The sequence below is a fragment of the Labrenzia sp. 5N genome (assembly GCF_012395805.1).
Classification (GTDB): Bacteria; Pseudomonadota; Alphaproteobacteria; order Rhizobiales; family Stappiaceae; genus Roseibium; species Roseibium algicola.
In genome coordinates this window covers 113339-170872 of record NZ_JAAZTM010000016.1, presented here as the reverse complement: position 1 = coordinate 170872, position 57534 = coordinate 113339, and the positions used below count along the sequence as shown (strand labels likewise).

Below are 57534 nucleotides of genomic sequence, written 5' to 3'. Positions count from 1 at the left end.
GCCGGTTGAGCGGGATCGGTTTGCCGCGATGGCGCAGCTTGACCGTGTAGATGTTGTCCTTGATCAGCCAGCGCCGGACACCGACCGCAATCGCGACCGCCAGAACCAGCGGCACGATGACGTTATAGTCCCGGGTCATCTCGAAGATCATCACGATGGCAGTCATCGATGCGCCGGTTGCACCGCCCACGAGCGCTCCCATGCCAACAAGGGCGAATTCCACCGCCGTAAATCCGCTGTCCGGGAACAGGTAGGAACACAGAACACCGACCATGCCGCCAAGCGTCGCACCGATAAACAGCGACGGCGAGAAGACACCGCCGGAGGCCCCCGCACCAAGGCTGATCGATGTCGCGATGATTTTCGCAATGAAGAGAACAGCCAGCAGTATGAATGTGTAAGGGGTCGAATTCAGGATATCCTGGATCGTGGCATAGCCGACGCCTGCGGTGTGGTAATGCCCCGTGGTGAGCATCAAAACATAGCTGAGCGTGCCGATGATCAGCATGCCGATGATGTTCTGGGTGTAATCATTGCCCGGGAGCTTGGGGAACAGGTCCTCGCACCAGGCGAGCGTGCGAATGAAAGCCCAGGAGGCAATGCCGGCCAGGACGCCGAGCAGTGCATAGGCGCCCAGCTGGATCGGCGCGATGGCTTCGATAGCCTCTTCCGCGGAGATCGGCACGATAAAGGCCGGGTCGAGACCAAAGGCAATCCGGCCGACGTATGTGGCTGTCGCCGTGGCAACGACCACGGGCAGGAATGTCCGGTTGCTGACCTCGGGCAACAGCATCTCGACAGCAAAGAGCACCCCGCCAAGCGGCGTATTGAAGGTGGCGGCAATCCCCGCCCCTGCCCCAGCAGAAAGCAGCGTGATCTTTTGCCAGCGCGGCAGATGCAGCGCCCGGGCGATCGTTGAACCGAAGGAGGCGCCGATCTGGATGATCGGCCCCTCGCGGCCGACGGATGCACCGGTTCCGATGGAGATCGCCGAGGCAAAGGATTTCACCAGCGCCACCACGCCGCGAACGTCGCCTTTCTTGTGGTAGACCGCGAACATCACCTCCGGCACGCCGTGTCCCTTGGCCTCCGGAGCGAAGGTCTTCACCAGAAACACCACGATCAAACCACCGACGACGGGTACGAGAATGACCAGAGCGCCAAGAGGACTGGCATCGGCAAACTGGTTGGCGTCGTAAACGGTCGAAAATTTTCCGTAGTAGAAAAGATTGTGAACGACCGAGATCAGATATCGGAAGAAAACCGCGCCAATGGCCGCGACGATCCCGATAAAGAACGCCACAAGACACAACATGGGCACAGAAAATACGCGTTTTTCGCGCGCGTCTGGGGGGCCGTCACCGGACAGTGACGGTGTATCGGACGGTTCAACAACGGACATGGCAGGCCAACACTTCTTGGCTGAGAGGGCTACTTCTGGCGATTTGCCGGAGCCCAAAACAGCCGGTCTAGGCGACCGGGATGGCGACATGGCCTGAAGGCTTCGACACCCCCTCCTTAAACCTGAACACATGAAAATCAAGGGACAAGCCGGATTTTTTCAATTTTGACGGTGAAGTGACGCGGTTCCTCCGTAAAATGGGGCCGTAATTCAGATTGGCTTTTAATCTCAGTTGAGTCACGCCGACCAAATGCCAGACCGATTGAACTTTCTTTACAGGCTCGCCCCTTCCATTCGTTCCGGCATCGCCGGACTTCTCGCTGGCATCGGGTTCAACTTCAGGGAATTTCTGCGCCAGAAAAGCCATATCGTCTGGCTGCTGGCCCTTCTGATCGGCTCTTTCGTCTCCTGGGCGGCCATTATCTTCCGTGAGATCATCAGCCTGGTGCAGCTGCCCTGGCTTGGCACGGCGACGGAACGTGTCGTCAGCGCCGCCGCGACACTGCCGTGGTACATGATCGTTGCCGGGCCCACCATTGGCGGATTGCTGGTTGGTCTGCTGCTTCAGTACATGCAACCGATGCAGAGAACGTTCAGCGTGGCGGACGTGATCGAGGCTCGTGTCAAAGGCGGACGCGGGCTGCCGTTCTGGCCGGGCATATCATCAGTCCTTATAACGGCGTTATCGCTCGGCTCCGGCGCCAGTGCCGGGCGTGAAGGCCCCGTCGTGCACCTGGGAGCAACCATCGGTGCATCCGTCGGGCGCCTGTTTCACCTGCCGGATTCCGCGCACCGCATTCTGCTGGCCTGCGGCGTTGCCAGTGCGGTATCCGCCTCTTTCAACGCGCCTATCGCAGGCGTTCTGTTCGCACACGAGGTCATTCTCGGGCACTATGCGATGTCGGCCATTTCGCCCATCGCGATTGCCGCCGTAACGGGAACCGTATTCTCCCGGCTCTGGTTCGGCGACGTTGCCGCCTTCGTCATTCCGGGACACCAGATCACCTCCTATTGGGAATTTCCCGCCTTTGCGCTTCTGGGCCTGGTTTCCGCCCTCGTGGCAATCCTGTTCCAGTTTGCATTGATCGGAACGGATTGGGTTGCCCGGAACATTTCGATGCCGGTCTGGCTGCGGCCTGTTGTCGGCGGTTTCGCGGTCGGGCTCATTGCTCTGGTCTTTCCCGACGTGCTTGGCGTCGGCTACGAGACCACGGACGCCGCCCTCAAGGACCAGTTGCCCCTTGCGATGCTGTTCGCTCTGCTGTTTGCGAAAACAGCCGCGACCGCGATCACGCTGGCGTCCCGTTTTGGTGGCGGCATCTTTTCTCCATCGCTCTATCTGGGGGCAATGACCGGAGGCGCCTTTGGGCTGATTGCCGCATCAGTCTTTCCCGAACTGGCTTCAAGCGAGGGGCTATACGCGATCCTGGGAATGGGGGCCGTTGCAGCAGCGGTTCTCGGCGCGCCCTTTTCAACAACCATGATCGTTTTCGAATTGACCGGCGGCTACACGCTCTCGATCGCCCTGCTGCTGACCGTGTCGATTGCAACGGGCCTGACACAGGCCGTTCATGGCAAATCCTATTTCCACTGGCTGCTTGGCCTGCGCGGCTATTTCGTGAATGACGGCATCCACCGCTTTCTGGGAGAAACGGTCAAGGTGAAGGATTTCATGGACCCTCCCCCGGCCAATGAGGAGGATTGCATTTTCCGACCCGGTCAGGACGGCAGCTACCTTCATGATACAGACTCGCTTGAAAGCGCACTGAAAAGCTTCGATTCCTGCGGAGAAGCCTCGCTTCCGGTCGTCAGCACCAAAGATGCAACCAGGATCGTCGGACAGGCGCGCCACGTAAAGGCGCTCAATCACTTCAACTCGGAACTGATCAAAGCCAACGAGGAAGAGCACCACTAACGGAGATCTGCAGGAATTCCGCCTAGAGGATAGTCCGCAAGGTCAGAATTTCGAAGGTTCCGTTACCAGGATCTTGCCCGCATAGCGATGCGATGCCTTGCCTTTCAGGCGGAATTGCAGATCCTTCTGGGCCATGTAGAACCGGGCTTGGCGCCCCCTGAGGCCTGGCAGATCGAACGGGTCAAGCCCCGCCCACGGCAGGAATGGATTTCGACGCAGCGAGCCATAAATGCCCACGCGTACCGACGGCCGCTTACTGGCGGCACGCGCATGAAAGCCGTGGGTATCGGCAACGACCAGCGTGTTGCCGGGAACTGCGAACCTCACCGGCTCGGGATATTTCAGCCGACCCAGTTCTTCCGGAGCAAGGCGGAAGGAACCGCGAGCATGCAGCGTGTTCTTGTCGCCACAGGCCGATAGGCTCTGTTCACGTTCCCATTCCAGCCGTTCCGGCGTCAGCCGGTGCGATCCGGGAATATACGTGAAAGGTCCCTCGGCATCATCGATGTCATAGAGGAAGAACCAAGATTTCGCGGTCTGGTGGAAGGTGTCGGAATGGAATGCCGTTTGCGGGTCGGCCTTCCGCTTAGTGTCCGGATTGGTCATGACGATATGCAGGTAGACCAGTGGATCACCATTGGTCGACCCGACATAACGCAGACCGTTCTGGAACGGCTTGCTCCAGACGAAGGCCTTCAGATGAGGCAAATCTGCAAGCACACTGGGCGGCAGGGGAACGAACCGCGTGACGGCATTGCCCTGGCGCATGTCCCAGGCATCGAAGCGCGTTGTTTCGACTTCCTTGCGCAGCGCCGCCAGTTCATCTTCCGGCAGAAGGTTGCGGGTGGCGATAAATCCGTCTTTTGCATAAGCAGCGCGATCAGCTTCCGGCAGCAGATGCTCCAACCTGCGGCGGCGCGTATCCGCCATGGATTCCGCCAGCTTGATGCGCTTGGCGTGCAACCCGGCCTCGTTCAGCCGGCGGCTGCCAATCAGCGGGTTGTCCCGAAACGACTTGGCTCCGGTTGCCAGCTCGGCAGCGTAGAGCGGCATCTTGAGAACATCCGCGGCGCGCATTGAAAAACCTCAGCTCGATAAACAAGAATTCAAAATAGGAAGGCCGGTCGAAACCGGCCTTCAGGATCTTTTAGATCGCTTTTGTCGCCTGTTCCAGCCAGATCCGCTCTTTCGCGCCCACAAGGGGGCCGATCTCGGCACGGACCCTCTCATGATACCGGTTCAACCAGTCGCGCTCGGCCACCGTCAGCAGAGCAGGCTCAATCAACCGAAGATCCATGGGCACAAGGGTGATCGTTTCGAAGCCGAGCATCGGGCGTTCCCCACCCGGCAAATCACGCGCAGGCGTGACGACTTCCAGGTTTTCGATCCGGATGCCGTATTCGCCCGCCGGATAGTAGCCTGGCTCATTCGACAGGATCATGCCCGGTTTCAGCGGCACCGTGCCGGTTTTGGCAATGCGTTGCGGTCCTTCGTGAACGCTGAGGTAGGCACCGACGCCATGACCGGTGCCATGGTCGAAATCAAGACCGGCCTTCCACAGGTCGATCCGGGCAAGCGTATCGAGCTGCGCACCCGTGGTGCCTTCCGGGAACTTTGCCGTCGAGATCGCAATATGTCCCTTCAGCACCAGCGTGTAGTGCTTCTTCATCTCCGTGCCGACTTCCCCGACCGCAAGTGTGCGGGTGATGTCGGTGGTACCGTCTTCGTACTGGGCACCCGAATCGATCAGGAACGGTTTGCCGACCGGGATCTTGAGATTGCTGGACCGGCTGACCCTGTAATGGCAAATCGCCCCGTTCGGGCCCGCACCGGAAATCGTGTCGAAGGAAATATCCTTCAGAACACCGGTTTCCTGGCGGAACTCCTCAAGCTTTTCCGCGGCGGCGATCTCATCGAGATCGCCCTTGGGGGCAACTTCGTCAAACCAGCACAGAAAATTGACGAAAGCAGCTGCATCGCGGACATGCGCGGTGCGCGCGCCTTTCAGCTCCGTCTCGTTCTTGATCGCCTTCGGCAGCAGGATCGGGTCTTGCGCTTCCAGCAAGGTTCCACCTGCCTTGGTAATGGCGTCGGCGATGCCGATCCCCGCCAGGCCCGGATCAATCATCACCCTGGCACCAGCCTTGCCTAGACCCTCCAGCCCCGGCTTGAAATCAGCCGGTTCACTGAGGTCCGTCAGATCGGCGAGTGCATCGCGAACGGAATTGGACAACTTGCGGCCATCAATGAACAGGGACGGCTTGCCTTCTGCCGGAACCGTGGCGAAGGAGAGCGGCAACGGCGTATGGGTGACGTCAGACCCACGGATGTTGAACAGCCAGGCAATCGAATCGGGCTGCGTCAGCACGCAGGCATCCGCCTTCTTGTTTGCGAGGGCCGACTGGATTTCGGCAATCTTGTCCTTCGCACCGCGTCCGGCAAGCTCAACCGGATAGAGAAAAACCTGACCAAGCGGCGGCTCCGGACGGTCCTTCCAGACACCGTCAACCGGGTTGTCGTTCAGCTTGACCAAAGTGGCGCCGGCCGACTCACAAATCTCCTCTAGACGACGAACCTCTCGCACCGTGTGCAGCATGGCATCGATGCCCAGTTTCTGCCCCGGCTGCAGTCGTTCGGCCAGCCAGTCAGTCACGGGCTCATTGACAAGATGGCGCGCCGGAAAGACCGCCATGTCGACCTGGTCACGCACCTGAATGGTGTATCGGCCGTCAACGAAAATCGCGGCTTCTTCCCCCAGAACCCCCGCCATGCCGGCAGATCCCGTAAAGCCTGTCAGCCACTGGAGGCGGCAATCATGCGGCGGCACATATTCGCCCTGATGCGCATCGGCGCGCGGCACGAGAAAGCCGTCGAGACCACGGCGGGAGAGTTCGGCTCTGAGAAGCGCCGCATGCGGCGCGCCACAGGAAGGATCACTGAGATCGTCAAAGGTCTGGAACATGGCCGCAAGATAATTTCGCGGCCCCATCCGATCAAGCTGGATAATTATTCCGCTTGAATTGGTTCAGCAGCATAATCTTCCCCACATTTCGCACTGCAGCAAAATCTTTCGCATATGCGAAGAGCGCAAGGCTGGCATGCGTTTCGAGGCCTACCTGAGGTCCCGGCAAAAGCGCATATAGAGGTCACACAAGAAAAAGACGTTCTCCCTAGGGAAGCTCTTAACCTTCAAATGGGATTGATCACGATGACCATGAAAACGACCACTTCGACCCGCGCTGGCGGCAGCTTCATGCGCCGCGCATTCGACCGCATGATTGAAGCCCGCTCCATCCAGGCACGCCGCTATGTCAACGGCTACCTGCTGTCACTGGACGACGCGACCCTGGCCTCCCACGGCTATGACCGCGCCCAGCTCGAGCGCGAAGGCACCTCTACCAGCGCGTTCTAAGGGGCTCAGGACGGTTTAAGTAAAAACCACTGTGCACAAGAAAAGACCCGCCGAAAATTTCGGCGGGTCTTTTTGTATCTGCTGTCAAGATTTCCGGGCACCAGAATAAAAGAAACGGCTCTCCCCCTCCCCCATCCTGCGGAGCCTGGCGACGACAAGCGCCTTGCAGGCGAGGACATGATCATCGCTGTTTCCTGGCAGATGGCGAACGCAGTCAGGCCTGTTTACGTCCCCGCACAAGTGTAAGCGTCAACCAGCCGTCCTTTTCGCCGCGCCTGTCCAGAATGAACCCCTGACAGCCGTAGGCGAACAGGATCCGGGGACCGTCTTCCACCCTGAGGCCGGACAGCACGAGGGTTGCGGTCGGCGTCATGCGTTCACCGATGGACTTCGCCATCTTCATCAGTGGTCGCGCCAGGATGTTGGCGATCACCAGGTCGAACGGACCAAAGAGACGGAAGCGGCGGTCTTCAATTCCGTTGGCGGTAAAGCCACGAACAAGGTGCCCCGCACCGTTGAGCCGGGCGTTTTGCAGCGCCGTTTTCGTCGCAACAGGGTCGATATCGGTTGCAAGAACCAACTGGCGGGATTGAAGCGCAGCTGCGATTGCCAGCACGCCTGTTCCCGTTCCAAGATCAAGAATGCTGTCATACGCGCGCATGGACAAAAGCCTGTCGATTTCCTCCAGGCAACCCGCGGTCGTGCCATGGTGACCGGTTCCGAAGGCAAGCGCTGCTTCGATTTCGATGCCGATGGCCCCACCTGGAACCTTGTCCCTATCGTGGCTGCCGTGAACAACGAAACGACCGGCCTTTACCGGCTTCAGCCCTTCCAGGCTCTTCTCGACCCAATTGATATCCGGCAGTTCTTCTGCTTCCAGCGGCGCGGCAAATGCATCGGCACCGACACGGTCGCGCACCGTCGCAGCCGCCTCTTCCGGCTCCATGTCGAACAGAAGAATTTCAGCCGCCCACAGGCGTCCGTCCGGCGTTGCTTCGTAGATGGTCACCGGATTGCCGTCGTCCTCAAACGCCCGTTCAAGGATCTCGGAGATCCGCTTGGCTTCCAGTTCTTCAGCCGTGATCCGCACCCGGATGGTTTTCATCGCCGCTCGCGCCTGTGGTTATTGGGGTCAAGGCGTGCGGTATAGCGGGAAGCGGCCAGCGATGCCAGCTTGAAACGGTCCCGGGACTGGGCAAACCGGGTCTGTGCCCCATTTCATTGGGAAATGCGAGGAAACACCCATGGCTTGCCCCCGTTCGCACCTAAACTGGCTGCAAGTGACCGGATGTCTGGTTGCTGCCCTTCTTTGCCTCCAGCTTCTCATCCTCCCCGCCTGGGCAACGTCCGAGCAGGATCAACTGTTTGAAGCCTTGAAGAACGCTCCGAATGAAGAGACGGCCAGCAAGATCGAGGATAGTATCTGGCACACCTGGCTGGATGCCGCTCCCACGCCGGAGATCCGGCAGAAGGTGGACGAAGCCATGCGTAAACGAGGATCCTATGACTTTCAGGGTGCGAAGGATCTGCTCGACACGGTCGTGGAAGAAGCACCGGATTACTCGGAAGGCTGGAACCAGCGTGCCTTCATCCTCTTCTTGCAGGGTAATTACGAAGCCAGCCTCGAAGATATCGAACGCGCCCTTGCTCTGGAACCACGGCACTTTGGCGCCTTGTCCGGCAAGGCAATCATCTTCATGACGCTCGGCAGGGTGCAAATGGGCCAGGAAGTGCTGCGTGAGGCCGTCGGTATACATCCCTACCTGAAGGAACGCGACATGCTGATCAAACCGCAAGGTGTCGATCTCTAGAACGGCCCCAGGCGCAAAGTGTCTCAGGTTTTGGGGCCAACCCAAGGATACATCAGGTGCGAGACCAAATTCCCGGTTCTATTGGAGCGTAGACGTCAGAAGCAGTGCACCGGACAAGTTCTTGCAACCAGCCGGTCAGTGCCGTTCGACGAAACTGTCGATGACCTTCTTCACCCCTGCCTTTTCAAAGTCGATGGTCAGCTTGTTTCCCTCGATCGACTTGATGGCGCCATAGCCGAACTTGATGTGGAACACGCGCTCGCCCAGAGAGAATTGCGATGGCGTGTCACTGACGGATTTCGCCACCAGCTCTCCTTCGATGGTCAACGGCCCCTGACGCTTTTGCCGCGCGGACTGATACCCACGGCCGCCGCCATCGGAAAATCCGCTGGAGGACTGCTTGGCACGCTGCGCACGTTGCCAGCCCGGGGTGGAGTAGCTGCCCTTGTCGAAGGGATCATGACTGTCGAACCGGGACGGTCCGTAACCGCCACCGCCATAGCCGCCATAGCTGGACGAAGCTTCGGCAATCTCGACATGGTCCGGCGGCAGCTCGTCCAGAAACCGTGAGGGAACGGTGGACTGCCAGAGGCCGTGAATGCGCCGGTTGGACGCGAAATAGAGCTTTGCGCGTTTCTTCGCCCGGGTGATGCCGACATAGGCCAGCCGGCGCTCTTCCTCCAGACCCGCGCGACCGGATTCATCCAGCGCGCGCTGGTGGGGAAACAGCCCCTCTTCCCAGCCGGGCAGGAAAACCGTGTCGAATTCCAGCCCCTTGGCCGAGTGCAGCGTCATGATGGATACGGCGTCGGTCGCATCCGCGCTGTCCCGGTCCATGACGAGGGAAATGTGCTCCAGGAAACCGGCCATGGATTCAAATTCGTCCATAGACCGGATCAGTTCCTTCAGGTTGTCGAGCCGTCCGGGCGCTTCCGCCGAGCGGTCCTGCCGCCACATCTCGGTGTAGCCGCTCTCATCGAGGATGATTTCCGCCAGTTCGGTGTGTTTCATCTGGTCGAGCTGACGCCGCCAGCGCTCGAAGTTGTCGAGCACGGACTTCAGCGCGTTGCGTGGCTTTGGCTTCAGTTCTTCGGTATCGATAAGCTGGCTTGCCGCCTGCATCAGTGGAATACGCTCTGCCCGGGCAACGCCATGGACCAGTTTCAGCGTCGCATCGCCAAGACCGCGCTTCGGCGTGTTGACAATGCGCTCAAACGCCAGATCGTCCGCGGGCTGCGCGACACAGCGGAAATAGGCCATGGCATCGCGGATTTCCATGCGCTCATAAAAGCGCGGACCGCCGATGACCCTGTAATTAAGTCCCAGCGTGACAAACCGGTCTTCGAACTCGCGCATCTGGAACGATGCCCGCACCAGAACCGCCATTTCATTGAGCGAATGACCTCGCGACTGAAGCGTCTCGATCTCGTCGCCGATGGTGCGCGCTTCTTCTTCGCTGTCCCAGACGGAGGCCACCGACACCAGGTCGTGGTCGGGTTCCTCGAAATCCGTGAACAGGGTCTTGCCGAGACGGCCTTCATTGAAGGCAATCAGGTGGGATGCGGCAGCCAGGATATGACTGGTCGAGCGATAATTGCGCTCCAGGCGAATGACGGTGGCGCCTTTGAAGTCATGTTCGAAGCGCAGGATGTTATCGACTTCCGCGCCGCGCCAGCCGTAGATCGACTGGTCATCATCACCGACACAGCAGACATTCGGGTTGCCCTGGGCCAGAAGGCGCAGCCACAGGTACTGCGCGATGTTGGTGTCCTGATATTCGTCCACCAGCATATAGCGGAAGCGGCGCTGATATTCCTTGAGGACATCCGGCTGGGTCTTGAACAGCGTGATGACATGCAAAAGCAGGTCACCGAAATCGGCCGCGTTCAGGATCGACAGGCGCTCCTGATATTCCTCGTAGAGCTTTCGCCCCTTGCCGTTGGCAAACGCCCGCGCCTCGCCTTCCGGGATGTCTTTCGGCCCAAGAGCCCGGTTTTTCCAACCATCCAGCATCCCGGCAAAGGCCTTGGCCGTCCAGCGCTTGTCGTCCAGCCCTTCGGCCTGGATGATCTGCTTGATAAGGCGGATCTGGTCGTCGGTGTCGAGGATCGAGAAGGACGATTTCAAGCCGACAAGTTCGGCATGCTTGCGCAGGATCTTCACACAGATGGAGTGGAACGTGCCGAGCCACGCCATGCCTTCCACATTGCCGCCGACAAAACCGGCAATGCGTTCCTTCATCTCGCGCGAAGCCTTGTTGGTGAACGTGACAGCCAGAATTTCGGACGGTCGCGCCAAGCCGGTTGCCAGGATATGGGCGATGCGTGTTGTCAGAACGCGGGTCTTGCCCGTGCCGGCACCAGCCAGCACCAGAACCGGCCCTTCGGTCGTTTCCACCGCCAGCCGCTGCTCCGGGTTCAGCCCCGTCAGATAGTCCGGTGCCCGCCGTGCCGCCATCGCCCTGGCCGCGATCCCTCCTTGCGGCCGCACGGGAGCAGGCGCGGACTCCGCCCGCGTGCCGATAGGCTGGAATGGATCGTCAAAGGAATCGTCGTACCCGTCCGGGTCGGTCATGGTTTACTGGTCCGGTTTCAAGCGCTTGTTTTGAGAACAATATAGCAACATACCGGCGCTGGCGAGGCAGGAATGACCGATTTGGTGGGGACAAGAAGCGGGCTTTTCTTATTTGAACCGGCAACTGCGTGAGGCCGCCTCCTTTGACAAAGCCGCGACAGATTTCAGGAACCCCGGAGGTTTGCGGTTCCAGCGAGCACAGGGGTTACTGGATCCCGGTCTTGCCGCTGCGCGTCAAACCGGGATGACAAGAAGCAAAGCCATGCCCTGAAGCCTCTCTCTTGTCATCCCCGCGCAGGCGGGGATCCAGTAAACAAGGGAGCCTGTTGCTTGACCAAGTGGCGGGAGAACAAGCCATGCGCAGCAAACGATCGAAGCGACGCAAAAGTGTCAAACCAGTTTAGCAAACAGGTCGTCCCAGTTTGGATTCCGTTCTTCGATCAAACGGATCTTCCAGGCACGATTCCAGCGTTTGAGCTGTTTTTCCCGCTTGATCGCCCACTCGATTTCCTCGTGAACTTCGTAATACACCAACCGATGCACGCCATACTTCGCGGTAAACTGGCTTCCGATGCTTTCACGGTGCTGCGAAACCCTGCCCAACAGATCATTCGTCACCCCGACATAGAGCGTGCCGCCCAGTCCGCTTCCAAGAATGTAGACATAGTATTGCTGATCAAGGTGCAACGTGGAGCCTTCGTTGAAATTCTTCCCGGATATACGTTAGTGCTTTTGATTTGGCATTGCCGATAACGGTTTCAGGAACCCCAGAGGTTTGTGGTTCCAGCGAGCACAGGGGTTACTGGATCCCGGTCTTGCCGCTACGCGACAAACCAGGATGACAAGAAGCAAAGCCATGTCCCGAAGCCTCTCTCTTGTCATCCCCGCGCAGGCGGGGATCCAGTAAACAAGGGAGCCCGTGCATCATGCCGCCCCTGCCTTATCTTCGCAAAACAGAGATAGAGAAGGTAGGAGCGCCTCAGGCCCCCACCAGATCGAACCAGTCATCCTCGGAGATGACTTCGATCTCCAGCTCCTGGGCCTTTTTCAGCTTTGAACCAGCACCAGGACCGGCCACCACCAGGTCGGTCTTTTTCGAGACGGAACCTGCCGTCTTGGCACCAAAGCGTTCGGCCATGGCCTTGGCTTCGTCGCGGGTCATACGTTCCAGCGAGCCGGTGAAAACCACTGTCTTGCCTGCGACCGGCGAGCCGGAGGCGTTGATCTTTTCAGCGTCCTTGGGTGATACCTCGACCAGAAGTGCGTCGAGTTGGTCGAGATTGTGTTGCTCGGCAAAGAACTCCGCCAGCGCCTCGGCAACGATATGGCCGATGCCGTCGATGTCATTGAGCTCTGTCCAGGCTTCGCCCGCCGTGTCATGCGCCGCCTTCATGGCTGCATAGAACACCGCCCAGGAGCCATAGGCACGTGCCAGAAGTTTGGCGTTGCCCTCGCCCACGTGACGGATGCCCAGGGCGAAGATGAAACGATGAAGGTCAATCTCTCGCCGCGCGTTGATTGCCTCGAAAAGGTTCTTCGCCGAAACGGCACCCCAGCCTTCCCGGTTGCGCAACTTGGTGAGAGAGCGCTTGTCCCGCTCCTCCAGCGTGAAGATGTCCGCCGGTGCCATCACAAGGCCTTCCTTGTAGAAGGCGTCGACCTGCTTGTCGCCGAAGCCTTCGATGTCGAAGGCATTGCGCGAGACGAAATGCTTGAGCTTTTCCGTTGCCTGGGCCGGGCAGATCAGACCGCCGGTGCAGCGGCGCACCGCATCGCGGCGCCCGGTTTTTTCCTTTTCCTCGCGCACCGCGTGGCTACCGCAGGCGGGGCAGACAGTCGGAAACTCGAAGGCTTCCGACCCATCGGGGCGTTTGTCCAGGTCGATATCGACAATCTGCGGAATGACGTCGCCGGCACGCTGGATCTTCACCGTGTCACCGATACGAAGATCCTTGCCGCCGCGGATCGACTCTCCGTCCTGGCCAATGCCCTTGATATAGTCTTCGTTGTGGAGGGTCGCGTTTGAAACGACGACACCGCCCACCGTAATCGGCTCCAGCTTGGCAACCGGCGTCAGGGCACCTGTTCGGCCAACCTGGATCTCGATGTCGTTGAGAATGGTGTAGGCCTGTTCGGCCGGGAACTTGTGAGCGATCGCCCACCGGGGTGACCGCGAGACAAAGCCGAGGCGCTCCTGCAGGTCCAGCCGGTCGACCTTGTAGACCACACCATCGATATCATAATCTAGCTGGGCACGGCTTTCCTCGATGCCGTGATAGACCCCGAGAAGCTCTTCCACGGTTTCACAGCGTTTCATCAGCGGGTTGACCTGGAAGCCCCAGGCTTCCAACTGTTTGACCATGCCGAACTGGGTGTCTTCCGGCAGTTCGCTCATCTCGCCCCAGGCATAAGCGAAGAACCGCAGCGGGCGGGAGGCCGTGATTTCGGATTTCAGCTGGCGCAACGAGCCCGCCGCCGCGTTGCGCGGGTTGGCGAAAACCTTGCCGCCATTGGCTGCCATGCGCTCGTTCAGCGCCTGAAAATCCTTGTGCGCCATATAGACTTCGCCGCGCACTTCAACGACACCCGGCACCGTGCCGGACAGCTTCTCCGGAATATCCTTGATCGTCTTCGCGTTCTCGGTGACGTTTTCACCTGTGGTGCCGTCACCTCGCGTTGCGGCGTAAACCAGAGTGCCGTTTTCATACCGAAGAGACAGCGACAGACCGTCAATCTTCGGCTCCGCGGTAACCGCCAGAGCCCCCATCAGCGGATCGAACTTCAGAAACCGGCGCACGCGGCCGACGAAGTCCCGGACGTCGTCATCGTTGAAGGCATTGTCCAGCGACAGCATCGGCACCCGGTGAGTAATCTTGCCGAAACCGGACGCCGGGGCCGCCCCTACCTGGGCAGAGGGACCGTCTTCAAGAATGAGATTGGGAAACCGGGCCTCGATGGACGCGTTCCGCCGGCGCAGGGCGTCATAGTCCGCATCCGAGATCACCGGGGCATCTTCCTGGTGATAGCGGCGGTCGTGCTCGGCGATTTCCGCCGCCAGCCGTTTCAGCTCGACCTGTGCTTCCTCCTGCGTCAGGGCGTCGATGTCGGTTTGGGCGAAGGAAGTGTCAGTCATGATGTCTTCACGAAATGTGTCAGCGGGACAGGCCGAGTTGATGACCGGATTAAATCGGATACCGGAACCGAATGGCGGGCTCAAGCGTTGATAGCACATCGAACCGGCAAAACTCGATGCTGGTCAATGTTGGAATGAGGAGACACGAATGGCTTATCAGGACCGTGAAACGCATTATGTCGAGAAGACGAACGGCAACAGCGCTGGCTGGTTTATGGCCGGAGCGCTTGTCGTCGCGCTGATCGCAGGCGGCCTGCTCTATGCCAATGGCTTTTTCACGAACGACGAAGAGCTGAGCATCGAGCTGAATGTCCCCAATCTGGGAGAAGGTGAACTGAAGCTGCCTGACATGAAGGAAGCACCGCTCGTCAAGGAGCCGTAAGACCATTTCTCATTTGAAAACTGCACCACAGGGCGGGAGCTTCGGCTAACCCGCCCTCTTTTTGTCCACTGCGACGGATCCTATTTCCTATTCCGCAGCCGTCAGCAGCCTGCGCGCTGCGGCACGGGCTTCTTCCGTGATAACGCTGCCGGCAAGCATCCGGGCGATTTCCTCGCTGCGGTGGTCTTCATCAATACGCTGAACGCGTGTTGCCACCCGGTCCTTCCTGGTCGCTTCCTTGGCGATCAGGAAATGCCCTGCAGCGCGAGCTGCCACCTGCGGGGCGTGGGTAACCGTCAAAACTTGAACGCTGCCGGCAAGTCGTGCCAGACGCAGACCAATGGCCTCGGCCACTGCTCCGCCCACCCCTGTGTCGATCTCGTCAAAAACCAGCGTCGGGGCCGAGCCCTTGTCGGCGAGAGACACCTTCAGGGCCAAGAGAAAACGGGAAAGCTCGCCACCGGACGCGACCTTCATCATTGGCCCCGGCTTCGTGCCTGGGTTCGTCTGGACATGGAACTCCAGCTGATCGATGCCCGAACGGCTGCGGCTTTCCGGATTGCTTTCCACTTCGACGATGAATTTTGCCCGCTCCAGCTTGAGGTCGGGCAACTCCATTTCAACAGCCTTTTCCAGTGCCTTGGCTGTCTTTCGCCGCTTGTCCGAGAGGCTGGCTGCCTTCTTGTCGTATTCGGCACGGGCTTTTCCAGCAGCACTCACCAGCGCCGCCAACTTGTCTTCACCGGCATCGAGATCGGCCAGATCGCCGCTCATGCGGGCACACAGGGCGGACAGCTCGTCAACCGGCACCGAGAACTTGCGGGAGGCAGCACGAAGCGCAAACAGCCGCTCTTCGACAGCTTCCAGTTCGCGCGGATCATACTCGGTCTCACGCAGCGCGCTTTCCAGTCCGCCGCGCGTTTCTTCCAGAAGATCCATCGCCTCGGCAAGTGTGCGGACGGGCTGGCCTAGAAGATTGGGCACCTGGTCGGCCTTGCGTTCCAGACGTCGCAGCAAGCTGGCCAGTTCCGGGATAGGCGACGCAGTGCCGTTCAAGGTTTCAAAGGCTTCGTTCAGATCACCGGCAATCTTCTCGACCGCCATCATGTCCGTCCGCCGGGCCGCCAGTTGCTCCTCTTCGCCGGTTTCCGGCTTGAGGGCTGACAGTTCATCGACGGCAGCACGCAGGAAATCAGCCTCGTTGCGCGCGGCTTCTATACGTTTCTCGTGATCTGTCACCGCCTTGTCGGCAGCGCGATAGGTGGCAAAGGCCTGTGCTACGGCCTCGGCTTCGGCCGTCAGCCCTCCGAAAACATCAATGAGAGCCCGGTGGCTTTCCGGGTCAACCAGGGCACGGTCATCGTGCTGTCCGTGGATTTCCACCAGCAGCGCGCCCGCCTGGCGCAGCAGTCCTGCACTGACGGGTTGATCGTTGACGAAGGCCCGGGTGCGGCCGTCTGACGTCTGGATACGGCGCAGGATGATGTCGCCATCGTCATCGACATCGTTCTCGCGCAGGAACATGCGAACGGGATGATCCGCCGCCACATCAAAGACAGCCGTCACCTGTCCTTGCGCCTCGCCATGCCGCACGAGATCGGCATCACCACGCGCGCCGAGTGCCAGCGACAGGGAGTCGAGAAGGATGGATTTGCCCGCACCGGTTTCGCCGGTGAGAACCGACATGCCGGCGGCAAATTCGAGGTCAAGACGGTCGATCAGAACGATGTCACGGATAGACAGCGCGACCAGCATGAAGGGATGCTCCTTAAAGTTCGGCCCACCATATAGGAGGACCGAAGCGTCTTGAAAGAGCCTGTTTGGGCCTTTTCAACCTCATTTGCGAGGCTGAAGCCATTTCGGGATTAAACCAGGCGTCAGATGCTCTTGAAGGCGCGGCTGATCCAGCTGCCGCTGTCTTCGGAAGGCTCGTACCCACCCTTGTTGAGCAGCGAATAGGCATCCTTGTACCACTGGCTGTCCGGGTAGTTGTGCCCGAGCACGGCTGCGGCCGTCTGCGCTTCGTTGACGACACCGAGCGCGTAGTAGGCTTCGGTCAGGCGGAACAGAGCTTCTTCCACATGCCGCGTGGTCTGGTAATCGACGACAACCGTCTTGAAGCGGTTGATCCCCGCGATGTAGTTGCGCTTCTTCAGGTAGAAGCGACCGACCTGCATTTCCTTGCCGCCAAGCTGGTCATGCACGATGCGCAGCTTGCTTTCGGCATCCGGCACATATTCCGATTCCGGGAAGCGCTGGATCAGCTCGTTGAACGCACCGGCTGCCTTCCGGGTCACGGCCTGGTCGCGGGTAATGTCCGGCATCTGGCGGAAATAGGCCTGACCGGCGAGATACAGCATGTAGGCTGAATCCTCGTCCCCCGGATAGAGCGTCACGAACCGCTTCGCCGCAGTTACGGTTTCCGTGTACTTGCCGCGCGAGTAGTTCAGGAACGCCAGGTTCACCAGCGACTTCTTGGAGTATTCAGAATAGGGATAGAGCTTGTCGAGCTCTTCGAATTTCTGGGTCGAATCGCGCAGTTTGCCTTGCGCGCGCAGGGACAGGCCTTCGTTGAACAGAACTTCCGGCGGCGTATCGTTCAGTGCCAGCTCATCGAGATCGTCCTTGCCACCGCATGCGGCAAGCGCAAGCGGTACAGCCAGAACGGCCAATCTCAGGAAGGTTTTCATGTGTTTGGCTCTGTTCACTTCAGAACCAGTATCCATTCCGTTCACGCCTATACTCCCGGACCTTTCCGGCCCCTAAGGCCCATGTCATGCGGCCTTGCAAATTTATCGACAGGAGTGTTTAGCGGAAATCACCGGTCCCCGTCACGTCCTCATCGGCCATCTGACGGTTTTTTTGAGCAATTTTATGGCAACCGGTCCAAATAGGTTCCGAATTCCGCCGAAAAGAAAACGGCCGCTTCATCAAAGCGGCCGATCAAAATTATATCAGGAGACGTCAGGCCCGAAAGCAGCTGCGGCTGCGATACCGCCCTTGTCGACCTGGCCGACCTTGCGGAATGCAGGCGACTCGACGATTTCGAACGCGCTCGGATCTTCAAACAGCTTGACCAGGATCGCGTGGTTCATCTTGTGCCCGCCCTTGTAGGAGCGGTAGAGACCAAGGATCGGCAGACCGGCAAGAGCCAGGTCGCCAACCGCGTCCAGCGCCTTGTGACGTGCAAACTCGTCCGGCCAGCGGGTGCCTTCCGGATTGAGAACCTTGTCCTCGGCAATCGCCACGGAATTTTCCAGCGACGAACCCAGGGCAAAGCCCATCTTCCAAAGCTGCTCGACATCCTTCACGTAGCCGAACGTGCGCGCACGGGAAAGCTCGTCACGGAACACGTCCGGGGTGATGTCGGAAGAGAACTGCTGGCGACCGATCAGCGGCGTGTCGAAGTCGATGGTGATATCGAACTTGGTGCCGTTGTAGGGGTGCAGCTCGCACCATGCCGTGCCGTTGTCGACACGAACGGTCTTCTTCACCTTCAGGTACCGGCGTCCCCGGTCCAGGCGTTTCAGGCCGATCTGCTCGATTGCTTCGACAAACGCAACGCTGCTGCCGTCCATGACCGGCATTTCCGGACCGTCGATTTCTACGATCAGGTTGTCGACACCCATGCCGAAAAGAGCTGCCATGAGATGTTCAACGGTCGCGACACCTTCACTGGAAGGATCGCTGAGAACGGTGCAAAGTGCTGTTGCGGATACCTTGTTCCAGAGTGCCGGAACTTCGGTGGAGTTTTCCTGGTCGGTGCGGGTGAACACAATCCCCACACCAGCTTCGGCCGGTACGAGAGTGATCGACGCGGGTTTGCCCGAATGAACGCCAATCCCGGTCAGGGTCACCTGATCGGCTAGCGTCGTCTGTCGGTCAACATATGCGGTCATAAAACCCTGCCCTTCCGGTTTGCGGCGGAAACAAGCCCTCTATTTGCCCTTAAAGGGTTACGGACTTTTAACGATCCCGCGTTGGCTGGGAACATAGTCCCGAACCCCAATTGGGCGAAATAAAGCTTTATTACGATTTGTAACGATTCACAGGCTTTCAAATCACTGAATTAAAACGAGAATTTGTTCCGTTACGGAAACAGCCCGGAGCGTGAACTCCGGGCTGTAACGATCAGGGAAGATGATCGGGTCTCGAATCAGTTGGCCTGGCGGCGAAGAAACGCCGGAATTTCCAACTGTTCGTCTTCTGTTGCAGTTACCGGCTTCGGCGTTGCCCGCCCGGTGTTGTCCAGCTGGCCTGCAGCGCCATGGGCTGCGGGACGTTGCTGGGGCGCACGCGGGGCGGCCTGCTGGGCCGGCTGCATCTGCGGAGCAGGACGGGCAACCGGTGCGGCAGCCATGTCATGTTCCTGATCTTCTTCGTGATGACGGCCAAGGCCGCTTGCAAGGCGACGCAGCAGCCCCATCGGGCGGCGGTCGTCTTCGACGTGCTCTTCATAGCTCTGTGCCGGAGCAGGCTGCTGAGGACGCTGCTGGGCAACGGCCTGCTGAGGCTGGGCTACATTTGCAGTCTGCTGCTTTGCCTGGATTTCACGCTGAGCGATCGGCGGGAAATCCTCCACCCGCGGCATGCGCGGTGCAGGGTTATGCTCGGCGGCAACCGGCGGAATGTAAGGCTGGCTGACCGGCATGTCTTCTGCAACAGGTGCCCGGGCTTCGTCTTCGATGTCGAGCATCTGCGGCTTGGCTGCAAGCGAACCTGCTGCCGGCTGCACCTTCTTGATCTCGACAGCCGGATCGCTTGCAACGGCGACCGGCTGCGGATCCGGAATGGCAAGTTCCCGTTCCAGATTGGCAACGGCCTTGGCAGCGGCATTTTCGGCGTGAGCCTTTTCAGCCAAAGCGGCCGGGCGCTGAGTGTTGATTTCCGGCGTCCGGCTTGCTGCCGGAGCTTCCGCCTTTACAGGCTGAGATGCTGTTCCGGGAAACGTGTTGGCCGCAAGGCCTTCCTCCCTGTCAATGCCGGTTGCAACGACGGACACGCGGATGAGACCATCCAGCGTCTCGTCGAAGGTCGCGCCCAGAATGATGTTGGCGTCGGCGTCAACTTCCTCGCGGATGCGGGTAGCCGCTTCATCCACTTCGAACAGCGTCAGGTCGTTGCCGCCCGTAATGGAGATGAGCAGGCCTCTTGCGCCCTTCATCGAGGATTCGTCGAGCAGCGGGTTGGCAATGGCAGCTTCCGCTGCCTGCTGTGCACGCTTTTCACCGCTGGCTTCGCCGGTGCCCATCATGGCCTTGCCCATGCCGCGCATCACGGAGCGAACGTCGGCGAAGTCGAGGTTGATGAGACCTTCCTTCACCATCAGGTCGGTGATGCAGGCAACGCCCGAGTAAAGCACCTGGTCGGCCATCGCGAATGCGTCGGCGAAGGTGGTCTGGGCATTTGCAATCCGGAACAGGTTCTGGTTCGGAATGACGATCAGTGTGTCGACACTCCGCTGCAGTTCCTCGATACCGGAATCGGCGATCCGCATACGGCGAGCGCCTTCGAACTGGAACGGTTTGGTCACCACACCTACCGTCAGTATACCCTGCTCGCGTGCCGCCCGTGCGATAACGGGTGCGGCACCGGTGCCGGTACCACCGCCCATGCCGGCGGTGATGAACACCATGTGCGATCCGGACAGGTGATCGTTGATTTCGTCGATCACTTCCTCGGCAGCTGCGCAGCCGACTTCCGGCTGGGAGCCTGCGCCAAGACCTTCAGTCACGGCCACGCCCATCTGGACGAGCCTGTCTGAATGGTTCATGGCCAGTGCCTGGGCATCCGTGTTGGCAACGACGAAGTCGCAGCCCTGGAGACCTGCAGTGATCATGTTATTGACGGCGTTTCCGCCCGCGCCGCCGACGCCGAAGACCGTAATGCGTGGCTTCAGCTCCTGAATGTCGGGCATCTTCAGGTTGATGGTCATATTATCCTCGCGACCCACTGGCGCCCCCGGTACGGGAGTAGCCTCTTCTTCCCTAATCTCCTCTGCCATTTCTGGCAGCTCAACTTCCTGGATGTCGTCTTCTTGGCTCATGTCGTCAGAAGCTTTCCCTGATCCATTGGCCCACGCGGGCCAGGTAACCAGATTGCCCGCCCCACCCTGATCTCCGGTTCTTGTGTTCGAACTGTTCGATCTGAGCGACCTGCGGATAAATCAAGAGACCGACAGCGGCGGCAAAAGCCGGACCTTTGGCAGCCTCGGGAAGACCGGCGACGCCTAGAGGCCGGCCAAGACGGACGTTGCGCCCCAGGATGTGACGCGCAACTTCTCCAAGACCCGTGAGCTGACTTGCGCCCCCGGTCAGAACGATCTGCTTACCGACACGCCCGGCAAAGCCGGACGCCGTAAGCCGATCCCTCACGAGTTCAAGGATTTCTTCCACGCGCGGCCGGATAACCCGGGTCAACGCCGAGCGTGGGATCTGGTTCGGCAGGTCGCTGTCGCTTTCCAGCGGCGGCACAGTGAGCATGTCACGATCGTCCGAGCTGGACGCCAGCGGCGAGCCGTAAAGAGTTTTCAAACGCTCCGCATCCTGCAGACGGGTTGCAAAAGCGCGGGCGATATCGGTGGTGACGTGATTGCCACCAACGGCAATCGCATCCAGGTGCACCATGTGGCCATCGACAAAGACCGACAATGTCGTCGTGCCGCCGCCCATGTCGATGCAGGCGACGCCAAGCTCGGCTTCGTCATCCACGATGGTGGACAGGCCACTGGCAAACGGCGTCGCCACCATGGTTTCCACATGAAGGTGACCGCGGTTGATGCACAGTTCCAGATTGCGCACAGGCGGAACTTCCGCCGTCACGACCTGCATGTCGACGCCCAGCTTGTGGCCCATCATGCCACGCGGATCGCGGATGCCGCGGCTGCCGTCCAGCGAATAGGAGATCGGCAAGGCGTGTGTGACGGCCCGGCCGTCGGTCACCGAGTGGCTGGAGCCGGCGGAAAGCACCCGCTGGATATCGGCTTCAGACACGCTGTCGCCTGCCAGCGGAACGTTGGCGCTGTAGATCTCGCTCTGCAGGCGTCCGCAGCTGATGTTTGCGATCAGCGACTCGACCGTCACGCCGGCCATGCGCTCGGCACTGTCGACTGCCAGACGGATGGCCTGTTCGGCAGCATCCATGTCGACAACGACGCCGGACTTGATCCCGCGCGAGCGCTGATAACCGTACCCCAGCACTTCCACTTTGTGGGAGCGGCTGGAAAGAATTGCCTTTTCTTCCTGCGGCACCAGTTTGGCGATCAGGCAGCAGACCTTCGTGGAGCCCACGTCCAGAACCGACATGATGACGGCACGACGGCTCGGCAGCGGCCGCATCTTCGGCAGGTAGAGGTTGTTGTCGGAGCGGCTCACGTGTCACGCTCCTTTTTGCCTGAGCGGCCCTTGCCGCCCGTCATGACCTTGCGCTGTTCGGCAGCCTCGTCGGAGAGGCGCACGGTCACGCGGTCTGCCAGACGCATGTCGATGGCAACGATATCCCGGGACAGAAGCCCGCTTTCTTCATCCATTTTCACCAGATCTGCCAAGGCGGCGTCGATGTTGTCTTGGGGCAAGCGGATCGAAATCCCGTTCTCAAGCTGCAGGTCCCAGCGGCGATCGCTGATTAGGAACGCCGCGCGCACGCGCGGACGCAGGCCCGGGACCTTCTCCAGCGAGGTGTTGATCTCGGATGCCCGGCGCTGAGCACCGTGGTTCACGACAAGCAGCAGATTGGCATAACGCCCGTCCACCTCGTCGGTGATCACGTCACCTGATTCGTTTACGATCGAGACCATGTCGCCGCGCTGCCACAGCGCATAGGGCACGCGTTCCTCGATGTTGATCTGCAGCGTGCTCGGATAGAGCTTCATCACCGAAGCGCTCTTCACCCAGGCCATCTCGTTAAGACGCTCGCGAGCGCTATTGGCGTCAAACAGGGCGAGCGAGGAACCCTCGTGAATTTCCAGCGCTTCCAGGATCTGGAACTCGTTGATTTCACGCTGGCCGGACAGCTTGACGGCCTCGATGCCGAAACCAGCAGCGGACAGGAGACTGTCGGCAACAAGCCGGCCGTGCCCCCCTATGACTATTCCATAACCAATTGTTAAGGTTAAGAAAGTCAGCGCAGCAGCAGATCCCGACCAGCGTGGCAGATCTGCCAGGCGCCCGGCCGAACGCCACACCGGCTGGCGGTGCAAACGCGGCACACCGCGCCCGCGCGGAGCCAGTTCAGCCTCCAGCGGGGTCATAGCGTCCCGGTAATGTTTGCGCCTTATCGACAGCAACTCGCGTCCTCAACCATCCAGCTGACCAGGTCCTTGAAACTCATCCCCTTGTGGGCCGCCATTTCGGGTACAAGAGAAGTCGGCGTCATGCCTGGCTGCGTGTTCACTTCTAGGCAAATCAGCTCTCCGGATCCGTCTTCCTTTTCATCGAATCGGAAGTCGGCGCGGGAAACACCGCGGCAACCCAGAGCCTGATGCGCCTTAACTGCTAGTGTCTCTATGGTTTGGTAAACAATCGGTGAAATTTTTGCAGGAAGAATGTGTTTTGAACCGCCTTGTGCATATTTTGCGTCGTAATCGTAGAAGCCGTGACCCAACGGCACTATGTCGATGACGCCCAGGGCCGTATCATCCATGACGGCACAGGTCAGCTCCCGCCCGCTGATGAACTTTTCGCACATCAGAACGTCAGGGTAAGGCCAGTCCTCCCGCCCCAGTTCCTGTGGCGGAAACTCTTGATCTTCCTTGACAATCAGCACTCCGAAGCTCGATCCCTCGTTGATGGGTTTCAGCACATATGGCGGCTTCATCGGATGCTCGCGGGTGATCTCCCGGCGGTTGACAACAAGGTGTTCCGTGACCGGAATTCCGGCTGCATTCATCACCGCTTTTGCCTTCACCTTGTTCATTGCAAGGCTTGAGGCGAGCACACCGGAATGTGTGTACGGGATGTTAAGAACTTCTAATATTCCCTGAACGCAGCCATCCTCGCCGAAGGGACCGTGAAGAGCGTTAAAGACCACATCGGGCTTCAAATCTTTGAGAACAGCGGAAATATTGCGGTCAACATCGACCCTGGTGACCCGGTAGCCGGCTTCTTCCAGCGCATCGGCGCAGCCCTTGCCGCTGGCGAGGCTTACAGGACGCTCGTTAACCCAGCCCCCCATCAGAACAGCGACATGTTTGCTTGCCATCAGGCAGCCTCCCCTTCCTTGCCCAGAAATGGCTCTATAGCCCCCTGTGCACCGAATTCACCCAGGCGCTTGATCTCCCACTCCAGGCGGATACCGCTGTGCGCCAGCACGCGCGCGCGCACGGTTTCCCCCAGCAGTTCGAGATCATGTCCGGTGGCCGTTCCGGTATTGATCATGAAGTTGCAATGCATTTCGGACATTTGCGCTCCACCGACGGTCAGGCCACGGCAGCCTGCCGCGTCGACCTCTTTCCATGCCGACGTTCCGGGCGGGTTCTTGAAGGTGGATCCGCCGGTCTTTTCACGGATCGGTTGCGCCCGTTCACGGTGGGCGACAACGTCGGCCATTTCCTGCCGGATCGAGGCTTCGTCCTGCGGCACGGCTTCAAAGACGGCGGAGGTAAAGATCAGGTCTTTCGAAGCCTCCGAGTGGCGATAGGCATAGCCCATGTCCTCATTCGTCAGAACGTGGCGGTTACCGTCCCGGTCGACCGCGGTCAGCTCCACCATGCGCTCGCGGGTTTCCGTGCCGTGAGCGCCCGCATTCATGCGCAGCGCACCGCCCAGACCGCCAGGAATACCTGTGTAAAACGCAAAACCGCCGAGACCGGCCTTGGCCGCAGCCTCCGCCAGACGCTTGTCCGGTACGGCCGCCCCTGCCCTCAACCTGTTGTCGCCGACTTCCTCGATGGAACCGAAGCCCTTTGCACTCAGGCGAATGACAACGCCCTTCAGGCCGCCGTCACGGATCAGCAGGTTGGAACCCAGCCCTACCGGCAGCACCGGAACATCTTTCGGAAGCTTTTTCAGGAAGGCAGCAAGGTCGTCTTCATCCGCCGGCTGGAACATCAACTGCGCGGGACCACCAGTGCGGAACCACGTGACCGCAGACAGTGGCTGGTTGGCCGTCAGCTTGCCGCCGATACCTTCGGCAAGCTCCGGATACTGCTCCAGCAGATCGGGAAACGCCATGTGACGTCCTCCTTAAAGCTCTTCCAGCTGTTTCGGCAGCGCGTATGCCCACTGGGTGATGTTGCCGGCCCCGAGGCAAACCACGAAGTCGCCCGGCTCGGCCAGTTCCTTGACAAGCGCCGGCAGCTCTTCCGGGCCCTCGATCGCCCGAACGTTCCTGTGACCGCGGGTCTTCATGCCCGAGACGAGATCGGTATGTGCCGCTCCCTCGATCGGCTGCTCCCCCGCGGCGTAGACAGGAGCGATAATCACCGCGTCCGCATCGTTGAAGCAGTTCGAGAAATCATCGAACAGGCTGTGCAGGCGCGAATAGCGATGCGGCTGCATCACCGCGATTACCTTGCCTTTTGTCGACTCGCGCGCCGCATGGAGCACGGCCTTGATTTCAACTGGGTGGTGGCCGTAATCGTCGAATATCTGAACGCCGCCCACCGTACCGGTGTGCGTGAAGCGCCGCTTGACCCCGCCGAAGGCGGCAATGCCTTTTCTGAGATCGTCCGCCTCGACACCAAGCTGTGAGGCAACCGCGATTGCCGCGGTGGCATTCGAAACGTTGTGAAGGCCCGGCATGGGCAGCGTCAGGTCATTCAGTTCGATTACCTGCCCGCTGCGGCGGTCACGAAGGGTCACGGAGAAGATCGACTTGCCACCATCCATCGACACATCGGTGTAGCGAACGTCGGCCTGCGGATTGGCGCCATAGGTGACGACACGCCGGTCTTCGATGGTCCCGATCATCGTCTGGACTTCGGGATGGTCGAGACACATGACGGCAAAGCCGTAGAAGGGTACATTTTCAACGAACTGCCGGAAGGCAGCGCGTACGCCGGCGAAGTCGCCGTAGTGATCCAGATGCTCCGGATCGATGTTTGTGACGATGGCGACATCAGCCGGCAGCTTGACGAAGGTGCCGTCGCTCTCGTCTGCCTCGACAACCATCCAGTCACCCTCGCCCATGCGGGCATTGGTGCCATAGGCATTGATGATACCGCCGTTGATCACCGTCGGATCCAGACCGCCGGCATCGAGAAGTGCGGCAACCATCGACGTGGTCGTGGTCTTGCCGTGTGTGCCGCCAACGGCGATCGCCTGCTTGAAGCGCATCAGCTCGGCCAGCATTTCCGCCCGTCGCACCACAGGGATCAGCTTTTCGCGGGCCGCGACCAGTTCCGGGTTGTCCTTCTTGATGGCGGAAGACACGACCAGCACCTCGGCATCGCCCAGGTTTTCTGCGGCATGGCCAATGGAAACCTTGATGCCGTTGTCACGAAGTCGCTGAACATTGGCGTTTTCCGCCATGTCCGAGCCTTGTACCGTGTAGCCGAGGGTCTTCAGCACTTCGGCAATCCCGCTCATGCCGATACCGCCGATGCCGACAAAATGAACCGGTCCGATGTCCTGCGGCATCTTCATGGCCGTTCTCCTTGTTTTGCTGCGACCTTCTCGACGAGGTCGGCAAGTCTTTTCACCGCGTCAGGCCTGGCGACGCTGCGCGCCTTTTGCGCTGCTTCGCCCAGCATTTCGGGTGCATTCATGAATCGGGTGATTTCCTGGGCCAACCGCTCCGGATAAAGGTCGACCTGACGGATCGGCCAGGCCCCACCTGCTTTTTCAAGCACCTTGGCATTGGCAGCCTGGTCCTGATCAATGGCTCCGGGCAACGGTACCAGGATGGAGGGACGGCCAAGCACACTGAGCTCGCTGACCGACGACGCACCGGACCGGCAGATCACCAGATGCGCCTGGGCAATCCGCTGTGGCATGTCCTGGAAGAACGGCGCGCATTCGGCCTGAACGCCCAGACTGTCGTAAACCGCCTGTACCCGCTCCATGTCCTCCGGTCGGCACTGCTGCACGATCCGCAAACGGGCGCGGATGTCGGCAGGCAGTTTTTCAAGCGCCGGCGGCAACAGATCGGAAAAGAAGCGCGCGCCCTGGGATCCGCCGAAGACCAACAGGTTGAACGTTCCCCCAGTGAGCGGTGCCGAGTAGGGCAACTCCGCAGCCGCGAGGACGGCGTCCCGAACAGGGTTGCCCGTTTCAGTCAGCTTGGCCTTGAAATCCGCCGGCAGATCTTCGATCGGCACGCTTGTGGCAATGGCGGTCACGCCCTTCGCCAACAGGCGGTTCGCCCGCCCCATGACGCCGTTTGCTTCGTGCAGGATGGAGGGCGTGCCCGTGAGCCGGGCAGCATACATCGGCGGAAACGTCGGATAACCACCAAACCCGGCCACGACATCCGGTTTCAAGGCCTTGATCACCTTGCGTGCCTGCAGCGTTCCAAGAAACAGTTTCACTGCGGTCTTCGCCAGCAGGAAGGGATTGCGCCCCCGGATGGTCTCCGAAGCGATGATGTGAACCTTGCGAGCGGGAAAGGCGCTGCCGTATTTGTCGGCCCGTTCGTCGGTTGCTAGTTCCACGGTCCAGCCGCGCCGGATCAACTCGCTGGCCAGCGCCTGTGCGGGGAAGAGGTGGCCGCCCGTTCCGCCGGCCGTCAGTAAAACAGTTTTGCTCATGAGTGCGGCATGGGGCCTTACATCAGGGAAGAGGGTGAAAGCCGGCTCACCGTGACGACATCACCGCGCGACGGCTGCGGCCGCCTGCGCGTGAGCGCCAGAATGGCACCAGCGGTCATGGCGGACGACAAGAGCGACGACCCGCCGTAGGAAACGAAAGGCAGGGTCATGCCCTTGGACGGAATGAGGTGAAGGTTCACCGCGAGATTGATCGTGGCCTGCAGACCGAACAGCACGGTCAGGCCTGCTGTGGCAAGACGACTGAAGGCATCCTGATCACGGCTGGCGTGACGCAGGCCTCTCAAGACGATGAATGCAAAGACGGAGACAAGCAGCAGACAGGCGATTACGCCGAACTCCTCGCCAACAACGGCGAAGATGAAGTCTGTGTGGCTGTCCGGCAGGATCCGCTTGACGGTGCCCTCCCCCGGACCACGGCCCAGCCACCCACCTGCAAGAAATGAATCCTTGGCCGTATCGATCTGGAAGGTGTCGCCGGAGCTCGGGTCGAGGAACCGGTCCACGCGGTTGGTCACGTGCGGCAGGAAGGCATAGGCGGCAAACAGGCCAACGATCCCGATGACGCCAAGCGCCATGATGATGAGCCAGGAAATCCCGTTCAGAAAGAACAGCCCTGCCCAGACCAGGCCGAGCAGCATGGTCTGACCGAAGTCCGGCTGGGCGATCAGGAGAGCCGCGCAAACCGCAAAGAGTACAAAGGCGAAGAGCACTCCAGGCACCTCGCGCCGGCGGCCGCTTTCCGACAGAAGGAAAGCGATCAGGATCACGAAGGCAGGCTTCAGGAATTCGGACGGCTGTATCGACAAGCCGGCGATATAGATCCAGCGCCGCGCACCCTTGGCCTCAAACCCCAGGAACAGCGTCGCGACCATCATCAGTAGTGACACGATGAACAGGATGAGTGCCGCTCGCCGGACCATGCGCGGCGTCATCAGCGAGCCGGCGAGCATGATCGTCAGGGCCGGGATCAGGAACATGGCCTGTCGCTTGACGAAATAGAAGGTTTCAACGCCGATGCGTTCGGCAACCGGCGGACTGGCTGCAAACGAAAGCACCACACCGCCAACCATCAGCAGGCTGAAGGCGGCAAGCAGATAGTGGTCCACTGTCCAGAGCCATTCCGCAAAGCGGCTGCGATCGGCGCGCGAAACCATATCAGGCGACCTCCTGGGTATTGCCGGAATTGGGCAAGGCACGCACCGCATCTACAAAAGCAGCGCCCCGCAGTTCAAAATTCGGGAATTGGTCGAAGCTCGCACAGGCGGGCGACAAAAGTATGGCGATTTCCGCGGCACCGTCCTCTGCCGCCTCGGCAGCGGCGTCCTGCACGGCCTGGGTCAGCGTTCCGCTGATCTTGAAGGGCACGCGGCCATCCAGCGTCTTGGCGAAATCCTGAGCCGCCTCTCCGATCAGGAAAGTCTTGGCGATCTTCGGGAAATATTCGTCTAGCGAGGAGATACCGCCCGCCTTGGCCCGACCGCCCGCGATCCAGTAGATCCGGTCGAAACTTGCCAATGCTCTGGCCGCAGCGTCAGCGTTGGTGGCCTTGGAATCGTTGATATAGAGAACCCGGCCCTTCTTCTCCACCACTTCCATGCGGTGATGAAGTCCCGGGAAGGTCTTGAGGGCCTCTGCGATCTGCGCTGCCGGAATTTCCAGCGCACGCAGAGCCGCGAAGGCAGCCGCCGCATTCTGGCCGTTGTGGTCACCGCGGAGGCTGTCGATCCCGCCAAGCAGGGCTACTTCGATCTGGCTACCGTCATGCGCCTCGATCAGTCGTCCGTGGCGAGCGTAGATACCGTTGGTGAGTTCCTTCTCACCAGCGATCCGGCACACGGGCTTGCGTGCAAGTTCAAGCCTGTCGGCAATTGCTGAGGACAACCGGTCGTCAACTCCCACCACCGCGACCTTGGCACCGGCAACAAGCCGCTCCTTGATAGCGGCGTAGTTTTCCATGGACCCGTGACGATCGAGATGATCCGGTGACAGGTTCATGTGAATGCCGACCGTTGCATCCAAGTTCGGCGCCAAATCGATCTGGTAGGAAGAGCACTCCACTACATAATGCCGACCGGGTTGCGGAGGATCCAGCTCCAGAACCGGCGTCCCGATGTTACCGCCGAGTTGCACGTCCCGGCCGAGGGCCTTCAGGAGATGCGCGATCAGGGCCGTGGTCGTCGACTTGCCATTGGTACCGGTAATAGCAATCAGCGGCGCGGACGGGCATTGTTTGCGCCGCTCACGGCAGAAAAGCTCGACATCGCCGACAATCTCGACGCCCGCATCACGCGCCAGCTCCACGGACCAGTGCGGCACCGGATGGGTCAGCGGCACACCGGGAGCAAGAACCAGTGCGGCAACGTCCGACCAGTCAAGGTCCCGAAGGTCTTGCGTTGCAAGCCCCTCGCCGGCAGCTTGTGCGACCCGGGCTTCGTTGTCGTCGAAACAGACCACATCCGCACCGCCAGCCCTCAGCGCGCGCGCCGTTGCAAGCCCGGACCCGCCGAGCCCGAACAGGGCAACCTTTCTGCCGTCGAATGTGGTGACCGGGATCATGCGCCTACCTCAGCTTCAAGGTTGCGAGGCCGAGCAGGGCAAGCACGACGGAAATGATCCAGAAGCGGATCACCACCTGGCTTTCGGTCCAGCCCATGATCTCGAAATGATGGTGGATCGGCGCCATGCGGAAGACCCGCTTGCCGGTCAACTTGAAGGAGAACACCTGCACGATGACCGACACGGCTTCGAGCACGAAGAGGCCTCCAATGATGGCCAGAACAATCTCGTGCTTGGTGGCAACCGCGATCGCGCCGATCATGCCGCCGAGAGCAAGTGATCCGGTGTCACCCATGAAGATGGCGGCCGGAGGGGCGTTGAACCACAGGAAGCCGAGACCCGCGCCAATCACGGCACCGCAGATGACGGCAAGTTCACCGGTGCCGGCAACGTGGTGGATCTGGAGATAGCTGGCAAAAACCGCATTACCGGAAAGATAGGCAATCAGGCCGAAGGAAGCGCAGGCGATCATCACCGGTACGATTGCCAGACCATCGAGACCGTCGGTCAGGTTGACCGCGTTCCCCGCGCCAACCATCACGAAGGCCGCGAAGGGAATGAAGAAAAGACCGAGATTGAGCGTCAGATCCTTGATGAAGGGAAAAGTGATCGCTTCCGAGTATTCGGACACATCCAGAAGGGTAACCGCGAAGGCCGCGCCGCCCGCGATCAGGAACTCCAGGCCCAACCGGGCCTTGCCGCCAAATCCCTTGTGCGAGGACTTGGTGACCTTCAGGTAGTCATCATAAAAGCCAATGCCGCCGAACCCGAGGGTGACGCCGATGACCACCCAGACGTAAGGGTTGGAAAGATCCGACCATAGCAATGCCGCGACCAGGGCCCCCGACAGGATCATCAACCCGCCCATGGTGGGCGTGCCTTTCTTGGTCAGGAGATGACTTTCAGGTCCGTCGGCGCGGATCGGCTGCCCATGCCCTTGCCGGATCCGAAGACTGGCGATGATTTTCGGTCCGAACAGGAAAACGAAAAACAGCGCGGTCATGATCGCGCCACCGGTTCGGAAAGTGATGTAACGGAACACGTTCAGCGCTGAAATCTGATCCGCGAATTGCCCCAAGAAATAAAACATCCAATGCCCCTTACGCCGCTGCGGTGTCGTCCGCAGGCGGATATTCTTTTTTCAAGGCCTCGACAAGCGGGCCCATCCGGGTTCCGAGCGATCCCTTGATCATAACAACATCACCGGAACGGACGTCGCCCAAAAGCACGTCTTCCAGATCTTTTGCTTCTTCGCAGTAGTGTCCGCGCAGGTCATGCGGCAGCAGCTTCCAGAGCGCATGCATGTGCGGGCCCGCGCAATAGACCGCGTCGATATCGGCGTCGGTAATCGGCTGGAGCAACTCCGCGTGCAAACGGTCGGCATCGGTCCCCAGTTCGCGCATGTCTCCAATGACGGCAATACGGCGCCCCGGCCTTGTGACAGGCGCTTCACCCAGCACGGCAAGTGCTGCCTTCATAGAGGCGGGATTGGCGTTGTAGCTCTCGTCGATCAGATTGAACTCGCCCTTCTGCATGGGCAGTCGGGTCACCTCGCCGCGCCCCTTGGGTGCGCGCATGGAATCGAGTGCCAGTCCTGCTTTTGCAAGATCCGCCCCCAGATCCACGACCGCGGTCAGAACCGCGAGGCTGTTCTTGACGTGGTGTTTGCCCGACGCCCCGATCTTGTAGGTGATTTCCTGGCCCAGAATGCTGGCGTCGACACTCGATCCGGCCGGATAGGAAACGGCCTTCTGGAGATGGCTGTCTGCCGAAGGGTCTTCGCCAAATGTTTGGATCTTGGAAACACCGGCAGCAGCAGCCAGAAACTTCAGCAGGTCAAATTGCAGATTGTCCTTGTTCAGGATCGCAATTCCACCAGGCTCCAGTCCGTCGAAAATTTCGGCCTTTGCCTTGGCTATCTGCTCGACGCTGTCGAAGAATTCCAGGTGTACCGGCTGAACAGTGGTGATGATCACCACGTGCGGGCGCACCATCTTTACCAGCGGCGAGATTTCGCCCGCATGGTTCATGCCGATCTCGAAGACACCGAAATCCGTATCGGCGGGCATGCGTGCCAATGTCAGCGGTACGCCCCAATGGTTGTTGAAAGAGGCAACCGAGGCATGAACCTTGCCGGATTCTGTCAGTGTCAGGCGCAGCGCTTCCTTCGTGCCGGTCTTGCCGACAGAACCGGTGACCGCGACAATGCGGGCGTTGCTGCGAGCCCGCGCTGCAACACCGAGCTTGCGCATGGCTTCAAGCGGGTCGTCCACCACCACGTAGCGGCCATCTTCGGGCAGGTCGGACAAGCGATCCTCGCCGACCAGCGCCACAGATGCACCGGCTTCCAGTGCAGCGGCGACATAATCATGCCCGTCCAGACGGTCGCCGGTGATCGCGACGAATGCATCACCCGGCTCCAGCGTCCGGCTGTCTATGGATATACCGGTAATTTCAGCGCCAGCATCACCCTGAAGGCGGCCACCGGCGGCTTCAACAAAGGCATCAAGGGTCCAAAGCGGGTCGCTCATGTGTTTCCTTCAAGACTGATGGCGCGCTTTACGGCTTCGTGATCGGAAAAGGGAATCACTGTGTCGCCAACAATCTGGCCCGTTTCGTGACCTTTTCCGGCCACACACAGGATATCGCCATCCTTTAGGCGGCGAACTCCCTCTGCGATCGCTTCATACCGGTCGCCAATCTCCATTGCATCGGGAGCGCCACCCAACACCGCCTTGCGAATGGTCGCCGGGTCTTCCGAGCGCGGGTTGTCGTCCGTGACGATAACCAGATCGGCCCTGCGAGCCGCGACTTCCCCCATCAGCTCGCGTTTTCCGGGGTCCCTGTCGCCACCGGCGCCGATGATCACGGACAGCTTGCCACGGGCAAACGGCTTCAAAGCCGCAAGGGCGTTATCAAGCGCGTCCGGCTTGTGGGCGTAATCGACAAAAACCAGCCCGCCTGCTGGCGTCTTGCCGGCAAGTTCAAGACGGCCCGGAGCCCCCTTCAGGTTTTCAAGGGCCCGCAAGGCAGTTCCCGTGTCGATGCCAGCGGCAATCGCGAGACCGGCAGCAATGAGTGCGTTGGAAACCTGGAAGCGACCGATCAGGGGCAGCGTCACCTTGTATTCGCCGCGCGCACTCTGGATCGTCAGTTCCTGCCCTGCCCCCATCGGCTTCAGGCCGGTCAGGGTGAGGTTCCGGCCGGTTTCTCCGACCGTGAAGAGCGGCAATCCTCGCTCCTGCGCGACCGCCATGACCCTGTCAGCATATTTCTCACCCGGATCGCAGACCACTGTGCCGCCTGACGGAAGCAACTCTTTGAACAGGCGAAGTTTTGCATTCAGGTAATGCTCGATCGTCGGATGATAATCCATGTGATCGCGGCCAAGATTGGTGAAGGCGGCCGCCGTCAGCCGAACACCGTCCAGCCGGTACTGATCGAGACCGTGCGAAGAGGCCTCAAGCGCCGCGTGATTGACACCTTCTTCTTCCAGCTCCGCCAACTGCTTGTGCAAGGCAACCGGGTCCGGCGTTGTCAGGCCGCCGTAGCTTTCCCCATCCGGCTTGATAACGCCCAGTGTACCAAGACTTGCGGCAGGATGGCCTGCAGACTGGAAAATCTGACGGGCGAAATGAGCAACGGATGTCTTGCCCGCAGTTCCGGTTACGGCAACGATAGTGTCGGGTTGAGCTCCGTAGAAACGGGCCGCCATTCTTGCAAAAACCTGACGAGGCTCTGCGGCACTTACAACGGCAACCGTGTTCGGCACCTGTGCACGCACTGCATCTGCGGCCTCTTCAGCACACAGAATGGCAATTGCCCCGGCCGCTGCTGCGTCCGGGGCGAATTTTGTCCCGTCGACGGAAGCCCCCTTGAAGGCGGCAAACAAGAAGCCCGGCTGAACCTTGCGGCTATCAGCCGTCAGCCCCGTAATTTTCCGAGCCTCTGCCGCTTCGGGCAAGGTCAGCCCGGCAGCTAAATACTCAAGATCCATCTCACCCGATCATCCGGTTTGTGCGTCGTCATTAATGAGCTTTTTCGGAAAACCGGATTTCGGCTGCGACCCCGCCGGTTTTCAAAGCTCAACTCGTCTCCTTAATAGGAAATCTCGATTGGTTCATCCCCTTTGCTGAACCGCGGCATCACACCAAGCATGGGAGCCGAGCGGCGAACGATTGCGCCAACCATCGGCGCAGCGTTCAGACCAGCCGTCGCACCAATGCCGTCGCGTTCCGGTTTCGGCTCGTCGATAACGACCAGAACCACGTAGCGCGGGTCGTCCATCGGGAAAGCCGACAGGAACGAGTTGCGGCGCTTGTTGTTGACATATCGACCGTTCTCGATCTTCTCCGCGGTGCCCGTCTTGCCACCGACCGTGTACCCTGGGACATCGGCCCGGCGGCCCGAACCGGAGAGCACGTTCAGCCTGAAAAGATAACGCATCATGCGGCTCGTTTCCGGAGAAACAACTTGTTTGCCAAGCTTTTGCACGTCTTCGGGGCTTCTCGGCAGGAAGGTTGGCGGAAGCAGGACGCCACCATTCACCAGCGCTGCGGCGGCAACGGCGGTCTGCATCGGCGTTACCGAGATACCGTGCCCGAACGAGATGGTCATCGCCGCCAGCTCGTTCCATTTCGGCGGCAACAGCGGCGCTGCATTTTCCGGCAACTCGGTCTGCAGACGGTCCGTCAGGTGCAGGCGCTTCAGGAAGTCCTGCTGGCGCGCAATCCCGGTCGCCAGCATCATTTTTGCGGTGCCGATGTTGGATGAATAGATGAAGATTTCAGGCACCGACAGGATGCGGTGTTTCCCGTGGAAATCCGAAATCGTACGGCCGCCGGCCCTGATCGGACGGGTTGCATCGAAGCTGTCATTGATCGAAACAGCCCCCGAATCCAGTGCCATTGCGGTGGTGAAGGTCTTGAAGACCGATCCCATTTCAAAGACACCACCGGTTGCCCGGTTCAGGCGGTCTTTTTCCAGGGCCTGGGCCCGGTCGTTCGGGTCGTAGTCCGGCAGGGAGGACATGGCGACCACTTCGCCGGTCTTCGCATCCAGAACGATACCGGCCGCGGCGATCGCCTTGTAGCGTTCCATCGCCTTCACGAGCTCATCGCGCACAACATGCTGCACGCGCAGGTCGACGGACAGCTTCACCGGCTCCATCGTACGGTCGGACGTAAAGCCAAGCGATTGAAGGTCCCTCAACCAGGAGTCATCGATGTATTTTTCGATCCCGGCGAGGCCCTGATTGTCGACGTTGACGGAACCAACGATATGGCCCGCGGTCGGCCCACCCGGATAGAAACGCTGATTTTCCGAAAGGAATCCGATACCCGGCAGGCCGAGATTGTGTACTCTTTCGGCCTGCTGCGGTGTCATTTCACGCTTAAGCCAGACGAAGCCGGCGCCGCTTTCCAGGCGGCGACGCACGAGACCCTCGTTCAGATCCGGCACGATACGGATCAACCCCTCGACCGCCTCGTCCACATCCATGATGCGGCGCGGTTCAGCGTAAAGCGAAGCCGTCTTGATGTCGGTAGCAAGGATCTCGCCGTTCCTGTCGATCAGGTCCGGACGGGAGGCGGCAACGGAATCCTGCGCCGAAATCCAGGCATGGGACGGCGCCTCTTCCATTTGCGCCAGCATGACCAGCCGGCCCGCGATCGCAACATAGACGCAGGCAAAGGCAAGCATGGCCACATAGACACGGGATTTGACCGCGCTGGCGGAGACGGAGTCCCTTGTCGCCCGCGGATGAGCACGTCTTACCTGAAGGAAGCTGGCCGGTTCACTAACCATCGTCATGACCGCGCCCTCACTGGATCACAGCAGACGAGCCGGCATAGCCGCCCATCTGACTGCCACCGATTGGCTCCAGCATCACAGGACGCGCCGGGAGATCTTCCGTTGTCACGATCTGCTTCACATCAAGCGGTTCAAGAAGAAGATAATCGTTATAGCGTTCGACAAGGGATTGCAGCCGGTCCGGCTTGTTGAGAAGGCTCCACTCCGCCTTCAGATGACGAATGGAGTCGCGCTCCTCATCGATCTGCCGCTTCAGATCGGCAACCTTTTCCGCAGACTTCGTCGCTGCGAGCTTCATGTCATAGACAGTCGCCGCGCCGATCACGACCGCCAGTATGAACACGATGTTCAGCGTTCGAACCATATTAGCCCCCTAGCCCATGGAAGGCTGCGAGACGTGGGACACCCGCCTGATGGATGTCCAGCTCTCGCGCCTCAGCTTCGGTCCGCCGCCCGGCCCGAAGCTTCGCGGATCTTGCCCGCGGATTGATGTCAGTTTCAGCGTCGGCAGCTTCCACCGCCTTGCGCGTCAACAATTCGAATGTCGCCGGAGGCACGTCTTCCTCCGGCATATGTCGTGATCCGCCACCGCGGGTCCGGGTCCGATCCTGGAAGAACCGCTTGACGATACGGTCTTCGAGGGAATGGAAACTCACCAGCACAAGGCGTCCGCCCGGCTTCAGAATCCGCTCGGCCGCGCCCAGCGCTTCAGCCGCCTGATGCAACTCGCCGTTCACATAGATCCGCAGCGCCTGGAAGGTTCGCGTTGCCGGATGGATCTGAGCCTTCTTGGGTGACCGGCCAAGCACCTTTTCGATCAGGTTCGCCAGCTCCAGGGTCCGGGTGAATGGCTTTTCCTTGCGGGCCCTGTCGATGGCGTGCGCAACTGTCGTCGCCCGCTTTTCCTCGCCCAACAGACCGATGACGCGGATCAGATCCTTCACTGGCAGCTCATTGACGACATCCGCAGCCGATGGCCCGGCCTGCTCCATACGCATGTCCAACGGCCCATCGCGCAGGAATGAAAAGCCGCGATCAGCCTCATCAAGCTGCATGGAAGAAACGCCGAGATCGAGAACCACACCGTCGACACCATCAAAACCGCAACCGCGGACATGCGTTTCAAGACCCGCAAATTGACCCGGCACGAGCATCAACCGGCCTTCGGAAGCTTTCACAAGCTCCTGCCCGCCGGCAATCGCGTCCGGATCCCGGTCGATACCGATCACATGGGCACCACGCTCCAGAATTGCGCGGGAATAACCTCCGGCACCGAAAGTACCGTCGACAATCACTTCGCCGGGCTGCGGTGCAAGCCACTCCAGAACCTCTTTCAGGAGAACCGGCACATGGCGCTCGGGTCCGCCAGCGTCAGGAGCAACGTCTCTGTCGCCGAGCGCCATCATACCGGCTCTCCCTGAGAGGATGCGGAGCTTTGCCCCGACAGCATCGCGAGCGCACGCCGTTGGGCCTCTGCGCGGTACTCGCGAAACTTTTCAGGTTCCCAGATCTGGAACTTGTAATTCATGCCGACGAAGGTGACCTGGTTGGTAATTCCGGTGTGTTCGCGGATCATGTCGGAAATGGTCATGCGGCCATCCCCGTCGATCCTCGGGTTTTCACTGGCACCGAACAGGGCGATCGCCAGTGCATCATGATCGGGAGAGAGCTTTGCAAAGGCTTCCGAGCGCTTGTTGATTTCAGCAAGCAGATCGTTTCCGCCCGCGTCGACAGCCGCGCAGTGTGAAGAAGCAATGCAATAAAGGCCTTCAAATCCATCTCTCGCCAATACCGTACGGAAGGGCGCCGGGATCGACACGCGACCCTTGGCATCCAGCCGGTTGGTAAAGTGAGAAACAAAGCCGGCCATTCATCCCCTCGAAACGGGTCCCCACCCGTTCAAATCCCAAGTTCACCCGTAAATGAGAGGAAGGCCGGCAACTTGCCCGGACACGCAATTTGCAAAAACGGCACTTTCAGAACCGTTAAATCGATGTCCATGACCCTACTGAGATGGGCCCGCGCTCCCCATTCTGGGTATTTATGGGATACCATGGGAAATCATGGGCGGTCAATGGAATCTCATGGATTCCGGCTCGATTTGATCGCACACGACCCCGTCGAGAGACCTTAAGGCAAACATGCTTAATGAAGCCTTGACACAATTGGAGAATCGGATTCGCAGGAATACGGAGGTTTTCCGCATCGAAGCCCGGAAAACCGGCAATTTCTGCCTATCTGGAAAGACTTGTGGAGAAAGAAAACCGCCTTCGTGGCGAGTGTCTCAACCGAACCTGAGCGCCCGACCCGTGGCCCCTGGTGTCTCGCCGAACCGCTCCCGGTAGGCAACCGAGAACCGGCCCAGGTGCCGGTGGCCGGACCGGTAGGCCACCTCTGCCACGGGCAGACTGTGCCCCTCCGACAACAACAGGTGCCGTGCGTAACTCAGCCGGACGCCCTGAAGGTACTGAAGCGGAGTACAGCCGTATTCCTGCCGGAACTGCAATTGAAGGTTCCGGGGCGAGGTTCCTGCGTGGGTACTGATATCCAGAAGACTGATGTCATCGGCAAAACGCTCGCCGATCAGGCTGACCGCACGCTTCAGGATGGCCGGTGACCTGCCGGTCTCCCGCCGTTCCAGAAGCGGCGACGCGGTGTTCGGCTGAAATTCCAGCAGCGCTCCGACAAGGGCTTCTTCCAGGTGACGTTGTTCCGGGCTCCCGCCCCCCTGAAAAACCCGCCCTTCCTCGACTGAGCCCAGAACACCGCGCAAGCGACGACGCCAGGCAGCACCAGCGCGAGACAGAAGATTGAATTCGGGTTCGAAGCGAATCTGACCAACACTCACACCGGCCATTCTGCTTGCAACTTCCTGCAGGAAACCCGTCTCGATCTGAAGAAGGATCTGCTGGCAGCCGGCATGCCAGCGCATGGCTGTGTGCCGGTCCGGATTGAGAATGGAGGCAACCTTCGGCGTGGACACCATGGAACGACAACCATTGCGGACCTCAGCCGTGCCGGCAATTGGAAGCTGGATCAGGTAGAACTCGGCAAGTTCGCCTGGCTCGATCGCCACATCAGCGCCATACCGCAGGTAGTTGAGGGAAAGATGCTGCCCACGCACCCGGTTCTGGCAGGCATCAAACCTGTCGGATGCCGAAAAACGCCCCAGGCGATGATTGCAGAAGTGACGGGCAACGATTTCCCTGGCTTCGTCCACATCCGTGGTTTCGAAGCATTTGAAGCGATCGAGCGGCGTTTTGCTTTCTGCCTGAGACAACATTGTGGAAGCATGCCGCTGCTGCGAGGCCCTTTCAAGCGCCACCTTATGTGCCATGCGTCATTTTACTGCATCCGGCCAAGTAATTTCGCTTTCTGGATAAAGAAATCCATCGAGCCGCGCTTAGCCTTTCACCTGTCGAAAGACCAAAGCGCACCAAATGAGCGATGAGGGGAACAATCATGCAAGATGGAGCAGGCATTACCGCAGCTAACGCGGGACTGGACAATATCAGCTGGAATGTGGTCGGGCATACCTATACGCCGAAACTCCTGAGCGGCAATGCCTTCATCTGGCATGCGCTCATTCCGGCGGAGACCTTTGTCCCACCTCACATACATCCGACCCAGGACGAATGGATCGTGATGCTGGAAGGGGAGCTGGAAGTCGAAATGGGTGGTCAGACCCACAAGGCAAAGGCGGGCGACACGATCCGCATGCCGATGGGTGAAGCCCACGGCATCTTCAACAGGTCTGGCAAGACGGCCACCTGTGTCTTCGGCGTTGCGCCGTCCCGTAAACTCTTCGAACTCTTCGGCGCGCTCGACGGCGTGACAGATCCGGCTGAACTGGTCCGGCTTTCCGCCTTGCATGAGGTCGACTTTCTGCCGCCTCCCGATCAGGCCTGAGCCAACACGGCCAGATCCAGCTTTTGAAGTGACGGGGTGGATTGCCGGCAGATACCACACTGCCGGCGCCCCCTGAGGCGAGAGGACATCGAGAATGACGAAACGCAAGACTGTCGCCGTAATCGGCGGCGGCGTGAGCGGGCTTGCGGCTGCAAAAGCCTTTGACGAACGCGGGCACAGGGTGATGGGCTTCGAGCGAAGCCACGATTTCGGTGGTGTCTGGGAACTGTCGCGGTCCTATCCGGACGTGCAGACCCAGTCGCCCAAAGACCTTTACCGCTTCACCGACCTGCCCATGCCGGACGACTATCCTGAATGGCCGAAAGGGCCTCAGGTACATGCCTATTTGCATGCCTATGCGACAAAACACAAACTCGGCCGCCTGTTCCGGCTGAACACCAATGTCCTGTCCATGGATCGCCGCAAGGATGGCAATCCGGGTTGGACGCTGACACTTGAGGCGGCCGGCAGAACCTGGTGCGAAGATTTCGACTTCGTCGCCATCTGCACCGGCCAGTTTTCGGACAAGAACGTCATTTCCCACCCTGGGCAAGAAGCCTTCGAGGCCGCCGGCGGCCAGGTGCTGCACAGCTCGGACTATACCGACAGCAGCATGGCGCGGGGCAAACATGTGATCGTCCTCGGCGGCTCCAAATCCGCGACCGACCTGGTGGTCAACGCCGCCAGAAACGGTGCGAAATCGGTTACGCTGGTTTACAGGGAACCGGTCTGGCGCGTGCCCTATTTTGTCGGCGGCATCAATTTCAAACGCCTGCTCTACATGCGCGCCCAGGAACAGCAGTTCAACGGCTGGGGCCGGACCGGCCTTGCAAAAGCGGTCTCTGCTGCCTTCAAGCCATTGATCTGGGCAAATTTCAGAGGGCTGGAAACCCTGCTCAAGTTTCAGCTCAAGTTGAAGAAATGGGACATGGTTCCGGATATCCCGATCGAAAAGGACGCCTCCTGTTCGTTGCCGATCGTGACACCGGGACTTTTCGAAGGTTTTGAAGCGGGCAGCATCCACCCGGTTCGGGGAACCTTCGCGCGCTATGAGAATGGCCAGGTCATCCTGTCCACGGGAGAAGCACTGCCCTGTGATCTGGCTGTGCTGGCCGTGGGCTGGAAACTCGGCATTCCCTATCTGGCGAAGGAATACCGGGACAAACTGATTGAGCCCGACGGGCAATACAGGGTCTACCGTTTGTCGGTGAACCCTGACCTGCCCGACATGGGGTTTGTCGGCTTCAACTCCAGTTTTTGCACCGTGCTGTCGGCGGAAATGATTGCCAACTGGCTGGTTCGCTATGCCGACGGGCAACTGGCTCATCAGCCGACGGATAGGGAAATGCGCACCAACATCGACCAGATGCTCCACTGGCGGCGGCGGGAACGGCCGGCTGCCCAAGTCTATGGCGGTCTTTGCTCTGCCCCCTTCCACTTCCGGCACTTCGATGAACTGCTGGCGGATATGGGGGCTGCCAAGCGAAAACGCGCAAACCCGTTGGCGGAGCAGTTTTCCTACCCGAACGCAGAAGCTTACGGGACATTTCTTGGCAGCACGCCGCAATATGCAGCGGGCTGAACAGGGAAGGTTAAGAGCCAGCCGGCCTGTAAGCCGGGTTCTGTATGGCCCGGCCAGATACGAGACCTGACGCGGACGTGACAGCCATTCATCTGTGACGTCTGTTGCCAGACGCCTATCGCAACCAACCCGGACAACTGGCCTGGAAACCGGCCTGAACCGGATCGCTCCGGTTCGCGCTGTCCCTATTCGGTTTTGCTCCCGGTGGGGTTTACCATGCCGCCGCTGTTGCCAGTTGCGCGGTGGGCTCTTACCCCACCCTTTCACCCTTACCCCGGGAAAATCTCTCGATCTGTCCGGGGCGGTTTGCTTTCTGTGGCACTTTCCCTAAGGTCGCCCTCGCCGGGCGTTACCCGGCACCGTGTTTCCATGGAGCCCGGACTTTCCTCCCCCGCGGCCTTTCGGCACTTGCGGCAGCGGCTGTCCGACCGACTGGCGCATGGGACTTAGGAGGCTTTGCGGACAAGGTCAAGCGACAGTCGATGCCGTGCTGCGCGAATTCCCGGGATAGCGTCCAGGTCCTGTGTCATTCCGCCAACCTGCCGTCCACTGGCGGCTGCGACTTCGCGCCCCGCCTCACCCGTTCGCACGCTTCACAATCCTCACGCAAGCTAGCTCTTGCAGGGCTATAGGCTGGCAAAACTGTCAAGGTGCCATCGGGCCAGACACCCAAGAGCCTGCGGCAAAACCCGCCAACTCCGGAACGGTGAAAAGAGGAACGTAATTCTAATTATTGTAAAAAATATCAATATAAATTTTTACAAGCCTCTCGAAAGATAAAAACTTTTTCCCGCTATTGCCCAAATATTAAGCAATAAGAAACCCATGTGACGGAAGGTAATGGGAACAAACATGGAGCTAAAAATGCGTCAACTGTGCGTCTTCCTGCCTGCGATCATGCTGGCAACTGCAGCCCAGGCTGCGGAAACACCGCCCGATGCGAAAGCGTTGATCCAGCCGGAGATTGTGGAAGCCGTTGCCGAATGGCTTTCCAACCCGATTGTCGCCTTGTCGATCAACGCACAAAACAATTTGCGCGGATCTCTTTCCCAGGCAGACATCGACGCACTGGACGCCCAATGGCGACAGGAACGCGAAGCAGCGGACAAGCCTCTGATTTCCGCGACCTTGTCGGCCCCCTTGTCGATCTATCTCCTGCGCGTTCAGGCAGGGTCCCTCGGCCTCTACCCTGAAATCTTCGTCATGGACGCGAACGGTCTGAACGTCGGGCAAAGTGCGATTACCAGCGACTACTGGCAGGGAGACGAGGCCAAGTTCCAGAAGACCTTCCCGAACGGCCCTGAAACCGTTTTCATCGACGAACCGGAATGGGACGACGGCAGCAAGATCTGGCGTGCCCAGCTCAACATGACGATCACTGACCCCGAAACCAAGAAAGCCATCGGGGCTGCAACAGTCGAATTCAACCTGACCGAACTGATGCGTCGTCAGGGCACGGGATCTTAAGCGGGAAATACCATGTTCAAAAATCTATCCGTCAGCAAAAAGATCGCCGCAGGGTTCCTGACGCTCGCATTGATCGGCGCAGTGGCCGGTGGCATGAGTGCCTATCAGACGCATTCGGCTCTGGATGAAGTCAAGACAGCAAACAACCTGTCGGATCTCAACGTGGAAACGGCTGAACTCACGGAAAAGATCGCAGCGCAGGCTTTGTCGGTGAAATCCTTCCTGCTAACCGGCAACCGTGATCTTCTCACCCGGTCCCAGGATCTGAACGATGAAATTCAGACAGGATTTTCGGAAGTCGGCTCACTTGTCGACGCGAGCCTGCCTGAATTCCAAACTCATCTCTCCGAACTGAAATCAAGCTGGGAAACCTGGTACAGCCAGATTGCCGCGCGCCAGATCGAACTTATGCGCACACCGGAGACGGTCGACATGGCGCGTGCGATTGACCTGACACCGGAAAGCTCGGGTCTCTTGACAGCTGTACAGCAGCAAAGCCGACAGCTTGCCGACGCAGTTGATGCGGAACGGCAGAAATCGGTTATTGCCCAGAACACGTCACTGAACACGGTCCAGATCGTCTCGCTTTCCAGCACACTGATCCTAACCGTGCTTGCAATGATCCTCGGCTTCCTCAATCACATCGCGATTTCAGCGCCGCTATCGAGACTGTCCGTCATAACCGACAAGCTGTCGGCCGGAGACACGTCTCAGACGGTTGATATCAGCGACCGTAAGGACGAAATCGGTCTTCTCGGTCGCGCGCTCGGCGTCTTCCGTGAAAACCTGATCCGCACAAGCGAACTTGAGCAACAGGCTGAAGCGGAACGCATCAACGCCGAACGCATCAAGCGCGAGGAAATGGAGAAGGTAGCCAGCGACTTCGAAGCAACTGTCCTCAACATCTGCGACGGGATGATTACAAGACTGGATGCGCTGACCAGTTCCGCCGGATCGCTGTCAACGATTGCCAACAACACCACGGACCAGGCCCTGGCCGTTTCGGCAGCCGCCGAACAGGCAACCACCAACGTGAATACCGTGGCCAGCGCGACAGAGGAACTTTCAGCTTCCATCCGTGCAATCACGGAACAGGTGCGATCATCCTCGGAAATCGCCCAGGAAGCGGAACATGAAGTCGGGCGATCCAACGAAGCCGTGGCAACGGTACAGCAGGTGGTTTCGCGCATCGGTGACGTTACCAAGCTGATCACCGATATTGCCGAACAGACCAACCTGCTCGCCCTCAACGCGACCATTGAAGCTGCCCGTGCCGGCGAGGCCGGAAAGGGCTTTGCCGTTGTTGCATCCGAGGTCAAGGCACTCGCGGAACAGACATCCAAGGCGACGGAGGAAATCGACCGGCAGATCACGGAAATGCGCCAGGCCGCGGATGCTTCGACAGAAGCAACCGAGTCTGTTGCCGGTCTCGTCCAGAAGATTTCGGAAAACACGCACGCCATGTCCGGTGCAGCGGAAGAACAGAACCTGGCAACGACCGAAATCGCCAGCAGCGTCTCCGAAGCCGCACAGGGTACCGAAAGCGTTTCGAGATCCATTTCCGAGGTCAGCGGCGCTGCCAGCGAAACGGCAAACCTGAGCTCGGACATGAATGCGGCTGTCGGCGAATTGCATGAACAGTCCAATACACTGCGCCACGCCATGCAGGACTTCCTGGCCAAGGTACGGGCAGCGTAACCAGCCTTGATCGAGCCCTGTAACGGGTTTCACGGTCTCGGTAAAAATACTGCGTCGCACAAACTTCATTTCTCTTGTGCGACGCCAGCGGCTAACGTCCCCTTAGGATTTCATTCCGGGGGACGTTTTCGTGAAACACGCGATCAAGACGCAGGAAGCTGCGGACCTCATTCCAGACGGAGCCACCCTGCTGGTGGGAGGTTTCATGGGGGTGGGTTCGCCCCATCGGTTGATTGACGCCATAGTGGCGAAAGGCACCAGAAACCTGACGATTGTCGCCAATGACACGGCCATGCCGGGTCGTGGCATCGGCAAGCTCGTCAGCGCAGGTTCGGTTTCAAGGGTGATCGCTTCTCACATCGGCCTCAACCCGGAAACCCAGCAGAAGATGATATCCGGCGAGATTGATGTCGAACTGGTTCCGCAGGGAACCTTGGTCGAACGCATTCGGGCGGCCGGTGTCGGTCTGGGTGGCATCCTGACCCCGACCGGCATTGGCACGCTCGTCGAGGAAGGCAAGCAGAAGATCACCGTCGACGGCAAGGACTATCTTCTGGAAACGCCCATCCATGGCGATTTCGCACTTCTGGCCGCCTACCGGGCCGACTACGTCGGCAATCTGGAGTATTCCCTCACAGCCCACAATTTCAACCCGATCATGGCGCTGGCGGGCAAGACCGTTATCGCGGAACCGCACACAATCGTCCCCGTGGGTGTGATTTCGCCAGATAGCGTGAAAACACCCGGCATTCTCGTCGATCATCTTCTGGAAAGGGCCGCCTGATGGACGACAAGGAAATCATCGCCCGCCGCGTGGCACAGGAAATCAAGGCCGGTACGCTGGTCAATCTCGGCATCGGCCTGCCGTCACTGGTGGCCAACTACCTGCCGAAGGAAGTGCATGTCTTCTTTCAGGCCGAAAACGGTGTAATCGGCCTTGGCGCCCGCCCGCCGGAAGGGATGGAAGACCCCGACCTCACCGATGCCGGCGGCGGTTTCGTGACCGCCGTTCCGGGAGCGGCCTCCATCGACAGCGCCATGAGCTTCGGCCTGATCCGCGGCGGCCATCTGGACATGACCGTTCTCGGTGGCCTGCAGGTGGATGAACGTGGCTATCTCGCGAACTGGATGATCCCGGGCAAGATGGTTCCGGGCATGGGCGGGGCAATGGATCTTGTGGCCGGCGCCAAACAGGTGATCGTCGCAATGGTTCACACGGCCAAGGGCCACCCCAAGATCCTGAAGGAATGGACACTTCCCCTGACGGCTCGCCGTCGTGTCAGCCTGATCGTGACGGAAATGGCCGTGATCGAACCGACGGATGACGGCCTCGTCCTGCGAGAAACCGGCCCCGGCCTGAGTGTCGATGACGTCATCTCCGCAACAGAAGCCTCGCTGATCGTTCACGGGGACGTCCCGACCATGCGGCTTTGAAGGAAGACTGGTCAATGCGCGTGTCCAGTACCAAGCAAACCGGCAAGGGTGTCCACGCCCTCCTCGATCTGCCGTGCATTTGCACCGGCAAAGCCGACAATAAGCCCCGGCCGCCCTCCTTCGGTCAGATAACAATTGCTGAGTGGTGAAACGGCAAAGCCACGGTCCTGCATGGCGACTGCAAGGGCAATATCGTTGACGGGCTCCCGGAACATGACCGTCAACTGCACATTGCCTGTAAGAGGCGCAACTTCGACACGATTGCCCAGCCTCTGCCGTAACGCGCCCGCAAGCATCGTCCCCCGCTCCAGATAGACCGGACGGATCTGTTTCAGGTGCTTCTGATAGGCCCCGCAATCCATGAAGTGGGCGAGTGCAGCCTGGGCCTGAACATTGGCAGAGCAGCCGATGTTGCGCATGGTCTGGGTGAGCGGGGCCACGAGAACCTCAGGCACGACGCAATAGGCAATCCGGAACCCGGGGAGCAGGCTCTTCGCGAACGTGCCCATGTAAACAACCTGTCCCTCATCCGCCAATCCGTGCAGCGCAGCCACAGGCCGGCCCTCGAACAGGAACTCGCTGTCATAGTCGTCTTCCAGGATCACCGCGCCGCAGGTACGGGCAACATCAAGAAGCATCAGGCGCCTCGCCAAGGGCATGCGTGCCCCAAGGGGATAGTGATGGGACGGTGTGACATAGATCAGCTTCGGCGGTCGATCCAGATGAGCCATCTTCGACGCGTCCGCGCCCTCGCCGTCGGTCGGCAGCGGCCGGATCGTCAGACCTGCCCCGGAAAAGGCCGTCCGCGCGCCGAGGTAGCCGGGTTCCTCCAGCCAGACGTCGTCGCCCGGATCAGTGAGCACCTGGCTGAGCATCGTCAGGCTGGCCTGTGTTGAGCTGGTGACGATAATCCGATGAGGGTCAGCCCGAACCCCGCGTTCGGCCGCAAGGTGCCGGGCGATCTGCCGCTGGAGGACCTCAAGACCGGCAAAATTCTGATAGTGGAGATCCGCGCTGCGCTCGAGCCGGGCAGCCCTGCGCAGTGATCTTGCCCATTCCTCGTAGGGAAACAGATCAAGCGCCGGCGCACCCGGTTGCAAGCCTCCCTGGCGATAGGCCCACCCCTCGCCGCGCAAGTTGGCACTCAATGTCCTGCCTCGTTGCGACAGCTTCAGCCCGAACGCTTCCACCTTGCGCTGCGCCTGCACACCTTCCAGCACCAGCCCTTCGGTAATGCGGGGAGCAGCGCCTGTGCGCACGGTGATGACGCCTTCGGCTTGCAGAAGGTCATAAGCCGTGTTGACGGTGTTGCGTCCAACGTTGAGCGACGCCGCCAACCGCCGCGTGGATGGCAGCTTTGTTCCCGACCGCAGCAAGCCTGTGCGCACGGCGTCACGAAAGCCGCGATAGATCTGTTCCGCCAATGGCACGTCTGCCGACCGCTCAAGAGACAGGATGCCTTCAGGAAAAACTGGTTCTGTCATTTTCCAAAAACCGGACCTTCTTTGGAGCCAATTTATCGGACAAACAGCACAACACAAGACAAACAGTCAATTGGAGACGAGACCATGTCCACTCTGGAAAAACGCCAGGCAGCGGATCTGCCCCGTTATGCCAAGATCCGCCAGATGAACCGCGGCGGATACGACAGGACTGTTGCCTACGACATTCTGGATGCGGGCCTTGTCGCCCATTGCGGCTTCATTCACGAAGACCGACCGATGGTGATCCCGATGGCATATGCCCGGATCGACGACCGCATCTATATTCACGGAGCAAGCACCACCCGCATCATCAAGTCAAACGCAGAAGGCGTACCGGCGAGCCTTACCGTCACACTTGTAGATGGTCTGGTGGTCGCACGTTCGGCTTTTCATCATTCCATGAACTATCGCTGCGCGATCGTGCATGGCACGGCGAGGCTTGTCGAAAGCGAACAGGAACAGATCGAGGCCCTGGCCGCTATCACCGACCATCTGCTGCCTGGCCGCTGGGATGAATGCCGCGAAATGATGCCGAAGGAACACAAGGCAACCGGTGTGCTTGTCATGGATATCGACCATGTCAGCACGAAGGTCCGCACCGGCGGACCGGTGGACGACAAGGAAGATCTCGGGACCGATATATGGGCTGGTGTGGTGCCTGTGGTGACCGCACTCGGCCAGCCCCTATCGGCTCCTGATGTACTTGCCGAAACGCCGGTTCCCGCCTCGGTTCCAGCCGCCCGCAGGAAGTTCGCATAAGCTGACAGCCTTCAGCGCACAAAAAGAAAACCCCGCCGGAAATCCCGGCGGGGTTTTCAGTTTGCCCACGGCTGACCGCCCTGCTGCTTTTAGCTGGAGGCCAGGATTTGCTTGACCTTCGAACAGTAGCGCTTGCTGACCGGGTTCATCCGCTTAGCGAAATGGCCGGCATTGTAGCGCAAGATGGTGCCACAAACGTCGCCGCCCGCCTTCTTGTGCGCGCCGGCAAGGTACTTCATGCCCCATTCCAGATTGGTTTCGGGGTCATAGAGCGCCTTGGTCGACCCGCGGTAGCCGATGCCACGTGCGGTTGCCGGCTTGATCTGCATCAGACCGACTTCACCGGCGCTGCCGCGTGCACGCGGATTGAAGTTGCTCTCCACCTGGACCACTGCCTTGGCGATCTTGACCGGCACACCATGTTTGGCGGCGGCCTTACGGATGAGCTTGGCGTATTTGTCGTTGCTGACAACAGCCGTCCGCTTCGGGGACACCTTGCGCGTCAGGCTTGCAGTTCTTGTCTTCTTGGCAGGTTTTTCCTGCGTTTCCTGCTTGCTCGATTCAATGATGTGCAGGATCGGTTTGGAACCAGAGCCGACCGACGGCTTGGCTTCGGCAGGTTCGCTCTTCTTGTCCGGGTCGATGATATGGAGGATCGGCTCCGACCCGGAACCCGTACCTTTAGCCATTGCAGCCGGTGCTGCAAGAGTGGTTGCATAGGCGAAAAGGCACAGCGCCCCAGTAAGTGTCTTGAATGACCGTAACATTCAGTCCAGCCCTTTTGGTTTTCGTTGCGTTGAAATCAGGCGGGAGAAATGCCGGAGCTATTGGACGAAAATGGGCGCTAATACATCACGAATTATTTCAAATTATTACATAAAATTACAGGAATTTAATGCTGTTCTTAGTCATTTTCTGTAGTTTGTGGCCAAAATTAGCAAGCAATTCGGCAATGGATGGGCCATCAGAAGAAATTCTGTGACCACTCGTGGCGCAGAGCCGTCTAAAAATGCTGCGTTGCGGGAACTAATTTTGTTGACTGCGCGTTTATTTCGTTGGCCCGAACTCGTAACCGCACAAAAAAACCAAACCGACCGTTCCTTCAGGCTGACAGGGAAGGCAGCTTGCGCAGCAACGCATGCAACGTTTCGATTGTCGATTGATCGACGACACCGTCAACCTTCTCTGGTCGGAAATGGCGTTGAAACGCGGCAACCACCTGGCGTGTCTTCAAGTCGAAGTCCCCGGTGATGTCCAACTCGTAGCCATAGAGTGCGAGCATTGACTGCACCGCTTCAACAGGCTGGCCGCTATCGCCTTCCTGCATCAGCAGGCCTGCCCCGAGTGGAAACGGTTTTACATATAAACCGATGCCGGCTTCTGACAGGCGATCCCATGGGAACAGTTCACCCGGGTCCTCCTTCCGGGCAGGAGCAATATCCGAATGCGCCAGGACCATCCACGGATGGATCCCGTGACGGGCACAGATATCGCCAACAAGCGCGACAACGGCTTCGATCTGTGGCTCCGGAAACGGTTGATAGCCGTGCTCATGCCCCGGATTGACGATCTCGACGCCGATCGATCGGGAATTGATGTCGGTCTCGCCTTTCCAGAAGCTGCGCCCCGCATGCCAGGCCCTGCGGGATTCAGGCACGCATTGCAGGATGCTGCCATCCTCGTTGACGACATAGTGGGCGGAGACTTCCGAACGAGGATCACATAGGCGCTGCAAGGCTTCTTCGCCGGTCGGCATGCCGGTATAATGGAGCACGACCATATCCACAGGGGCTCCCTGCGCCCGCTGTCCGTGGTTGGGAGACGGATGGACCCTGGCCTTCACACCGGTATCAGTCGCAACGCTCATATGCCTCTTTCCGCGCAGATCTTCGCCCAGGCTTCGTTCAGCGCCGCAAGACGATCATTCGCAATCCTGACGAACTCCTCCGGAACGCCTCTTGCGATCAGCCGGTCGGGATGCGTTTCCTGGACCTCGCGGCGGTAATGGGACTTGAGTTCACCGTCACTTGCTTCCGGTCCCAAACCCAGCACCTCGTAGGGGTTGCCATCATTGCGCACATGTCTGGCGAGTATCCTGGAAAACTCCCGGTCATCGATCCCGAAGACCTCCGCCACTCTGGAAAGGTAGCCTATTTCGCTTTCGTGGACGACGCCGTCAGCTTTCGCAATGTGAAAAAGCCCATCCAGAATGTCGAGCAGCGTCTTGCGGTCGTATGGGAACAGATCCGCCAGTTTCTTGGCATAGACCTCGAAGCCGGCAATGTCTTCCTGCGCCAGATTGAACAGGCGGGCGACATTGCGTTCTTCGTTGGGCGGTACATCGAAAAGTTCGCGGAAAGCGATAATTTCATCGGTGGTCACCACACCATCGGCCTTGGCCATCTTGGCCGACAGCGCAATCATCGCAACGGTGAAGCCGACACTGTTGGTCCCCTCCGGCCGCGCAAGCACGAGCTGGACCAGGCGGTCGACGATCTGCGCCCCTCCTGTTCCGATCGAACTAACAATAGCGCCGAGGCTACTCCAGACACTCACACTTCAGCTCCCGCTGGGCCGGTGGGAAAAGGCAGGCAGGAAAGCTTGCCGTGAACCGCATGAATCGATGCGTTGCAGACTCTTATCGGCATGGGCCGGATTTGACCAGATCAACGCTCGCCTGTCCCCATTGGTGCTTCAGCTGGTCGCGCCCCTGGACAAGCGAAAACCGAGTTCCCGCGCGCCAATGTTTTGGACCTTCGAATGGACCACTGCAACGCAGCTCCGTAGTTTGCGGACAGCCTGACCTACCCCGCCATTTTCCTCGGGTTTCCCTTGGGTTTGAGCAAGCTTGCGATTCATGATGGTTAAAGGAATTACGCTTAGCCTTTCGCGACTCGTGTTCGCAAGATGGTTCCTCTCCGGATGGCAATCCCCCTGGGAAGAAGCAACATTGTCATTTTTTTCATTTCCATGTCGCTGGTGCTGACGCTGGCGCTGGGTGTCTACGCGAGCAATCGTCTTCTAACGCACTGGCTGGTCGTCCGGGGTCTTGAGCAAGCTTTCCTGCCGCAGGAAAAGACTTTCAACTCGATCCTGCAGGCATTGGCGAGCCGGATCGAAACCGAACCGACAGCCGACATGTCCGCATTGCGGCTGACCAAAGAGGCTTCTGCCGACAGCCGGCAGCCGAACGACCTGGTTGGCGAATTGCAACGCAATGCCGGCCAGGCTCTGGACACATCCAAGGTACTGGACGCGGTCGCGATCTTCCCTGCGCCAACCGGATCCAGCCTCCAGCGCCCCTCACCGGTGCAAATTCACTGGCATAGTGAAGGGCGGCTTCGTACCAGTAATACGATCTCGCAGGCCAAGGCCGCTCTGAACGGCAACAGCCCGCTCGTTGCCATCCCGGACATGTCGTGGCACGGATCGTTTGGGGCGAATGCACTGCTTGCCTACCGTCCCGAAGGAGCCTCCCCGGACTTTCCGGGGCTCTTGCTGTTGGTGACCCAGTCGGGAATCCTGAACGGCCTCACGCCGCTAATCTGGTTGATCAGTGCCGCGATTGGCGGTCTTTGCCTGGCCTCCTTCATGTTTGCTGGCATTCTCCTCTGGCTGCGCTTCTATGACCAGCTCCAGACCAGCAGAGACATTCAGTATTTGGCGCATCACGACACACTGACCGGTTTGCCGAACCGCGCCGTCTTCAACGCGCGCCTGACCGAAGCGCTGCGCCTTGCACAGGCCAAGGCCTCCAATATCGGTGTCATGCTGATCGACGTCGACAAGTTCAAGGAAATCAACGACACCTATGGTCATGGCATCGGCGACGTTTTTCTTCAGATCGTGGGGGAGCGCCTGAAGGCGGTCTTCGGAAACCACCTGGTCGCCCGCCTTTCAGGCGATGAATTTGCTGTCATGCTGACATCCTTGTCCGACCCCGCCCGCATGACCCGACTTGCAACGGACATGATTGCCGCCACTGAAGCTCCCTGCACGATCGACGGCAAGGACATCAGGATTTCGCTGTCCATTGGTCTTGCAAGGGCAACCGACGGCTCCTGGCGCTCCTCTCGTTTGCTTCATTGCGCGGACCTTGCTCTATATCGGGCCAAACACAGCGGGCGTTCCACCTTCTCGTGGTACACACAAAGCCTTGATGCAGAGGCGCAGAAACGCAAGGAAGTGGAAGAAGGACTCGCCAAAGCGCTCAAGTTCAACCAGTTCAAGTTGCTCTATCAGCCGCAATATGCGCTGAAGGACGGAACACTGAAAGGCTATGAGGCGCTGATCCGCTGGGACCATCCCACCAAGGGTATCATCCGGCCGGACGATTTCATCCCGATTGCAGAAGACACGGGCCTTATCGAGGAAATCGGAACATGGGTCCTCAACCACGCCTGCCGCGAAGCAGCGTTATGGCAGGACCGCTCGCGCAAGGTCGCAGTCAATGTTTCTCCCGCTCAGTTCATTGCCGGCGAAACCCAGAAACGCGTTGCCCAGGCGCTTCAGAATTCCCGTCTAGACCCCAAGCGGCTTGAAATTGAAATCACCGAGAGCCTGCTGATTTCGAACACGGACGCCGTCATCGAGACACTTCAGCAGATCCGCGACATGGGTGTTTCTATCGCCATGGACGATTTCGGAACCGGCTATTCATCGCTGAGCTACCTGAGCCTGTTTCCCTTCGACAAGATCAAGATCGACAAGGCCTTCATCCAGAACCTCGGCAAGGATGCCAGTACCGACGCCATCGTGACGTCGATCGTGGGCCTCGGCCGCTCGCTGGATGTCACGATTACCGCGGAAGGTGTCGAAACCGAGGAACAGGCCATTCTGCTGAGCGCGGCCGGATGCGATCTCGTCCAGGGTTTCCTGTTCGGCAAACCTGATACAGTTGCAAAACACGAGGCCTCGTATCCGGTGTTTCCACTCAGCCCAGCCGGTAGACGCTGGTTCCCCCGAATGCAGCATCAAGCGACGTCGGCGCAGGTGCCACCGCGCATTCGCCTTGCCCCCAAACTTGCCAAGAGCGTGAGGCCCGCTGCCCCGCAACCGGCGACTGGTGGGAACAGCGAAGACCCGACGCCGCAGATTGAGCAGGTCCCCTTGCAGACTGCAGGCTGAAAACCGCGATTGAAGGTTTTCAGAGGCTGACCCCGGCTGCGGCATCCTGAGCGGCCGACTGCCGTTCGCGGTCTGCCTTGCGTTCGGAGTAACGATCGACGAGATAGTCCGATCGGCCACGAACCAGCAGCGTGAACTTGACGAGCTCTTCCATGACATCGACCACCCGGTCGTAAAGGGCCGATGGTTTCATGCGGCCATCGTCGTCAAATTCCTGGTAGGCCTTGGGCACCGACGACTGATTGGGGATGGTAACCATCCGCATCCAGCGGCCGAGGACACGCATCTGGTTGACTGCATTGAAAGACTGCGAACCTCCCGAAACCTGCATCAAGGCCAGTGTCTTGCCCTGTGTCGGCCGGATGGCGCCAAAACTCAGCGGGATCCAGTCAATCTGCGACTTGAGTACACCGGTCATTGCCCCATGGCGTTCGGGAGAGCACCAAACTTGTCCTTCGGACCAGGCACATAGATTTCTCAGTTCGGTGACTTTGGGATGATCGGCACCGCTGTCATCGGGAAGCGGCAGACCTGATGGATCGTAGATCCGGGTCTCCGCACCATAAGCCTGCAGCAGTCTTTGTGCTTCGTGCACGAGGAAGCGGCTGTAGGACCGCTCGCGCAGGGAACCATAGAGCAGCAATATCCGCGGTGGATGCGACGGCCCCGTTGGAACCTGCAACTTCTCCCGGTCGATTTCCTGAAAGTCTGCCGCCGTCACGTTCTTCAAGTCTGCATGCGAACTTTTCGGCTCAGGCATCTGGCGCTCCGGACGAAACCACTTCGCCGTCTTCCTTGGTGAAAGACCCGATATCCTTTGGCAACAGGTCCAGCACCTTCTCGGACGGACGGCACAGGCGGACGCCTTTTTCCGACACCACGATCGGCCTGTTGATCAGGATCGGATGTTCCATCATGAAATCGATCAGTTGGTCGTCCGTCCACCTGTCCTCACCGAGACCCAATTCATCATAGGGCGTTCCCTTCTGGCGAAGGATGTCCCGCACCGGAAGACCGATGCGCTTGATGAGGTCAACGAGTTCTTCGCGGCTCGGCGGCGTTTTCAGATATTCGATAACCTGCGGCTCAACGCCGGATTTACGGATCATTTCCAGCGTGTTGCGGGACGTGCCGCATTTCGGGTTGTGATAAATCGTCATGCTCATGTGAGGTATCGTCCTGTCAAAGTCCCGAAGGTTTCTTAAAATCTGCTGCCGGAAAACAGCAGACAGCGGGATCGTTGCCGCAGCAGTCTTCCATCAGAAAACCCAGAAGGTTCCGCATGCGGTCATAGTCGACCGCATAAAGAATATGCCTGCCCTCCCGGCGGGTCGTCAGCAGCCCGGCCCGTTCCAACGTAGTCAGATGAAACGACATCCTGGTTGGCTGTATGTCCAGTCGCTCGGCAACCGAGCCGGACGGCAAGCCATCTGGCCCAACCGTCATCAGCAACCGAAACGCCGCCAGCCGATCTTCCTGTGCCAAGGCGCCCAACGCAGAAACTGCTTCCTGATCTTTCATAATTCGATACTACAAGAAATTTTGGAATATTCAACAAATGAACGCGAACATCCCCTGTGTGCGATATCACATGGCTGCAGCGGCGCGAGCGGCCTGATCGTAGTTGCCGGACACCAGTCGCAATGTAGCGGCAAGTTTGGAGAGTTCGTTTTCGTCGAGGCCCAGCGCTTTCATTGGCTTGACCAGGAGAGCCTCGCGCAGACGCCGGTACTCAAGGCAGGCAGTTTCGCCTGATTTCGTGATTTCGGCGGTCTTTTCCTTGCCCCGACGGCCAGATGAAATGAGGCCAGCCTTTTCAAGCTTCTTCAGCGCATAGGTAACCGTGTGAGTGTCTTCGATGTTCAGCACAAGACAGATGTCTGACAGTGTCTTGGCTCGGCCACGGTGATTGACCGAATGAAGCACAAGCACATCCAGAGGTCCAAGCCCCTGCGACCCGCTGGCCGCCATACAGCGTACCATCCATCGGTGATAGGCATTGACCATCATGGTCACCGCGAATTCGATCTCCGAAAGCGCAGGCATTGCACCGGAGGCAAGATGCGCTGCAGAGACAACAGGCCCGATGGGGGCATCGCTTCTGGAGTCGGGATTATCCGTCACATCTGATCTCCGGCACAGTTTGGTTTTTCAGCGGGCCCCCAACCGGAACCGGTCGAAGGCCCTTTTCTGATCGTTTCAAAGGTGTGCGTACATCCACCCCTGTTCGTTCACGGGAAGGAATGCACTAGTTGCTCAACATCGTCTGCGGCAACCAAAGAGCCAAGCCCGGAAAGGCCACAATCAAGACGATTGCCAGGATCATCAACAGGAAGAACGGCAAGGCCATGCGGGCAACCTTGAAGATGTTGTACCCGGTCATGCCTTGCAGCACGAACAGATTGAACCCGACAGGTGGCGTGATCTGGCTCATTTCGACAACCAGCACCAGGTAAATACCGAACCAGATGAGATCGAGGCCAGCCTGCTCCACCATAGGAAGGATCACGGAGGTCGTCAGAACCACCACCGAAATGCCATCCAGAAAACACCCGAGCACCACGAAGAACAGCGTCAGGGCAATCAGGAGCGCATAGGGTGACAGGTTCAGCGAGCCGATCCATGCAGCCAACTCACGCGGGATGCCGGTGTACCCCATGGCAACGGTCAGGAATGCTGCGCCGGCCAGAATGAACGCGATCATGCAGGATGTCCGCGTTGCGCCCATCAACGCTTCAGCGAAGCTCTTGCGGTTCAACGTTCCGCTTACCCAGGACAGAAGCAAGGCCAGCATGACGCCGATGGCCGCCGCCTCTGTGGGCGAAGCAAGACCCGCATAGATCGAGCCGATCACACCCACGATCAGACCGATCACCGGAAACAGCCGGCGCGTTGCAAGAAGTCGCTCGATGAAGGGAATGACTTCCTCCTTCGCAGGCATCTTGTCCTTGTTCAGCAGTGCCCAGATCGCGACATAGCCCATGAACAGGAGGCAAAGCATTGCCCCTGGCAGAACGCCTGCCATGAACAACCGGGCAATCGACTGCTCGGTCGCAGCGCCATAAACAATCAGGATGATCGATGGCGGAATGAGCAGGCCCAGTGTGCCCGAACCTGCCAGTGTGCCGATCGCCATGCGTTCGTCATACCCGCGCTGCTTCAGTTCGGGTAGAGACATACGACCGATGGTGGCGGTGGTAGCGGCTGAAGAACCCGACACGGCGGCAAAGATACCGCACCCGAGAATGTTCACATGCAGCAGCCGGCCCGGCAGATTGCGCATCCAGGGAGAAAGACCGGCGAACATGTCCTCCGACAGACGAGATCGGAACAGGATTTCACCCATCCAGATGAACATGGGCAGCGCCGTCAGATCCCAGGAGTTCGATGCTCCCCAAACCGTCGTTGCCAGAACGGGACCGGCAGGCGCGGACACAAGAACCATCATTGCGGCAAGCGCGACGGCAAACAGCGCAACGGCTACCCAGATACCGGTTGCAAGCGCCGCCAGCATTCCAATGCCGAGCAGGAGGGCGACAAGGGAGAGATCCATTATTCTTTCCCCTCTATCGGATCGGCCTTCACGACCGATTCAAAACTCGGCGCCTTGCCAGTGAGCGCCATGATCAGGTCGTCCAGCAAAGCGATTGAGAACACCAGCAGTCCGAAAGTCATCACCGACTGCGGAAAGACAAGCGGGATCGGAATGACGCCGTAGGAGGTTTCGTTGAATTTGAAGCTGTCGAGCGCAAGCTGTCCGGCGTTCCACGTAAAGAATGCCGCCAGCGCAAGAGCGACCGCAACCGCCCAGACATTCAGGATACGCGCCCCAGCTTTGGGCACGGACTGCAGCAGGATCGCGACCCTGATGTGATCACCGTTGCGCAGCGTCCCGGATAGGGCAAGAAAGGATGCCCCTACCAGCAGAAAACCTGCAATTTCAGCAAGTGAAGGAACCTGCAGCCCGAGTGGCTCAAGACCAAAGACCGTTCGAGACCAGTCGAATATGCGTCCAAACACCTGAAGAACAACGAGACTGGCAATGACAACGAGACAACACGCAGCCATAGCCGTTGACGCTTGATAAAGCGTATTCAAAGCCTTTCGCATCGGCTTCCCCTACCGGATGTGCAGCTGATATTAAAAAAACGCCGGACTTGTTAGGTCCGGCGCTTCTTTAGCTGTTTAGTTTTTATAGGCTTCGAGAACGGCTTGGCCGGTTTCACCGGCTTCCTCTTGCCATTCGGCAGCCATCGTCTCGCCTATTGCTGCGAGATCCTGGATCAGCTCGCTGCTCGGCTGAACGACAGTGATGCCGTTGTCGACCAGAACCTGGGTCTGCGTCTTGGTTTCTACCTTGGAAGCTTCCCAG

50 protein-coding genes and 1 other RNA gene (2 of these 51 only partly in view) are annotated in these 57534 nt (G+C 59.4%); 12 read left to right on the top strand and 39 right to left on the bottom strand.

The genetic code is table 11. From position 1 onward, the window contains the following. Positions 1-1402, bottom strand: the 5' portion of a protein-coding gene (locus HEP89_RS16610; RefSeq protein ID WP_168692543.1) for a chloride channel protein. 413 nt of this gene lie to the left of the window's left edge; only the first 1402 of its 1815 coding nucleotides appear in the window; it begins with the start codon at positions 1400-1402; its stop codon lies off the left edge, out of view. A gap of 250 nt (positions 1403-1652) precedes the next feature. On the opposite strand from HEP89_RS16610, the gene HEP89_RS16605 reads away from it, so the two are divergent. After that, the gene (locus HEP89_RS16605) at positions 1653-3317 is read left to right on the top strand and encodes a chloride channel protein (RefSeq protein WP_209014739.1); all 1665 of its coding nucleotides are present in this window, start codon (positions 1653-1655) and stop codon (positions 3315-3317) included. A 42-nt stretch (positions 3318-3359) separates the two neighbouring features. Here HEP89_RS16605 and HEP89_RS16600 read toward each other — a convergent pair whose 3' ends face one another. Together HEP89_RS16600 and HEP89_RS16595 are read right to left on the bottom strand one after the other, a co-directional pair. Next, positions 3360-4394, bottom strand: coding sequence for a phytanoyl-CoA dioxygenase family protein (locus HEP89_RS16600; RefSeq protein ID WP_168692542.1), 1035 nt, complete (start codon positions 4392-4394; stop codon positions 3360-3362). A 70-nt stretch (positions 4395-4464) separates the two neighbouring features. Continuing rightward, positions 4465-6279 (bottom strand): aminopeptidase P family protein, encoded by a 1815-nt coding sequence (locus HEP89_RS16595; RefSeq protein WP_168692541.1) that lies wholly within the window; start codon positions 6277-6279, stop codon positions 4465-4467. A gap of 246 nt (positions 6280-6525) precedes the next feature. On the opposite strand from HEP89_RS16595, the gene HEP89_RS16590 reads away from it, so the two are divergent. Then, complete coding sequence (locus HEP89_RS16590; protein ID WP_051990144.1) at positions 6526-6729, top strand: hypothetical protein; 204 nt, start codon at positions 6526-6528, stop codon at positions 6727-6729. Between the two features lie 214 nt (positions 6730-6943). Here HEP89_RS16590 and HEP89_RS16585 read toward each other — a convergent pair whose 3' ends face one another. After that, positions 6944-7834: a 50S ribosomal protein L11 methyltransferase gene (locus HEP89_RS16585; protein ID WP_168692540.1), complete on the bottom strand. Its 891-nt coding sequence runs from the start codon at positions 7832-7834 to the stop codon at positions 6944-6946. A 139-nt stretch (positions 7835-7973) separates the two neighbouring features. On the opposite strand from HEP89_RS16585, the gene HEP89_RS16580 reads away from it, so the two are divergent. Then, positions 7974-8540 (top strand): tetratricopeptide repeat protein, encoded by a 567-nt coding sequence (locus HEP89_RS16580; protein WP_168692539.1) that lies wholly within the window; start codon positions 7974-7976, stop codon positions 8538-8540. A gap of 135 nt (positions 8541-8675) precedes the next feature. Here the strand turns inward: HEP89_RS16580 and HEP89_RS16575 are convergent, their stop codons facing one another. The 3 genes from HEP89_RS16575 to ligA all read right to left on the bottom strand — a co-directional run bounded on the left by HEP89_RS16575 (position 8676) and on the right by ligA (position 14247). Next, on the bottom strand, positions 8676-11114 hold the full coding sequence (locus tag HEP89_RS16575) for a UvrD-helicase domain-containing protein (protein WP_055655459.1): 2439 nt from the start codon (positions 11112-11114) through the stop codon (positions 8676-8678). Positions 11115-11504: 390 nt separating this feature from the next. Then, the gene (locus tag HEP89_RS16570) at positions 11505-11801 is read right to left on the bottom strand and encodes a GIY-YIG nuclease family protein (RefSeq protein ID WP_077292354.1); all 297 of its coding nucleotides are present in this window, start codon (positions 11799-11801) and stop codon (positions 11505-11507) included. A 292-nt stretch (positions 11802-12093) separates the two neighbouring features. Then, positions 12094-14247 (bottom strand): NAD-dependent DNA ligase LigA, encoded by a 2154-nt coding sequence (ligA, locus tag HEP89_RS16565; RefSeq protein ID WP_168692538.1) that lies wholly within the window; start codon positions 14245-14247, stop codon positions 12094-12096. A 148-nt stretch (positions 14248-14395) separates the two neighbouring features. Between ligA and HEP89_RS16560 the strand changes: the two genes are divergently transcribed. Further along, the gene (locus HEP89_RS16560; protein ID WP_023000503.1) at positions 14396-14629 is read left to right on the top strand and encodes a hypothetical protein; all 234 of its coding nucleotides are present in this window, start codon (positions 14396-14398) and stop codon (positions 14627-14629) included. 87 nt (positions 14630-14716) lie between these two features. On the opposite strand, the gene recN is transcribed toward HEP89_RS16560, so the two are convergent. The 20 genes from recN to HEP89_RS16460 all read right to left on the bottom strand — a co-directional run bounded on the left by recN (position 14717) and on the right by HEP89_RS16460 (position 39039). Beyond that, positions 14717-16384, bottom strand: coding sequence for a DNA repair protein RecN (gene recN / locus HEP89_RS16555; protein WP_168692537.1), 1668 nt, complete (start codon positions 16382-16384; stop codon positions 14717-14719). 122 nt (positions 16385-16506) lie between these two features. Further along, positions 16507-17355, bottom strand: coding sequence for an outer membrane protein assembly factor BamD (locus tag HEP89_RS16550; protein ID WP_051990129.1), 849 nt, complete (start codon positions 17353-17355; stop codon positions 16507-16509). A gap of 228 nt (positions 17356-17583) precedes the next feature. Next, positions 17584-18528, bottom strand: a complete 945-nt coding sequence (gene lpxC, locus HEP89_RS16545; protein ID WP_168692536.1) for a UDP-3-O-acyl-N-acetylglucosamine deacetylase — start codon at positions 18526-18528, stop codon at positions 17584-17586. A gap of 257 nt (positions 18529-18785) precedes the next feature. Continuing rightward, positions 18786-20564: a cell division protein FtsZ gene (gene ftsZ, locus HEP89_RS16540; RefSeq protein WP_077292350.1), complete on the bottom strand. Its 1779-nt coding sequence runs from the start codon at positions 20562-20564 to the stop codon at positions 18786-18788. A gap of 115 nt (positions 20565-20679) precedes the next feature. Further along, positions 20680-21966 carry a cell division protein FtsA gene (gene ftsA, locus HEP89_RS16535; protein WP_031269119.1) on the bottom strand — a complete coding sequence of 429 codons (1287 nt, stop codon included), beginning with the start codon at positions 21964-21966 and terminating at the stop codon, positions 20680-20682. A 32-nt stretch (positions 21967-21998) separates the two neighbouring features. Then, positions 21999-22877, bottom strand: coding sequence for a cell division protein FtsQ/DivIB (locus tag HEP89_RS16530; protein WP_208993490.1), 879 nt, complete (start codon positions 22875-22877; stop codon positions 21999-22001). Positions 22878-22900: 23 nt separating this feature from the next. After that, entirely contained in the window at positions 22901-23827 is a 927-nt protein-coding gene (locus HEP89_RS16525; protein WP_023000496.1) for a D-alanine--D-alanine ligase, read from the bottom strand. Further along, positions 23827-24798 carry a UDP-N-acetylmuramate dehydrogenase gene (gene murB / locus HEP89_RS16520; RefSeq protein WP_168692535.1) on the bottom strand — a complete coding sequence of 324 codons (972 nt, stop codon included), beginning with the start codon at positions 24796-24798 and terminating at the stop codon, positions 23827-23829. Before murB ends, HEP89_RS16525 begins: the two co-directional genes overlap by 1 nt. Before the next feature lie 12 nt (positions 24799-24810). Continuing rightward, complete coding sequence (murC, locus tag HEP89_RS16515) at positions 24811-26211, bottom strand: UDP-N-acetylmuramate--L-alanine ligase (protein ID WP_023000494.1); 1401 nt, start codon at positions 26209-26211, stop codon at positions 24811-24813. Beyond that, the gene (murG, locus tag HEP89_RS16510; protein ID WP_077292348.1) at positions 26208-27314 is read right to left on the bottom strand and encodes an undecaprenyldiphospho-muramoylpentapeptide beta-N-acetylglucosaminyltransferase; all 1107 of its coding nucleotides are present in this window, start codon (positions 27312-27314) and stop codon (positions 26208-26210) included. Before murG ends, murC begins: the two co-directional genes overlap by 4 nt. Before the next feature lie 17 nt (positions 27315-27331). Then, entirely contained in the window at positions 27332-28489 is a 1158-nt protein-coding gene (gene ftsW, locus HEP89_RS16505; RefSeq protein WP_023000492.1) for a putative lipid II flippase FtsW, read from the bottom strand. A gap of 1 nt (position 28490) precedes the next feature. Beyond that, positions 28491-29891: a UDP-N-acetylmuramoyl-L-alanine--D-glutamate ligase gene (gene murD / locus HEP89_RS16500; protein ID WP_168692534.1), complete on the bottom strand. Its 1401-nt coding sequence runs from the start codon at positions 29889-29891 to the stop codon at positions 28491-28493. Between the two features lie 4 nt (positions 29892-29895). Then, complete coding sequence (gene mraY / locus HEP89_RS16495; protein ID WP_023000490.1) at positions 29896-30981, bottom strand: phospho-N-acetylmuramoyl-pentapeptide-transferase; 1086 nt, start codon at positions 30979-30981, stop codon at positions 29896-29898. 10 nt (positions 30982-30991) lie between these two features. Beyond that, the gene (locus HEP89_RS16490) at positions 30992-32422 is read right to left on the bottom strand and encodes a UDP-N-acetylmuramoylalanyl-D-glutamyl-2,6-diaminopimelate--D-alanyl-D-alanine ligase (protein WP_168692533.1); all 1431 of its coding nucleotides are present in this window, start codon (positions 32420-32422) and stop codon (positions 30992-30994) included. Beyond that, positions 32419-33888, bottom strand: a complete 1470-nt coding sequence (locus HEP89_RS16485) for a UDP-N-acetylmuramoyl-L-alanyl-D-glutamate--2,6-diaminopimelate ligase (RefSeq protein WP_062488123.1) — start codon at positions 33886-33888, stop codon at positions 32419-32421. The genes HEP89_RS16490 and HEP89_RS16485 overlap by 4 nt, the downstream gene beginning before the upstream one ends. A gap of 101 nt (positions 33889-33989) precedes the next feature. Then, entirely contained in the window at positions 33990-35702 is a 1713-nt protein-coding gene (locus HEP89_RS16480) for a penicillin-binding protein 2 (protein ID WP_168692532.1), read from the bottom strand. A gap of 10 nt (positions 35703-35712) precedes the next feature. Beyond that, positions 35713-36066: a hypothetical protein gene (locus HEP89_RS16475; protein WP_023000486.1), complete on the bottom strand. Its 354-nt coding sequence runs from the start codon at positions 36064-36066 to the stop codon at positions 35713-35715. 1 nt (position 36067) lies between these two features. Continuing rightward, complete coding sequence (gene rsmH, locus HEP89_RS16470; protein WP_168692531.1) at positions 36068-37108, bottom strand: 16S rRNA (cytosine(1402)-N(4))-methyltransferase RsmH; 1041 nt, start codon at positions 37106-37108, stop codon at positions 36068-36070. Continuing rightward, positions 37105-37572, bottom strand: coding sequence for a division/cell wall cluster transcriptional repressor MraZ (locus HEP89_RS16465; RefSeq protein ID WP_168692530.1), 468 nt, complete (start codon positions 37570-37572; stop codon positions 37105-37107). Before HEP89_RS16465 ends, rsmH begins: the two co-directional genes overlap by 4 nt. 414 nt (positions 37573-37986) lie before the next feature. Beyond that, on the bottom strand, positions 37987-39039 hold the full coding sequence (locus HEP89_RS16460; protein ID WP_209014738.1) for an AraC family transcriptional regulator: 1053 nt from the start codon (positions 39037-39039) through the stop codon (positions 37987-37989). A 125-nt stretch (positions 39040-39164) separates the two neighbouring features. On the opposite strand from HEP89_RS16460, the gene HEP89_RS16455 reads away from it, so the two are divergent. Beyond that, positions 39165-39611 (top strand): cupin domain-containing protein, encoded by a 447-nt coding sequence (locus HEP89_RS16455; protein ID WP_031269111.1) that lies wholly within the window; start codon positions 39165-39167, stop codon positions 39609-39611. A 94-nt stretch (positions 39612-39705) separates the two neighbouring features. Beyond that, the gene (locus HEP89_RS16450) at positions 39706-41193 is read left to right on the top strand and encodes an NAD(P)/FAD-dependent oxidoreductase (RefSeq protein ID WP_168692529.1); all 1488 of its coding nucleotides are present in this window, start codon (positions 39706-39708) and stop codon (positions 41191-41193) included. A gap of 13 nt (positions 41194-41206) precedes the next feature. Here the strand turns inward: HEP89_RS16450 and rnpB are convergent. Continuing rightward, positions 41207-41629, bottom strand: an RNA gene (gene rnpB / locus HEP89_RS16445) — RNase P RNA component class A. A gap of 428 nt (positions 41630-42057) precedes the next feature. On the opposite strand from rnpB, the gene HEP89_RS16440 reads away from it, so the two are divergent. The 4 genes from HEP89_RS16440 to HEP89_RS16425 all read left to right on the top strand — a co-directional run bounded on the left by HEP89_RS16440 (position 42058) and on the right by HEP89_RS16425 (position 45792). Further along, complete coding sequence (locus HEP89_RS16440; RefSeq protein WP_035908842.1) at positions 42058-42660, top strand: hypothetical protein; 603 nt, start codon at positions 42058-42060, stop codon at positions 42658-42660. 12 nt (positions 42661-42672) lie between these two features. Next, entirely contained in the window at positions 42673-44358 is a 1686-nt protein-coding gene (locus tag HEP89_RS16435) for a methyl-accepting chemotaxis protein (RefSeq protein ID WP_168692528.1), read from the top strand. Between the two features lie 130 nt (positions 44359-44488). Beyond that, the gene (locus tag HEP89_RS16430; RefSeq protein ID WP_062488116.1) at positions 44489-45142 is read left to right on the top strand and encodes a 3-oxoacid CoA-transferase subunit A; all 654 of its coding nucleotides are present in this window, start codon (positions 44489-44491) and stop codon (positions 45140-45142) included. Then, entirely contained in the window at positions 45142-45792 is a 651-nt protein-coding gene (locus HEP89_RS16425; protein WP_209014737.1) for a 3-oxoacid CoA-transferase subunit B, read from the top strand. Before HEP89_RS16430 ends, HEP89_RS16425 begins: the two co-directional genes overlap by 1 nt. An 11-nt stretch (positions 45793-45803) precedes the next feature. On the opposite strand, the gene HEP89_RS16420 is transcribed toward HEP89_RS16425, so the two are convergent. Next, a complete protein-coding gene (locus HEP89_RS16420) occupies positions 45804-47276 on the bottom strand; it encodes a PLP-dependent aminotransferase family protein (RefSeq protein ID WP_168692527.1) in 1473 nt (490 codons plus the stop codon). Positions 47277-47360: 84 nt separating this feature from the next. On the opposite strand from HEP89_RS16420, the gene HEP89_RS16415 reads away from it, so the two are divergent. Beyond that, the gene (locus HEP89_RS16415) at positions 47361-48035 is read left to right on the top strand and encodes a pyridoxamine 5'-phosphate oxidase family protein (RefSeq protein WP_168692526.1); all 675 of its coding nucleotides are present in this window, start codon (positions 47361-47363) and stop codon (positions 48033-48035) included. Between the two features lie 89 nt (positions 48036-48124). Here HEP89_RS16415 and HEP89_RS16410 read toward each other — a convergent pair whose 3' ends face one another. The 3 genes from HEP89_RS16410 to HEP89_RS16400 form a co-directional block, all read right to left on the bottom strand. After that, a complete protein-coding gene (locus tag HEP89_RS16410; RefSeq protein ID WP_023000473.1) occupies positions 48125-48724 on the bottom strand; it encodes a lytic transglycosylase domain-containing protein in 600 nt (199 codons plus the stop codon). A gap of 413 nt (positions 48725-49137) precedes the next feature. Beyond that, on the bottom strand, positions 49138-49902 hold the full coding sequence (locus HEP89_RS16405) for an N-acetylmuramoyl-L-alanine amidase (RefSeq protein WP_023000472.1): 765 nt from the start codon (positions 49900-49902) through the stop codon (positions 49138-49140). Continuing rightward, positions 49899-50591 carry a DnaJ family molecular chaperone gene (locus tag HEP89_RS16400; RefSeq protein WP_023000471.1) on the bottom strand — a complete coding sequence of 231 codons (693 nt, stop codon included), beginning with the start codon at positions 50589-50591 and terminating at the stop codon, positions 49899-49901. The genes HEP89_RS16405 and HEP89_RS16400 overlap by 4 nt, the downstream gene beginning before the upstream one ends. A gap of 366 nt (positions 50592-50957) precedes the next feature. On the opposite strand from HEP89_RS16400, the gene HEP89_RS16395 reads away from it, so the two are divergent. After that, positions 50958-53162, top strand: coding sequence for a bifunctional diguanylate cyclase/phosphodiesterase (locus tag HEP89_RS16395; protein WP_209014736.1), 2205 nt, complete (start codon positions 50958-50960; stop codon positions 53160-53162). 19 nt (positions 53163-53181) lie between these two features. Here HEP89_RS16395 and arsH read toward each other — a convergent pair whose 3' ends face one another. From arsH to HEP89_RS16360, 7 genes are all read right to left on the bottom strand, one after another. Next, positions 53182-53922, bottom strand: coding sequence for an arsenical resistance protein ArsH (gene arsH, locus HEP89_RS16390; protein ID WP_187306537.1), 741 nt, complete (start codon positions 53920-53922; stop codon positions 53182-53184). Beyond that, positions 53915-54328: an arsenate reductase (glutaredoxin) gene (arsC, locus tag HEP89_RS16385; protein WP_168692525.1), complete on the bottom strand. Its 414-nt coding sequence runs from the start codon at positions 54326-54328 to the stop codon at positions 53915-53917. The genes arsH and arsC overlap by 8 nt, the downstream gene beginning before the upstream one ends. A gap of 16 nt (positions 54329-54344) precedes the next feature. After that, complete coding sequence (locus HEP89_RS16380; RefSeq protein ID WP_152505994.1) at positions 54345-54683, bottom strand: metalloregulator ArsR/SmtB family transcription factor; 339 nt, start codon at positions 54681-54683, stop codon at positions 54345-54347. Positions 54684-54749: 66 nt separating this feature from the next. After that, positions 54750-55286: a winged helix DNA-binding protein gene (locus HEP89_RS16375; RefSeq protein WP_075282679.1), complete on the bottom strand. Its 537-nt coding sequence runs from the start codon at positions 55284-55286 to the stop codon at positions 54750-54752. Positions 55287-55410: 124 nt separating this feature from the next. Continuing rightward, the gene (locus HEP89_RS16370; RefSeq protein WP_055655492.1) at positions 55411-56715 is read right to left on the bottom strand and encodes a TRAP transporter large permease subunit; all 1305 of its coding nucleotides are present in this window, start codon (positions 56713-56715) and stop codon (positions 55411-55413) included. Beyond that, positions 56715-57272, bottom strand: a complete 558-nt coding sequence (locus HEP89_RS16365; protein ID WP_031269105.1) for a TRAP transporter small permease — start codon at positions 57270-57272, stop codon at positions 56715-56717. The genes HEP89_RS16370 and HEP89_RS16365 overlap by 1 nt, the downstream gene beginning before the upstream one ends. Before the next feature lie 75 nt (positions 57273-57347). After that, positions 57348-57534 carry the final stretch of a TRAP transporter substrate-binding protein gene (locus HEP89_RS16360; RefSeq protein WP_055656716.1) on the bottom strand. The gene runs 809 nt beyond the window's last position, so the window shows 187 of its 996 coding nt (coding positions 810-996); its start codon lies beyond the right edge, outside the window; it ends in the stop codon at positions 57348-57350.

Excerpts from the sequence above, each read along its gene's own strand:
- HEP89_RS16530 (WP_208993490.1), bottom strand. The coding sequence starts at position 22,877 with ATGACCCCGCTGGAGGCTGAACTGGCTCCGCGCGGGCGCGGTGTGCCG.
- ftsW (WP_023000492.1), bottom strand. The coding sequence starts at position 28,489 with ATGGTTTCGCGCGCCGATCGCAGCCGCTTTGCGGAATGGCTCTGGACA.
- HEP89_RS16450 (WP_168692529.1), top strand. The coding sequence starts at position 39,706 with ATGACGAAACGCAAGACTGTCGCCGTAATCGGCGGCGGCGTGAGCGGG.
- HEP89_RS16550 (WP_051990129.1), bottom strand. The coding sequence starts at position 17,355 with ATGGATACTGGTTCTGAAGTGAACAGAGCCAAACACATGAAAACCTTC.
- HEP89_RS16405 (WP_023000472.1), bottom strand. The coding sequence starts at position 49,902 with ATGAGCGTTGCGACTGATACCGGTGTGAAGGCCAGGGTCCATCCGTCT.
- HEP89_RS16365 (WP_031269105.1), bottom strand. The coding sequence starts at position 57,272 with ATGCGAAAGGCTTTGAATACGCTTTATCAAGCGTCAACGGCTATGGCT.
- HEP89_RS16595 (WP_168692541.1), bottom strand. The coding sequence starts at position 6,279 with ATGTTCCAGACCTTTGACGATCTCAGTGATCCTTCCTGTGGCGCGCCG.
- HEP89_RS16370 (WP_055655492.1), bottom strand. The coding sequence starts at position 56,715 with ATGGATCTCTCCCTTGTCGCCCTCCTGCTCGGCATTGGAATGCTGGCG.
- ftsA (WP_031269119.1), bottom strand. The coding sequence starts at position 21,966 with ATGCGGCCGCTGCCGAGCCGTCGTGCCGTCATCATGTCGGTTCTGGAC.
- murD (WP_168692534.1), bottom strand. The coding sequence starts at position 29,891 with ATGATCCCGGTCACCACATTCGACGGCAGAAAGGTTGCCCTGTTCGGG.
- HEP89_RS16420 (WP_168692527.1), bottom strand. The coding sequence starts at position 47,276 with ATGACAGAACCAGTTTTTCCTGAAGGCATCCTGTCTCTTGAGCGGTCG.
- HEP89_RS16475 (WP_023000486.1), bottom strand. The coding sequence starts at position 36,066 with ATGGTTCGAACGCTGAACATCGTGTTCATACTGGCGGTCGTGATCGGC.
- arsC (WP_168692525.1), bottom strand. The coding sequence starts at position 54,328 with ATGAGCATGACGATTTATCACAACCCGAAATGCGGCACGTCCCGCAAC.
- HEP89_RS16560 (WP_023000503.1), top strand. The coding sequence starts at position 14,396 with ATGGCTTATCAGGACCGTGAAACGCATTATGTCGAGAAGACGAACGGC.
- HEP89_RS16435 (WP_168692528.1), top strand. The coding sequence starts at position 42,673 with ATGTTCAAAAATCTATCCGTCAGCAAAAAGATCGCCGCAGGGTTCCTG.
- HEP89_RS16605 (WP_209014739.1), top strand. The coding sequence starts at position 1,653 with ATGCCAGACCGATTGAACTTTCTTTACAGGCTCGCCCCTTCCATTCGT.
- HEP89_RS16485 (WP_062488123.1), bottom strand. The coding sequence starts at position 33,888 with ATGGATCTTGAGTATTTAGCTGCCGGGCTGACCTTGCCCGAAGCGGCA.
- murB (WP_168692535.1), bottom strand. The coding sequence starts at position 24,798 with ATGGCGTTTCCCGATCTGCTGGAGCAGTATCCGGAGCTTGCCGAAGGT.
- HEP89_RS16395 (WP_209014736.1), top strand. The coding sequence starts at position 50,958 with ATGGCAATCCCCCTGGGAAGAAGCAACATTGTCATTTTTTTCATTTCC.
- HEP89_RS16410 (WP_023000473.1), bottom strand. The coding sequence starts at position 48,724 with ATGGCTAAAGGTACGGGTTCCGGGTCGGAGCCGATCCTCCATATCATC.
- rsmH (WP_168692531.1), bottom strand. The coding sequence starts at position 37,108 with ATGATGGCGCTCGGCGACAGAGACGTTGCTCCTGACGCTGGCGGACCC.
- HEP89_RS16585 (WP_168692540.1), bottom strand. The coding sequence starts at position 7,834 with ATGAAAACCATCCGGGTGCGGATCACGGCTGAAGAACTGGAAGCCAAG.
- HEP89_RS16480 (WP_168692532.1), bottom strand. The coding sequence starts at position 35,702 with ATGACGATGGTTAGTGAACCGGCCAGCTTCCTTCAGGTAAGACGTGCT.
- HEP89_RS16380 (WP_152505994.1), bottom strand. The coding sequence starts at position 54,683 with ATGAAAGATCAGGAAGCAGTTTCTGCGTTGGGCGCCTTGGCACAGGAA.
- HEP89_RS16465 (WP_168692530.1), bottom strand. The coding sequence starts at position 37,572 with ATGGCCGGCTTTGTTTCTCACTTTACCAACCGGCTGGATGCCAAGGGT.
- arsH (WP_187306537.1), bottom strand. The coding sequence starts at position 53,922 with ATGCCTGAGCCGAAAAGTTCGCATGCAGACTTGAAGAACGTGACGGCG.
- HEP89_RS16590 (WP_051990144.1), top strand. The coding sequence starts at position 6,526 with ATGACCATGAAAACGACCACTTCGACCCGCGCTGGCGGCAGCTTCATG.
- HEP89_RS16575 (WP_055655459.1), bottom strand. The coding sequence starts at position 11,114 with ATGACCGACCCGGACGGGTACGACGATTCCTTTGACGATCCATTCCAG.
- ftsZ (WP_077292350.1), bottom strand. The coding sequence starts at position 20,564 with ATGACCATCAACCTGAAGATGCCCGACATTCAGGAGCTGAAGCCACGC.
- HEP89_RS16525 (WP_023000496.1), bottom strand. The coding sequence starts at position 23,827 with ATGGCAAGCAAACATGTCGCTGTTCTGATGGGGGGCTGGGTTAACGAG.
- HEP89_RS16580 (WP_168692539.1), top strand. The coding sequence starts at position 7,974 with ATGGCTTGCCCCCGTTCGCACCTAAACTGGCTGCAAGTGACCGGATGT.
- HEP89_RS16490 (WP_168692533.1), bottom strand. The coding sequence starts at position 32,422 with ATGAGCGACCCGCTTTGGACCCTTGATGCCTTTGTTGAAGCCGCCGGT.
- ligA (WP_168692538.1), bottom strand. The coding sequence starts at position 14,247 with ATGACTGACACTTCCTTCGCCCAAACCGACATCGACGCCCTGACGCAG.
- HEP89_RS16425 (WP_209014737.1), top strand. The coding sequence starts at position 45,142 with ATGGACGACAAGGAAATCATCGCCCGCCGCGTGGCACAGGAAATCAAG.
- HEP89_RS16415 (WP_168692526.1), top strand. The coding sequence starts at position 47,361 with ATGTCCACTCTGGAAAAACGCCAGGCAGCGGATCTGCCCCGTTATGCC.
- HEP89_RS16455 (WP_031269111.1), top strand. The coding sequence starts at position 39,165 with ATGCAAGATGGAGCAGGCATTACCGCAGCTAACGCGGGACTGGACAAT.
- HEP89_RS16600 (WP_168692542.1), bottom strand. The coding sequence starts at position 4,394 with ATGCGCGCCGCGGATGTTCTCAAGATGCCGCTCTACGCTGCCGAGCTG.
- mraY (WP_023000490.1), bottom strand. The coding sequence starts at position 30,981 with ATGTTTTATTTCTTGGGGCAATTCGCGGATCAGATTTCAGCGCTGAAC.
- murG (WP_077292348.1), bottom strand. The coding sequence starts at position 27,314 with ATGAGCAAAACTGTTTTACTGACGGCCGGCGGAACGGGCGGCCACCTC.
- recN (WP_168692537.1), bottom strand. The coding sequence starts at position 16,384 with ATGCTGGTCGCGCTGTCTATCCGTGACATCGTTCTGATCGACCGTCTT.
- HEP89_RS16460 (WP_209014738.1), bottom strand. The coding sequence starts at position 39,039 with ATGGCACATAAGGTGGCGCTTGAAAGGGCCTCGCAGCAGCGGCATGCT.
- murC (WP_023000494.1), bottom strand. The coding sequence starts at position 26,211 with ATGAAGATGCCGCAGGACATCGGACCGGTTCATTTTGTCGGCATCGGC.
- lpxC (WP_168692536.1), bottom strand. The coding sequence starts at position 18,528 with ATGACCGCATATGTTGACCGACAGACGACGCTAGCCGATCAGGTGACC.
- HEP89_RS16440 (WP_035908842.1), top strand. The coding sequence starts at position 42,058 with ATGCGTCAACTGTGCGTCTTCCTGCCTGCGATCATGCTGGCAACTGCA.